The 57,473-nt window shown below is 60.2% G+C and carries 49 protein-coding genes and 1 tRNA gene (2 of these 50 cut by a window edge); 28 read left to right on the plus strand and 22 right to left on the minus strand.

Annotated elements, in window-relative coordinates:
* A protein-coding gene (locus tag R1W01_RS12575; RefSeq protein WP_317275243.1) for a sodium-dependent bicarbonate transport family permease crosses the window boundary here: on the plus strand, nt 1-362 show its 3' portion. The gene continues 610 nt to the left of window position 1, outside the view; only the last 362 of its 972 coding nucleotides appear in the window; its start codon lies beyond the left edge, outside the window; its stop codon occupies nt 360-362.
* Here R1W01_RS12575 and R1W01_RS12580 read toward each other — a convergent pair.
* Entirely contained in the window at nt 359-1,405 is a 1,047-nt protein-coding gene (locus R1W01_RS12580) for an ornithine cyclodeaminase (protein WP_297757133.1), read from the minus strand. The two genes, R1W01_RS12575 and R1W01_RS12580, sit on opposite strands and share 4 nt — an antisense overlap.
* On the minus strand, nt 1,402-2,328 hold the full coding sequence (gene rocF, locus R1W01_RS12585) for an arginase (protein ID WP_297757136.1): 927 nt from the start codon (nt 2,326-2,328) through the stop codon (nt 1,402-1,404). The genes R1W01_RS12580 and rocF overlap by 4 nt, the downstream gene beginning before the upstream one ends.
* Before the next feature lie 118 nt (nt 2,329-2,446).
* Here rocF and R1W01_RS12590 point away from each other — a divergent pair, with 118 nt between their 5' ends.
* Nucleotides 2,447-2,872, plus strand: coding sequence for an Lrp/AsnC family transcriptional regulator (locus tag R1W01_RS12590; protein ID WP_243612972.1), 426 nt, complete (start codon nt 2,447-2,449; stop codon nt 2,870-2,872).
* A gap of 5 nt (nt 2,873-2,877) precedes the next feature.
* Here the strand turns inward: R1W01_RS12590 and R1W01_RS12595 are convergent, their stop codons facing one another.
* The gene (locus tag R1W01_RS12595; protein ID WP_297757140.1) at nt 2,878-3,348 is read right to left on the minus strand and encodes a disulfide bond formation protein B; all 471 of its coding nucleotides are present in this window, start codon (nt 3,346-3,348) and stop codon (nt 2,878-2,880) included.
* Nucleotides 3,345-3,923, minus strand: coding sequence for a YqaA family protein (locus R1W01_RS12600; RefSeq protein WP_243612970.1), 579 nt, complete (start codon nt 3,921-3,923; stop codon nt 3,345-3,347). Before R1W01_RS12600 ends, R1W01_RS12595 begins: the two co-directional genes overlap by 4 nt.
* Before the next feature lie 184 nt (nt 3,924-4,107).
* Between R1W01_RS12600 and R1W01_RS12605 the strand changes: the two genes are divergently transcribed.
* The 4 genes from R1W01_RS12605 to R1W01_RS12620 all read left to right on the plus strand — a co-directional run bounded on the left by R1W01_RS12605 (nt 4,108) and on the right by R1W01_RS12620 (nt 7,443).
* Nucleotides 4,108-5,361, plus strand: a complete 1,254-nt coding sequence (locus tag R1W01_RS12605) for a flavin-dependent oxidoreductase (protein ID WP_297757145.1) — start codon at nt 4,108-4,110, stop codon at nt 5,359-5,361.
* Nucleotide 5,362: 1 nt separating this feature from the next.
* The gene (locus R1W01_RS12610; protein WP_297757148.1) at nt 5,363-5,947 is read left to right on the plus strand and encodes a TRAP transporter small permease; all 585 of its coding nucleotides are present in this window, start codon (nt 5,363-5,365) and stop codon (nt 5,945-5,947) included.
* A complete protein-coding gene (locus tag R1W01_RS12615; protein WP_297757151.1) occupies nt 5,944-7,296 on the plus strand; it encodes a TRAP transporter large permease in 1,353 nt (450 codons plus the stop codon). The genes R1W01_RS12610 and R1W01_RS12615 overlap by 4 nt, the downstream gene beginning before the upstream one ends.
* Nucleotides 7,297-7,357: 61 nt before the next feature.
* Nucleotides 7,358-7,443, plus strand: a tRNA-Leu gene (locus tag R1W01_RS12620).
* A 124-nt stretch (nt 7,444-7,567) separates the two neighbouring features.
* Here the strand turns inward: R1W01_RS12620 and R1W01_RS12625 are convergent.
* Nucleotides 7,568-8,251, minus strand: a complete 684-nt coding sequence (locus R1W01_RS12625; RefSeq protein WP_297757154.1) for a hypothetical protein — start codon at nt 8,249-8,251, stop codon at nt 7,568-7,570.
* A gap of 637 nt (nt 8,252-8,888) precedes the next feature.
* On the opposite strand from R1W01_RS12625, the gene R1W01_RS12630 reads away from it, so the two are divergent.
* From R1W01_RS12630 to R1W01_RS12680, 11 genes are all read left to right on the plus strand, one after another.
* Nucleotides 8,889-9,383 carry a spore coat U domain-containing protein gene (locus R1W01_RS12630; RefSeq protein ID WP_297757157.1) on the plus strand — a complete coding sequence of 165 codons (495 nt, stop codon included), beginning with the start codon at nt 8,889-8,891 and terminating at the stop codon, nt 9,381-9,383.
* An 8-nt stretch (nt 9,384-9,391) separates the two neighbouring features.
* Nucleotides 9,392-9,832 (plus strand): molecular chaperone, encoded by a 441-nt coding sequence (locus R1W01_RS12635; RefSeq protein ID WP_317275250.1) that lies wholly within the window; start codon nt 9,392-9,394, stop codon nt 9,830-9,832.
* A gap of 67 nt (nt 9,833-9,899) precedes the next feature.
* Complete coding sequence (locus tag R1W01_RS12640; protein WP_297757164.1) at nt 9,900-12,236, plus strand: fimbria/pilus outer membrane usher protein; 2,337 nt, start codon at nt 9,900-9,902, stop codon at nt 12,234-12,236.
* Nucleotides 12,233-13,189: a spore coat U domain-containing protein gene (locus tag R1W01_RS12645; RefSeq protein ID WP_297757167.1), complete on the plus strand. Its 957-nt coding sequence runs from the start codon at nt 12,233-12,235 to the stop codon at nt 13,187-13,189. The genes R1W01_RS12640 and R1W01_RS12645 overlap by 4 nt, the downstream gene beginning before the upstream one ends.
* Nucleotides 13,190-13,399: 210 nt before the next feature.
* Entirely contained in the window at nt 13,400-15,064 is a 1,665-nt protein-coding gene (locus R1W01_RS12650) for a hypothetical protein (RefSeq protein ID WP_243612911.1), read from the plus strand.
* A 358-nt stretch (nt 15,065-15,422) separates the two neighbouring features.
* Nucleotides 15,423-15,989, plus strand: a complete 567-nt coding sequence (locus R1W01_RS12655; RefSeq protein WP_297757172.1) for a hypothetical protein — start codon at nt 15,423-15,425, stop codon at nt 15,987-15,989.
* Entirely contained in the window at nt 15,989-17,287 is a 1,299-nt protein-coding gene (locus R1W01_RS12660; protein ID WP_243612909.1) for a TolC family protein, read from the plus strand. The genes R1W01_RS12655 and R1W01_RS12660 overlap by 1 nt, the downstream gene beginning before the upstream one ends.
* Before the next feature lie 17 nt (nt 17,288-17,304).
* Nucleotides 17,305-19,440: a type I secretion system permease/ATPase gene (locus R1W01_RS12665; protein ID WP_243612908.1), complete on the plus strand. Its 2,136-nt coding sequence runs from the start codon at nt 17,305-17,307 to the stop codon at nt 19,438-19,440.
* Nucleotides 19,437-20,609, plus strand: a complete 1,173-nt coding sequence (locus R1W01_RS12670; RefSeq protein WP_317275244.1) for an HlyD family efflux transporter periplasmic adaptor subunit — start codon at nt 19,437-19,439, stop codon at nt 20,607-20,609. The genes R1W01_RS12665 and R1W01_RS12670 overlap by 4 nt, the downstream gene beginning before the upstream one ends.
* Nucleotides 20,610-20,689: 80 nt before the next feature.
* A complete protein-coding gene (locus R1W01_RS12675; RefSeq protein ID WP_297757179.1) occupies nt 20,690-22,024 on the plus strand; it encodes a BamA/TamA family outer membrane protein in 1,335 nt (444 codons plus the stop codon).
* Nucleotides 22,025-22,642: 618 nt separating this feature from the next.
* The gene (locus tag R1W01_RS12680) at nt 22,643-23,074 is read left to right on the plus strand and encodes a hypothetical protein (RefSeq protein WP_297757181.1); all 432 of its coding nucleotides are present in this window, start codon (nt 22,643-22,645) and stop codon (nt 23,072-23,074) included.
* A gap of 26 nt (nt 23,075-23,100) precedes the next feature.
* On the opposite strand, the gene R1W01_RS12685 is transcribed toward R1W01_RS12680, so the two are convergent.
* Complete coding sequence (locus tag R1W01_RS12685; RefSeq protein WP_243612904.1) at nt 23,101-23,742, minus strand: response regulator transcription factor; 642 nt, start codon at nt 23,740-23,742, stop codon at nt 23,101-23,103.
* Between the two features lie 148 nt (nt 23,743-23,890).
* A complete protein-coding gene (locus tag R1W01_RS12690; protein ID WP_297757184.1) occupies nt 23,891-25,840 on the minus strand; it encodes a response regulator in 1,950 nt (649 codons plus the stop codon).
* A gap of 338 nt (nt 25,841-26,178) precedes the next feature.
* Here R1W01_RS12690 and R1W01_RS12695 point away from each other — a divergent pair, with 338 nt between their 5' ends.
* From R1W01_RS12695 to R1W01_RS12705, 3 genes are all read left to right on the plus strand, one after another.
* Nucleotides 26,179-28,107: a BapA/Bap/LapF family prefix-like domain-containing protein gene (locus R1W01_RS12695; RefSeq protein WP_317275245.1), complete on the plus strand. Its 1,929-nt coding sequence runs from the start codon at nt 26,179-26,181 to the stop codon at nt 28,105-28,107.
* Between the two features lie 296 nt (nt 28,108-28,403).
* Nucleotides 28,404-29,396 carry a hypothetical protein gene (locus tag R1W01_RS12700; protein WP_243612901.1) on the plus strand — a complete coding sequence of 331 codons (993 nt, stop codon included), beginning with the start codon at nt 28,404-28,406 and terminating at the stop codon, nt 29,394-29,396.
* A 329-nt stretch (nt 29,397-29,725) separates the two neighbouring features.
* Nucleotides 29,726-31,888, plus strand: a complete 2,163-nt coding sequence (locus R1W01_RS12705) for a BapA/Bap/LapF family prefix-like domain-containing protein (protein WP_297756710.1) — start codon at nt 29,726-29,728, stop codon at nt 31,886-31,888.
* A gap of 488 nt (nt 31,889-32,376) precedes the next feature.
* Here R1W01_RS12705 and R1W01_RS12710 read toward each other — a convergent pair whose 3' ends face one another.
* The 7 genes from R1W01_RS12710 to R1W01_RS12740 all read right to left on the minus strand — a co-directional run bounded on the left by R1W01_RS12710 (nt 32,377) and on the right by R1W01_RS12740 (nt 40,106).
* Nucleotides 32,377-33,063 carry an ABC transporter ATP-binding protein gene (locus R1W01_RS12710; RefSeq protein WP_297756711.1) on the minus strand — a complete coding sequence of 229 codons (687 nt, stop codon included), beginning with the start codon at nt 33,061-33,063 and terminating at the stop codon, nt 32,377-32,379.
* Complete coding sequence (locus R1W01_RS12715; RefSeq protein ID WP_297756712.1) at nt 33,060-33,809, minus strand: ABC transporter ATP-binding protein; 750 nt, start codon at nt 33,807-33,809, stop codon at nt 33,060-33,062. Before R1W01_RS12715 ends, R1W01_RS12710 begins: the two co-directional genes overlap by 4 nt.
* Nucleotides 33,802-34,785 carry a branched-chain amino acid ABC transporter permease gene (locus R1W01_RS12720; RefSeq protein WP_297756713.1) on the minus strand — a complete coding sequence of 328 codons (984 nt, stop codon included), beginning with the start codon at nt 34,783-34,785 and terminating at the stop codon, nt 33,802-33,804. The genes R1W01_RS12715 and R1W01_RS12720 overlap by 8 nt, the downstream gene beginning before the upstream one ends.
* Entirely contained in the window at nt 34,782-35,702 is a 921-nt protein-coding gene (locus R1W01_RS12725) for a branched-chain amino acid ABC transporter permease (RefSeq protein WP_243614299.1), read from the minus strand. Before R1W01_RS12725 ends, R1W01_RS12720 begins: the two co-directional genes overlap by 4 nt.
* A 61-nt stretch (nt 35,703-35,763) precedes the next feature.
* Entirely contained in the window at nt 35,764-36,894 is a 1,131-nt protein-coding gene (locus R1W01_RS12730) for an ABC transporter substrate-binding protein (protein WP_297756714.1), read from the minus strand.
* A gap of 107 nt (nt 36,895-37,001) precedes the next feature.
* Nucleotides 37,002-37,598 (minus strand): nucleotidyltransferase family protein, encoded by a 597-nt coding sequence (locus tag R1W01_RS12735; protein WP_297756715.1) that lies wholly within the window; start codon nt 37,596-37,598, stop codon nt 37,002-37,004.
* Between the two features lie 90 nt (nt 37,599-37,688).
* Nucleotides 37,689-40,106 carry an FAD-dependent oxidoreductase gene (locus tag R1W01_RS12740; RefSeq protein ID WP_317275246.1) on the minus strand — a complete coding sequence of 806 codons (2,418 nt, stop codon included), beginning with the start codon at nt 40,104-40,106 and terminating at the stop codon, nt 37,689-37,691.
* A 246-nt stretch (nt 40,107-40,352) separates the two neighbouring features.
* Here R1W01_RS12740 and R1W01_RS12745 point away from each other — a divergent pair, with 246 nt between their 5' ends.
* The gene (locus tag R1W01_RS12745) at nt 40,353-42,776 is read left to right on the plus strand and encodes an FAD-dependent oxidoreductase (protein WP_297756717.1); all 2,424 of its coding nucleotides are present in this window, start codon (nt 40,353-40,355) and stop codon (nt 42,774-42,776) included.
* Between the two features lie 163 nt (nt 42,777-42,939).
* Here the strand turns inward: R1W01_RS12745 and R1W01_RS12750 are convergent, their stop codons facing one another.
* On the minus strand, nt 42,940-43,356 hold the full coding sequence (locus R1W01_RS12750) for a Fur family transcriptional regulator (protein ID WP_243614304.1): 417 nt from the start codon (nt 43,354-43,356) through the stop codon (nt 42,940-42,942).
* Nucleotides 43,357-43,678: 322 nt separating this feature from the next.
* On the opposite strand from R1W01_RS12750, the gene R1W01_RS12755 reads away from it, so the two are divergent.
* Nucleotides 43,679-45,052: a DEAD/DEAH box helicase gene (locus tag R1W01_RS12755; RefSeq protein ID WP_297756718.1), complete on the plus strand. Its 1,374-nt coding sequence runs from the start codon at nt 43,679-43,681 to the stop codon at nt 45,050-45,052.
* Between the two features lie 3 nt (nt 45,053-45,055).
* Here the strand turns inward: R1W01_RS12755 and R1W01_RS12760 are convergent, their stop codons facing one another.
* Genes R1W01_RS12760 through R1W01_RS12770 form a run of 3 tightly spaced genes read right to left on the minus strand, consistent with a single transcriptional unit; the run spans nt 45,056 to nt 47,919 of the window.
* The gene (locus R1W01_RS12760) at nt 45,056-45,898 is read right to left on the minus strand and encodes a PhzF family phenazine biosynthesis protein (protein ID WP_297756719.1); all 843 of its coding nucleotides are present in this window, start codon (nt 45,896-45,898) and stop codon (nt 45,056-45,058) included.
* Nucleotides 45,898-47,160, minus strand: coding sequence for a cation:proton antiporter (locus tag R1W01_RS12765; RefSeq protein WP_243614307.1), 1,263 nt, complete (start codon nt 47,158-47,160; stop codon nt 45,898-45,900). Before R1W01_RS12765 ends, R1W01_RS12760 begins: the two co-directional genes overlap by 1 nt.
* A 57-nt stretch (nt 47,161-47,217) precedes the next feature.
* Nucleotides 47,218-47,919, minus strand: a complete 702-nt coding sequence (locus tag R1W01_RS12770; RefSeq protein WP_297756720.1) for an endonuclease/exonuclease/phosphatase family protein — start codon at nt 47,917-47,919, stop codon at nt 47,218-47,220.
* A 98-nt stretch (nt 47,920-48,017) separates the two neighbouring features.
* Between R1W01_RS12770 and R1W01_RS12775 the strand changes: the two genes are divergently transcribed.
* Entirely contained in the window at nt 48,018-48,893 is an 876-nt protein-coding gene (locus R1W01_RS12775; protein WP_297756721.1) for a DMT family transporter, read from the plus strand.
* Nucleotides 48,894-48,895: 2 nt separating this feature from the next.
* Here the strand turns inward: R1W01_RS12775 and R1W01_RS12780 are convergent, their stop codons facing one another.
* The 4 genes from R1W01_RS12780 to mazG all read right to left on the minus strand — a co-directional run bounded on the left by R1W01_RS12780 (nt 48,896) and on the right by mazG (nt 52,883).
* On the minus strand, nt 48,896-50,302 hold the full coding sequence (locus tag R1W01_RS12780; RefSeq protein ID WP_297756722.1) for a protein adenylyltransferase SelO: 1,407 nt from the start codon (nt 50,300-50,302) through the stop codon (nt 48,896-48,898).
* Nucleotides 50,303-50,305: 3 nt separating this feature from the next.
* Nucleotides 50,306-50,755: a GNAT family N-acetyltransferase gene (locus tag R1W01_RS12785; RefSeq protein WP_243614311.1), complete on the minus strand. Its 450-nt coding sequence runs from the start codon at nt 50,753-50,755 to the stop codon at nt 50,306-50,308.
* A 192-nt stretch (nt 50,756-50,947) separates the two neighbouring features.
* Nucleotides 50,948-51,961 carry a Fe(3+) ABC transporter substrate-binding protein gene (locus tag R1W01_RS12790; RefSeq protein ID WP_297756723.1) on the minus strand — a complete coding sequence of 338 codons (1,014 nt, stop codon included), beginning with the start codon at nt 51,959-51,961 and terminating at the stop codon, nt 50,948-50,950.
* Between the two features lie 79 nt (nt 51,962-52,040).
* Complete coding sequence (gene mazG, locus R1W01_RS12795; protein WP_297756724.1) at nt 52,041-52,883, minus strand: nucleoside triphosphate pyrophosphohydrolase; 843 nt, start codon at nt 52,881-52,883, stop codon at nt 52,041-52,043.
* Nucleotides 52,884-52,946: 63 nt separating this feature from the next.
* On the opposite strand from mazG, the gene R1W01_RS12800 reads away from it, so the two are divergent.
* The 5 genes from R1W01_RS12800 to prmC form a co-directional block, all read left to right on the plus strand.
* Entirely contained in the window at nt 52,947-54,113 is a 1,167-nt protein-coding gene (locus R1W01_RS12800; protein WP_297756725.1) for a M20 aminoacylase family protein, read from the plus strand.
* 114 nt (nt 54,114-54,227) lie between these two features.
* Nucleotides 54,228-55,187: an agmatinase gene (speB, locus tag R1W01_RS12805; protein WP_297756726.1), complete on the plus strand. Its 960-nt coding sequence runs from the start codon at nt 54,228-54,230 to the stop codon at nt 55,185-55,187.
* 146 nt (nt 55,188-55,333) lie between these two features.
* The gene (locus R1W01_RS12810; RefSeq protein WP_297756727.1) at nt 55,334-55,735 is read left to right on the plus strand and encodes a DUF1499 domain-containing protein; all 402 of its coding nucleotides are present in this window, start codon (nt 55,334-55,336) and stop codon (nt 55,733-55,735) included.
* A gap of 298 nt (nt 55,736-56,033) precedes the next feature.
* Entirely contained in the window at nt 56,034-57,089 is a 1,056-nt protein-coding gene (gene prfA, locus R1W01_RS12815) for a peptide chain release factor 1 (RefSeq protein ID WP_243614318.1), read from the plus strand.
* Nucleotides 57,086-57,473, plus strand: the start of a protein-coding gene (prmC, locus tag R1W01_RS12820; protein WP_297756729.1) for a peptide chain release factor N(5)-glutamine methyltransferase. It continues 455 nt past the right edge of the window; the window shows 388 of its 843 coding nt (coding positions 1-388); its start codon is at nt 57,086-57,088; its stop codon lies off the right edge, out of view. Before prfA ends, prmC begins: the two co-directional genes overlap by 4 nt.

The following is a 57,473-nucleotide window of genomic DNA, read 5'->3' on the forward strand; positions in this document are numbered from 1 at the left end:
CTTTCACCGGCGTGCTCTGTCTTTTCCTCCTCGACATGGGCCTTTCGGCGGGCCGCAGCCTTCTCAGCCATCGTCGCGAGCTGAGCCTCGGGCTCTTTGCCTTTGGTTGCCTCATGCCGGTGATCGGAAGCGTTCTTGGCCTTGTCGCGGGGGTGGCCATCGGCCTGTCGCAGGGGGGCGTGTTCCTGATGATGACGCTGGCGACGTCGGCCTCCTATATCGCCGTGCCCGCCGCCATGCGCATTGCTTTGCCCGAAGCGAAGGCGGGGGTCTACCTCTCCGCCTCGCTCGGGATCACCTTCCCGTTCAACCTGACGCTTGGGCTTCCGCTCTATGCGTGGTTGGCGGCAATGGTCGCCTAGCCCGCAGCGCGGGTCAGCATCCCGAAGAGATCGCGCGGATCGTCGGGATCGGCAAGCAGATCGAGATCCTGGTGATACGGGGTCTCGAGCACCGTATCGCGCACGTAGCGCAGGGCCGAGAAATCCTCGATGGCAAAGCCGACCCCGTCAAAGAGCGTGATCTGGCGCGCATCGCGGCGGCCTTGTTTGGCGCCGGTGATGACTTCCCAAAGCTCGGTCACGGCAAAGTCCTCGGGCATCTGTTGGATCTCGCCCTCGATGCGGGTCTGGGGCGGGTATTCGACGAAGACGTCAGAGCGTTCGAGGATGCCCTTGGCCAGTTCGGTCTTGCCCGGACAGTCGCCGCCGATGGCATTGATATGCACGCCGGCGCCGACCATGTTGTCGCTGAGGATGGTGGCATATTGCTTGTCGGCGGTGCAGGTGGTGAGGATCTGCGCGCCCTCGATGGCTTCTTCCGGCGAGGTGCAGCGGATCACGGTGAGGCCGGTGCCTTCGAGGTTCGCCGCGCATTTCTCGGTCGCCTTTGGATCGCGGTCAAAGAGGCGCACGGTGTCGATGCCGACAATGGCCTTCATGGCGAGGCTCTGGAACTCGGACTGCGCCCCGTTGCCGATCATGGCCATGGTCGAAGACCCCTTTGGCGCCAGATGCTTGGCGACCATTGCTGAGGTGGCGGCGGTGCGCAGTGCGGTCAACAGCGTCATCTCCGTAAGGAGCGTTGGGTAACCGGTATAGACATTGGCAAGCAGGCCAAAGGCGGTCACGGTCTGAAGCCCTTCGGAGGTGTTCTTGGGGTGGCCGTTCACGTATTTGAAGCCATAGGCCTCGCCATCCGAGGTCGGCATCAATTCGATCACGCCGACATCGGAATGCGAGGCGACGCGCGGGGTCTTGTCGAAAAGCTCCCAGCGGCGGAAATCGTCCTCGATATAGGCGGCGAGGTCGGTGAGCATCTTCTCAAGGCCGACATGATGCACGAGGCGCATCATGTTTTCGACGCTGACGAAGGGGACGAGGGCTTTGTGAGAGGGTTGGATCATGAGTAGCTCCGGGTCACGCGGTCAAAGATGTTGCGGCCAAGGGCGGACGCGGCGAGGTCCACCATGAGTTTGGCGGTGCGGCCGCGGGTATCGAGGAAAGGGTTCAATTCCACGAGGTCGAGAGAGGTCATCAACCCGCTGTCATAGAGCATTTCCATCACCAGATGCGCCTCGCGCACCGTAGCGCCGCCGGGAACGGTCGTGCCGACGGCAGGGGCCACATCGGGGTCGAGGAAGTCCACATCGAGGCTCACATGCAGCATACCCTTGGCTGCTGCGACGCGGTCGAGGAAGGCGGCGAGGGGACGGGCGATGCCGTGCTCATCAATCTCGCGCATGTCATGGGCGTGGATTCCTGTCTTTTCGATCGCGGCACGTTCGGCGCGGTCGACCGAGCGCAGCCCGAGGAGGCAGATGTTCTCTTCTGGCACGGCAGCGGGCAGGGGCGGGAAGGCGTCGAAACCTTTCTGACCACTGATATAGGCGACGGGGGTGCCGTGGAGATTGCCGGAATCCGTGCTGCCGGGGGTGTGAAAATCGGTATGGGCATCCAGCCAGAGCATGAATTGCGGACGGCCTTCGCGCGCTGCATGAGCCGCGACGCCGCTCACCGTGCCAGCGGAGAGCGCATGGTCGCCGCCCATGAAAATCGGCAAACCGTCGGCCATCGCCGCCTCGGCGCTTTTCTGAAGCGCGCGGGTCCAGGCGACGGTCTCATTGAGCGCGTGCAGATGGGTGTCTTTGGCCTCGGGAGCAAAAGCGCCGGGCTGAACATTGCCTGTGTCGGTGACGGTATGGCCTAGGTCGATGAGGCTCTCGGAGAGGCCTGCGGTGCGATAGGCGTCGGGCCCCATGAGACAGCCGCGTCGCCGCTTGCCGCAATCCATAGGCACCCCGATCAGATGAATGGGTTTGGTGGTCATGTCGCGTTTCCATTTTCCGGGTCTGACGCGAAGATGCGTGCGAAATGGGTTGAATAACAGCTAACATTTTGCGCAAACTGGGCCTCAACTTGACATAACGGAGGTAGGTTGCGCCAAAATGGATGATCTGGATCGCAAGCTTGTTTCGGCTCTACGGCATGATGCACGGGCCTCTCTTTCGGATCTTGCGCTCTTGCTCGGGGTGTCACGCACCACGGTGCGGGGACGGATCGAGCGGCTTCGGGCGCGGGGCGACATTGTGGGGTTTACGGTTGTACTGCGTCAGGATGCGCATCGTGACTCGGTGCGGGGCCTGATGATGATCGGGATCGAGGGGCGCGGCGCAGAGCGGATCACCCGCCAGCTTGGCGGTCTGCCGGAGGTGCGCGCCATTCATTCGACCAATGGGCGTTGGGATCTGATCGTGGAGATTGGCACGGACACGCTTGAGGCGCTGGATGCGGTTCTGGCGCGCATCCGCAAGTTCGAAGGCGTCGCGACGAGCGAGACGAGCCTCCTTTTGTCGACGCGCAAGGCGGGGTGAAGAACCTAGCGGGCGTCTTTGGGCATGAAGGCGACGTAGATCCATAGAAGCGCCACGACGAAAGAGCCGATGGCGTTCAGATTCGCCATGGTGACGCCGAACATTTCCCACGGGATTTCATCGCAAAGCGCGGGCGGTTTGGCATTGGCGAAATCGAGGAGATTGCCCGAGCCGTCATTCGTGAGCCCACGCCCGGTACAGCTTGCCGGGCCATCCCACCATTTGCGCTCGACGCCGGAATGGTAGGCACCGATGGCGGCGGTGGTGAAGGTGGAAAGGGCGGCAAGCAGGGCGAAAAGGCGTTTGTGCATCGCAAGCATCAGGAGCCCGAAGCCAGCGGCGGCCCAGTGCGGATAGCGTTGCCAGAAGCACATGGCGCAAGGATCAAGCCCGCCGATGAACTGAAACCCCCAAGCCCCGAGGATCGAGAGCACGGAGAACGCGGTCAGCAGCAGGGTCAGACGTTGACGGGTCATAGATACCTCGTGACGAAAAAGCCGCCAAAGAGCAGCAGGACAAAGAGCGTTGCCATCAGGCCGAGGCGCTTCTCGATGAAGTCTCGGATCGGTGCGCCATATTTCCACAAGAGCGCGGCGACGATGAAGAAGCGCAGGCCGCGGGCGAGGATCGAGGTCACAACGAAGGTCGCGAGCGGCATGCCCGTCCACCCCGACATGATGGTGATGACCTTGAACGGGAAGGGCGTCACCCCGGCAGCGAGCACGGCCCAGAAGCCGAAATCGTTGAACCGGGTGTTGAACTCGGCCACGGCGTCGGCTTTGCCGAGGCTGGTCAGGATCGGTTGGCCGATCTGTTCAAAGGCAAAGGCTCCGATTGCATAGCCCAGCAACCCGCCGAGCACCGAGGCGACGAGCGCAACGGTCGCGATCAGCCACGCGCGCGAGGGTCGTGCCAGGATCATCGGGATCATCAGGACATCGGGCGGGATCGGGAAGAAGGAGCTTTCGACGAAACTGATCAGGGCCAGCGCCCAGAGCGCGCGGGGATGATCGGCAAGGCGAAGCGTCCATTGATAAAGCGAATTGAGCATATCGGCGCGGATCCCGGTTGGTTTCCTCTCTTGGGCCGCAATTGGCCGCGAAATTCAAGCCCCGAATCTTTGTTTTCGGCGAAGTCACTTCACAACCGCGACAGGATAAGGGGTTGACCTCTGGCGATGGGTAAAGGAATCCACTGTCCAAGCATTCGTGGGATGGCCGGAGACCAAGAGACAGATGACCGTATTGATTGCAGGCGCCGGGATTGCCGGTCTGAGCCTTGGCCTTTCCTTGCACCAGATCGGTGTGCCGTTCCGGATTTACGAGGCGGTGCGCGAGATCAAGCCGCTTGGCGTCGGTATCAACCTGCAACCGCATGCGACGCGCGAATTGATCGAGATGGGGCTTGAGGATGGGCTCGATAAGGTGGGGCTGCGCACCGAAGAGGTCGCTTATTTCTCGCGTCAGGGCAAACTGATCTGGTCCGAGCCGCGCGGGATGGATGCGGGCTATCACTGGCCACAGTTCTCGATCCATCGCGGCGGTTTGCAGATGCTCCTTTTGGAGACGTTGATCGAACGCTGCGGGGCCGATGTGGTCAAGATGGGCCATGCGGTCACGGGATGGCAAGAAACGGAGACCGGCGTGTCGGTCAGTCTCGAGGATCGCAAGACCGGGACGGCGCTTGGCGCAGAGGAGGGGAGCCTTCTTATCGCGGCAGATGGGATTAACTCGGTCCTACGCGCCGGGCAATATCCGAACGAGGGTCCGGCCCATTGGGGCGGCACGATGATGTGGCGCGGCGTGACCAAGGGGCCGCGGTTCCTGACGGGACGGTCGATGGCGATGGCGGGCGTGAAACGGTGCAAGTTCGTCATCTATCCAATCGGCGATACAGAAGACGGCGGCAGCCTGCTGAACTGGATCGCGGATCTGACCATGCCTGAGGATTACGATTGGCGCAAACAGGACTGGAATCGCCCCGGAAAGCTCGAGGATTTTCTGCCGGCGTTCGAGGATTGGACCTTTGACTGGCTCGACGTGCCGCAAATCATCCGTGATGCCGAGGCGATCTATGAATTCCCGATGGTGGATCGCAACCCGCTGCCGCAATGGAGCTTTGGCCCGCTGACGCTTCTCGGCGATGCGGCGCACGCGATGTATCCGATTGGCTCGAATGGGGCGAGCCAGGGGATCATTGATGCGCGCATCCTGGCCCGCGAGATCAAGGCGCATGGGGCCACGCAAGCGGCGCTCAAATCCTATGAGGAGGCGCGCCGCGAGACGGTCAATGCGCTCGTCCTGCGCAATCGCGGCGACGGTCCGGACAAGGTTCTCGACATCGTGGAGGCGCGCGCACCGGACGGGTTTGACGATATTGAAACCGTGATGCCGCTTTCCGAACGGCAAGAGCTTGCATCCGGATACAAGAAGATCGCAGGCATGGATATTGCCGCGCTGAACGCGCGCGGTCCGCTTCTGGAGCCCTGATATGTATTTCGCCCCCCGTCTCGAGAAACGCATGGGCCGCGTCATTGATATGCTTGCAAGGGTCATGGCCTATGGCGGCGGCTTGGTCCTGCTTGCGATCTCGGTCATGACCGTGGTGTCGATCATCGGGCGGGCCGGGGTTGGCTATGGTCTTCAGCCGGTGCCGGGGGACTACGAACTAGTCGCCAATGGCTGTGCGCTGGCGGTGTTTTCCTTTCTTCCCTATTGCCAGCTTAAACGCGGCCACGTCACGGTCGACATCCTCACCGATCATTTCCCGGCGCGGGCGCGGGCGTTGATGGGGCTGCTTGGGGATGTTCTGATCACGCTCGCGGCACTGGTGATCCTGCGCCAGCTCTGGTTCGGTTTTGCCGAGAAATTCCCCTATGGCAGCGATGCGCTGCGCGAGGCGCTTTCCATGGGCTATAAGCCGTTCTACCCCGAAACCACCTATGAATTGGAAATCCCGGTCTGGATTCCTTATGGCTTTGCGCTTCTGGGGGCGACGCTCTTCGCGCTGGTCTCGCTTTATACAGTCTGGCGGAGCCTCAACTGGTGCGCCACGGGCCGGGAGGATGCGGTATGACCGGGATTGAATTGGCTCTTTCGGCCTTTGGCCTCATGCTTCTTGGTATATTCCTCAGGGTGCCGATTGCCATTGCCATGGCGATGACCGGGTTCTTTGGTACGTGGTTTATTATGGGTACGGCCAATGCGCCGATGGCCCAGCTCAAGACCATGAGCTACGAAACTTTCTCCAACCAAGGCCTCTCCATCGTGCCGCTCTTCCTCCTCATGGGGCAGGTGGCGACGCGGACAGGCATGTCCTCGGCCCTGTTTCGTGCGGCGAGCGATTGGCTTGGCCATCTGCGTGGCGGTGTGGCGATGGCCTCGGTCGGGGCCTGCGCGGGGTTCGGCGCGATCTGTGGCTCGTCTTTGGCCACGGCCTCGACGATGGGGCAGGTGGCGCTGCCGGAAATGCGCAAGCGCGGCTATTCCGATGCGCTTTCTAGCGGGGTTCTCGCGGCAGGCGGCACGCTTGGTATCCTGATCCCGCCGAGTGTCATCCTTGTCATCTATGCGATCATGGCCGAGCAGAATATCGTCAAGATGTTCATGGCGGCGCTCATTCCAGGGCTTCTCGCGGCGCTTGGCTATATGATTACGGTGGCACTCTATGTCAGGTTGCGGCCCGGATCGGCGGATACCGCGCCCTCCGTTCCAATGAAGGCGCGGCTCAAGACGCTGGCCGCCACATGGCCGGTTCTGGCGATCTTCGGCCTGACCATGGGCGGGATCGTCGGCGATTGGAACTGGGTCAAACCCGGCGCACAGGCCCTCTTTACCCCGAATGAGGCCGCGGCCTTTGGGGCGGTGGCGACAACGCTTTATGGGGTGATCGGGCGTCGCCTGTCTTGGGCGGGTCTTTGGGAGTCGATCCTTGAGACGGCCAAGGCCACGGCGATGATCTTTCTGATCTTGCTTGGGGCGGAGCTTTTCAAAGGTTTTCTTGCCCTGACGCGCGCGCCCGCATTGCTGGCCGATTGGGTGCAGCTTGCCGATCTGTCGCCGCTCATTGTGCTTGCGGTGATGCTTCTGGCCTATCTCGTCTTTGGCTGTGTCATGGATTCGCTGTCGATGATCCTCTTGACGGTGCCGATTTTCCTGCCGGTGATTGAGGTGCTTGATTTCGGGCTGACGCCTGAGGAAACCGCGATCTGGTTCGGGGTGCTGGCGCTGATCGTGGTGGAGGTCGGGCTCATCACGCCGCCTGTGGGGATGAATCTCTTTATCATCAACGGCGTGGCGCCCGATATCCCGATCACGCGGACTTATGCCGGCGTCGCACCGTTCATCGCCTCTGACCTTGTGCGGGTGCTTTTGCTTGTCGCGTTTCCGCCAATCACGCTCTGGCTCGTACAGATTATGTTTTGATAGGGTCCGGCGCTTTTTGGGGCTGGACCCTCCGCGCGCTCCCGGCTAGATCAGGGACAAGGCCCAAGTGGCGGAATGGTAGACGCAGGGGATTCAAAATCCCCCGATGGCAACATCGTGTGGGTTCGAGTCCCACCTTGGGCACCAAGTTACCGCGCCAGATTATCCAATAGATGCAACGTGAGATGAAACGTCTTGCGGCGCGCGTATCTGTGTCTTTGCGCCTGCGAAAGCCCTGCCTGCGCGGGGCTTTCTTTGGTTTTCGGCTTGGTTAGGCCACCATGTCCAGATCGCCCAGACCACCCAGACCGCCAAGCAGATCGTCGACAAGCTCGGTCGCCGTCATGGTCAGGGTCTCGACGGTTTCGCCCACGGTCTCGAGAAGGCCGCCGACGATCCCGGTATCCACCTGACCGGTGAGATCATCAACGAGGGACAGAACTTCGTCCACGACAGGCAGATCCAGACCACCTGTCAGTCCCTCAATGAGGCCGTCGATGGGGGAAGTGTCGAGGCCACCGGTGAGACCGTCGATGAGGCCGTCGAGCGCAGAGGTGTCGAGACCGCCGGTCAGCCCGTCGATGAGACCTTCAACCGGGGAGGTGTCGAGGCCGCCGGTCAGGCCGTCAATCAGACCATCGACCGGAGAGGTGTCGAGGCCACCGGTCAGCCCGTCAATCAGGCCTTCAACCGGGGAGGTGTCGAGGCCGCCAGTGAGCCCGTCGATGAGACCATCGACCGGGGAGGTGTCGAGGCCACCGGTGAGACCGTCAATCAGGCCATCGACCGGAGAGGTATCGAGACCCGCGGTCAGACCTTCGAGAAGGCCGTCAACAGCGGAGGTGTCCAGGCTGCCGGTGACGCTGTCGAGCAGGCCGGTCGACAGCGGGGGAATCGACAGGTCCAGCGTGTCGAGAGGCGAAGTGAGGTCTGGAACGGTGATGTTTTCAAGCATTGAGCTCTCCTAAGTTGAGATAGGTTCAGCGTGACCTAAGGGCACGCAAGCCGATCACTACATCTATTCGTATGTATTGCAATACCTAAGGTTGTATCCAAAAAGATGTATGCAAGAATCAAGTGTGGCGTGGGGGAAGGCATCTGTCGTCGAAACTCCGCGTGTCGCTCGCACAGAGGAACCGGTGCGAGAAGCGCGACATGAGACCCTGGCAGCACAGCAGGTTTGGCTGTCAAAGGCGCAGGCAAGGGCAGGGCGGAGATTTGCGAAAGACCTCAGAGCCTGCGGCTTCGAAGGCTGCGGAACACCGTGAATAACCCGAAAGATTATACGGAACTAATCGAAGAGATAGGTCAGACTCACAGCCAAACCTAACGCTGATACGAAAGTTTGGGAAAAGGTAAAAATGCGCGATATCTATATCTTTTTCCGCATCTTTTGAGTTCTCAGATTTCAAGGCCCGCGTATTCTAAAAACAGGATCCTTTTCAAAATAGGATTCTCGAGCAGTCGGGTACTTATTCCAAATAGGTATCTTTCAGAAACAGGTGCCTTTTTCCAAGGGGCCATATCCTCAGTGCTGATGGCGTTGTCTTGAAGCGCGTAACGCAGAACGTTGCAAAAATAGGGAAGTTAGTATGCTTAGAAAGCACAGTATTGTTGGGATTGCGAGTGCCCTCACCATTGGCGCCAGTGCAACCTTCGCCGCCACTTCAACAGGCACCTTGGGTGTCACGGCGATCGTCGTCGATGCCTGTATCGTCGCCGCCACGCCGATGGCATTCATTGACATCGATGGCAGTGCCGCCACCAACCAGACAACCCCCGGTGTGATTACCGTAACTTGTACCTCGGCCAAGACCGGCGTCACGATCACGCTTGATGGTGGTTTGAATGAAGACACCGGTCAGCGCAATATGACCAGCATCAACACCACGACCGATCTTCCTTACAACATCTACACTGACTCGGGTCACACTGCCGAAGTCGCAGTTGGTGGAGAGATCTTCAACGGCGATATCCCCGCCGTGATCCCGGAAATCATCACGGTCTATGGCCAGATTCCCTCGGGTGCCTATGGGGCGGATCTGCTCTATGGCGATACAGTCACGATCACCGTCGACTACCCATGATCGTTGGAATGGGTTCAAGGACCAGGCAGCGCAGCGTTTTTGCTGCTGCGTTGCTTGTCAGTTTGTGTCCGGTTGCTCTAAGCGCTGAGAGCGTTTCGGTGTCTCCGACGCGGCTCATGTTGCCGCCCGGAGCCAAGCAGGCGGCGCTGACGGTATCGGCAAAACAGCTTGAGCGCCGCGCATCGGTTCAGGTTCGGGTGATGAGCTGGAAGTATGGCACACCTGCGGATCGCCTGAGCAAGACCCGCGATGTCGTCGCCAGTCCGCCGATCACGAAGTTAAAGCCCAGACAGGAACTTACGGTGCGCGTGGTGCGTGTCGCCAAGAAACCTGTTCGCGGGCGTGAATGTTACCGGGTGCTTGTCGATACTTTGCACCCGAAAGCCGAAGACCAATTGGTGAACTTGCGTGTGAGGCATTCTGTCCCCCTTTGTTTTACCGGGAAATGAGTTTGGTTGAGAAATGCATGAATGGGCAAGCAGACTGCGGGCAGGATCCCTTCTCCTAGCGATTTGCTTGTTCCCGATTCAATCCGGGGCGCAGGCGACGGACAACACAACGGCGATATTTGAGACGGGCGGTGAAGAGCTGCCGCTCTATCTCGAGGTCTTTATCAACGGAAAAACCACCGAGCTTATCGGTGAATTCGCGCTGCGGCCGGATGGCACGATGTCTGTCACCGCCGGAGAGATGCGCGAGCTTGGGATCGTGGTTCCGCCGGGCGCCGGTCGCAATAGCACGGTCATCTTGGAAGAGCTGCCCGAGATTACCTATAATTTCGATACGCTTGCACAGACGATCGATTTCCTGATCCCGATCCACAGGCTTCGGCCGGTGGTCACCTCTGCCGCCTATAAATACGAGCTTTCGCCAGAGACGGATACCTCATTCGGTCTTGCCCTGAACTATGATGTATTCGGGCAGTATCAGGTCGCGGGGCCGGGCGCCGAAGGGCTTCAGCAGGTTTCGCTTTCGGCCGACGCGCGGCTTTTCTCCAAGTTCGGCACGCTTTCACATTCGGCCTATATCCTCGACAGCCGCCTTGGAAATTCGAGCTACACGCGCCTTTCGACGACGTTTGAATCCAACTTTCCGGGAAAGGCCGTGTCGCTTCGGATTGGGGATACGATATCTTCGGCGCCGTCCTGGGGCCGTCCCATCCGCATGGGCGGCATTCAGATCAAGCGCGACTTTTCATTGCGCAGCGATATCATTACCGAACCGCTTTTGTCGTTCGGAGGGGTCGCGAATGCCCCGACAACCGTCGATGTCTTTATTGAAAACAACCGCGTTTATTCCGGATCGACCGGGGTAGGCCCGTATGTGTTTGAGGATATCCCGACGATCAACGGCAGTGGTGATGCGGTGATCTATGTGCAGGATATCAACGGCCAGACGGTGCGCAAAGAGGTGTCCTTTTTTCAGTCGAGCTATCTTCTGAAGAAAGGCGTTTTTGACTATAGCCTCGAGATTGGCAAGGCGCGGGTTTTGTATGGGCGTCCGGATAGCCATTATGGCGACCGGCTGCTTTATTCCGGTAGCATGCGATATGGTCTCACCGACCGCATTACCACAGAAGCGCATTTCGAAGGGGCCGATAACCTCAAGCTGTTCGGGCTTGGTGCGGCGTTTGTCATCGCCAACCGGGCGGAGGTGTCGTTCTCGGCCTCGACGAGCCAGTATAAGAACCAGACGGGTCAGCTTTTCTACGGCGCGTTCCGCACCTTCTTTGGCAATAACAAGATCGAAGCCAGCACGCTGCGTGCCGATAGCGATTTCGCGGATCTCTCGCTCTTGGCGTCCGAGGACTATCACGCGAGCATCGGGTCGTTGTTGACGGACAATGACTATCCGGCGTCGCGCGATATCATCAGCGCCTCGTTCCCGCTTCGTAGAAAGCGGGCGAGCCTTGGGGTCAGCTACCTGCGATCCAAGCGCGGCTCGGTCCGGGACGAGATCGCCTCGGTGAGCTATACGCAGGGCATGAAGTGGAACAACGGCACGCTTAGCTTGTCTGCTTCGCGTGATTTCGAAGACAAGACGTCGCGGGTCGGGCTATTCGTGTCCATCCCCATCGGCAAGAAGAGAACCTCTCAGTTCGGCACCGAGGTCGGTCACAACGGTAAGGTCTCGCAATCCATCTATGTCGCGCAGGCACTTGGGCAGGCAATCGGGGATACCGGTTTCGATGCACAGCTGAAGTATCAGCAGGACCGTCTTGATATCCGCGGCTCTGTGAAGAAACGGACCCGCGTCGGCCGGGCCGAGATGGAAGTGCAGAAGGTCGGCGATACGGCGCTTGTGAGCGGCCGTTTCGCGGGATCACTGATTTGGTCCGGTGGCACGATCGTGGCAGGCAATCAGGTGCGCGATGCCTTCGCGGTGGTGAAGGTTGGGGTGCCGGGGGCGTCGGTCTATCTCGACAACCGGGAAGCGGCGCGGGCCAATCGTTTTGGCAACGCGGTCGTCTCTGGCCTCTCGAGCTACCGGCCCAATCGCGTCGCGCTCAACGTGGAAGAACTGCCGCTTGATGTGGTGCCTGAGACCACGGCGGCTGAGGTCGCGCCGGGCCGCAATAGTGGCGTGGTGGTGGATTTCGGCACCTCCAACACCGCAAACAACGCGCTTGTGTCTTTCGTGGATACCCGCGGCAAACCTCTCGAGATGGGCGCCATTGCGCATCTTCGTGGCGAGACATTCATCGTTGGATATGACGGCGAAGCCTATATCGAAGGCCTCTCTGCGACCAACTCCGTGCGGATCGATACTGGCAACGGGGTTTGCAATGCCAGCTTCCGGCTTGCCAATTCGAACGAGATATTCAGCCAGATAGGACCGGTGGTGTGCCAATGAAACGTGTGATTGTTCCCTCTCTGATCGCGGTCTTCTCGGCGCTTTTTCTTTTGTCCTGGAGCGCGCCAGCACAGGCCGTGACCTGTAGTGCCTCCATCACTGATATCGATTTCGGCAATGTCAGCCTCAAGGCGGGGCAGGTCAATCGCACGACCGGATCCTTGCAGATCAACTGTTCCGAGGCGGGGTTGCTCAATGCGATCGGGGTCTGTGTCGAGCTTGGAAGCGGGTCTGGTGGGGCCGGGGCGTCGAACTCGCCGCGGTATTTGCAAGATGGCTTTGGCAATTCAGTCGATTATCAACTGCGCTCGGGCGGCTATGGCTCGTCGAACCCGGTCTGGGAGGATGTCTTTGTCAGTATTCCCATCGTCCTTGGCAGTGGCAGCACGCTCATCCCGATCACCATCTATGCGGATATCAGCACGACCGGCGTCGATTCCCCGATTGGCCTTTATAGTTCGCAATTCAGCGCGGGATCAGATGCCCAGATCACATATGATGTATCGAATTGTAGCCTGTCCGGGCCAACCGCACCTATTCCGAGTTTCTCCGTAAGTGCGAATGTCACCTCGGCCTGTGAGGTCGATTCCGCGACGTTGAATTTCGGATCGATCTCTGGCGTTATTTCTTCGCCCATTGACGCCGACACGCAGATCGCAGTGCGTTGTACGTCGGGGACGAGCTATGATGTGCGCCTGAGCCTTGGCAATGGGCTTCTCGTGACTGATCCCGCACAGCGCAAAATGACCTCTCTTTTGGATAGTCTGCGCTATGGGCTTTATCAGGATTCGGCGCGGACTCAGGTTTGGGGAAATAGTTCTTCAAACGATGTGACCGCGACGGGGACAGGATCGAACCAATTGTTCCCGGTTTATGGCCGGATTCACAGTGGCCAGAGCGTTCTTGCCGGAAGCTATTCGGACACAGTTCTTATTACGGTTGAATATAATTGATCGGGGGTGTCGGGCAGAGAAATGTCCGCGAGGAGGGGTGGCGCCACCGAAAGGAGCAAGTCATAAGATTAGGGGGTATGCCTACCTTGCATGATGATTGCGTCAGACGCGGATCGTGCTATACTAAAGCGCTAGCCCCGTTCAGGGGTCTTTAGCTATGCGAGTCGTAAACAGGATTGCTGGCATAAGAGATTGATAGGGTGGAAGCACGTGGCTGAGAAAACGGATCCGCGAAATATCACTGACACTGGCGGCCAGGGCGCCGAGCGGGATGTCTCCGCATCGGTTCCTCGCGAGCAACGCACGTCCCGAGGGGCGGGTCTGAGTGATTTTGCTGCGTCGGCAATTGGGATGGGGCTCGTCCTGAATGGCGGCGCGCGCAGTGCGGCTGCGTCGACACCCTCCGAGGTCTCTGAAGAGGCTGAAACCGAAGGAACGGATCGTGCCGCGCAAAACGGCGTAACCCCAGCAACGGGTGAACCGGGCGCGAATGGCGCTCCGGAAGGCCAGCAGGGTGCGAACGACAACGAGGCTCCGGAAGGCGAAGAGGGCGAACAAGAGCAGCTTTCGGATCTGCCGCCTCCCTCTGGTGGGACTGCAGCAGGTGGCATGACGGCCAATGTGCGCAATGCCGGTCTCGTGTCTGGACAGATTTTCGAAGAACAAGCCGCGAAAGAGGAAGATTCCGAGGCATCGAACGAAGAGGCCACCGAGGCCCCGACAGTCGATATTATTGCCGGCGCGGATGGCTTGTTGCAGCCGATCCTAGGCGAAGACGGGCTTCTTGATGATCTCCTCGACCTTCTGCTCGACGAGGGAGGGCTTTTGGACTCGATCCTCGGCGATGACGGTCTTGTGGATACGGTGATTGATACGATCCTCGGCACGGACGGAATCCTTGACGGATTGGTCGGCGAAGACGGTTTGCTCGATGTCGACGCGGTTGTTGACGAGCTTCTCGGCGAGGATGGCATTCTGACCGATATCGTCGGGGACATTCTTGGCGACGGCGGCCTTTTGGGCGGCGTGATCGACGTTGTGCTTGGTGAAGATGGCCTCATTAGCGAGATCGGTGTTCTTGATCCGTTGGTGGGTGAGGATGGTCTTGTTGGCCATCTGCTCGAGCCGGTGCTTGGCGCGGATGGTCTTTTGGATGATGCCGTCGGAAATCTCATCGGCGAAGACGGAATTATCGACGAGTTGGTGGCCGATGTGCCGCTGCTTGATCCTTTGCTTGGCTCGGATGGTCTTGTCGGCCAGGTGCTTGATGTCGAAGACGGGCTGATCGGCACGGTTGTCGGCGGTCTTCTTGGTGGCGGTGCCCCGGAAGATCCGCAGAAAGCGGCACAAGGCGAAAGCACAGACGGTGCGGGCGACGATGATGCCTTCCTCGAAAGCCTTCTTGCGATGCCGACAAACGAGGATCCCGGCGCCGAAGGGCTGGTCCTCGACGGTCTGCTTGGCGAGGAAGATGTCTTTGGTTTTGAAGTCGCACCGTTTGACGTTGTCGGCGACGCGGTGGACGATCTTTATGCCGGTCTTACCGGGGATGGCGGTCTGACGGGGGCGGTCGTGGATAGCGGTTTGCTGTCTGGTCAGGTCGAGGTCGACGATGCCGAAGTCGATGCCCTGCTGAGCGATATTCTTGGCCCCTCCACTGCGGATGCGGTCGCGGGCGGCGATGCGCTTGCCATTCTGCTGTCGGATATCGCGGAAGAGGGGGAATCAACCTCCGAGGACGGTGCTGCGAACATCTTCGGGTTGAACGAAGACGGGCTTCTTGACGACGCACCGGCGGCGGTTCTTGATGGCGCCCTAGACGAAGGTGTGCAACTTATTGATGGGTTGTTCAGTGACGAGACGGATCAAGCTTAAAGGTGTGTCTTTAATACTTGAATTATTTGGGGGAAAATTGGCATTACTTTAAATGCACCCTGTGCAAGGATTGGTGTGCCGCGGCAGGAATTGTCCGACATAAGACTTTCATAAGCTCGATGATACTGGGGTGTATCGAGCGATAGAAGAACCGTCTCTGGCTGTAAATTGAGACCGTTTCTCTTCTGGGTCGTCGGGAAGAAATGCAATTCCTCGGTATGAAGAATGGGAACGTAATGTCAGTGGAATTTATTGCGAGGAACGCGGCAGAGAATCCGGTGGGGCGCCTGTGAATAACGCGGCCACGAAATCCCGCCAAATCGATGCGGCACATCTGCAAGCAAGAGTTGTAGATGGTGTGAATATTCTAAGCCTCGAGAAGCCGGGATTGATCCCCGGCAGCGTCGCAAAGGTCGATCACGATCTGCATATGGGGTTCGAGGATGGCGAGACGCTTGTCCTGCAGGACTTCTATCTTCTTGGCGATTCCGGCGAATACAGCCTGCTTCTTGACACCACGGGCCAACCCGTCGCGTCGGGGCTTTCGGCCCCTGTCGTGGATCGCGTCGCGCGCGCCGAAACCCCTATCTACGCTGACGAGGTTGGACAGACCGATGCGGTCGCACAGCAGTCGAGCGATCCTGACGCAGGTCTGACAGGCGGCACGACCGAGGTTCCGCTCTGGGCGGCGGCCGGTGGGGCGGTTTTGATTGGTGCCCAAGAGCTTGCCTCATCTGAAACCGAAGCACCTGCCGAAATCGCGGCTGCCATAGGTCAGGCTGGTGCGACCCCAGACGCGGCGCCGCAAGACGGTCTCGATCTGGGCGATGTGGTGGATTGTTTCCTTGGGGACAACGCTCTCGGCACCGTGCTCTTCCAAGAGAGCGCCTTTCCATTGATTTCCGAGATGGGAGAGGGGCTGTGATGGGGGCCAGTACAAGCATGCGCAATTCCGCGATCCATATCGCTTTGCTGGTCAAACGGGTTTTCTTTGGTTTCTTCATCTTTGCGGTTCTGGCACCGGCCACCGCACAGGCGCAGATGTCCCTGCAGGAAGCCGTTCTCAAGGCAATCGCACGCGAACCCGGTATCGAAGCCCTGCGCCAGGAAGTCGCGGTCAAGGCCGTCGATATCGAAGCGGCGCGAGATGCCTATTTCCCGACGATTGGCCTTTCTGGCGAAACCAGCACCACAAATAGCAATGGTCCCGGTGTGACGCTGACTGTTTCTCAGGTGTTGTTCGATTGGGGCCAGATCCGCCATGAGATCGCCGCCAAGACGCAGATCCGTATTCAGGCGATGGCCGATCTCAAGCAGGCGATCGAAGAGCTGACCTTTGAGGTTGCGGGCTATTTCCTCGATGTGGAAGTCATGGCGCAGAAGATACGCCGCACCAAGACCTATATGACCTTTGCGTATCGTATCGCGGAACAGGCCGAAGAGCGGTCAAAGGCCCGCCTGAGCGACGTGAGCGAGGTGGCGCGCGCGCGGCTCGAGATCACGCGCGCCGAAGATCAGCTTTCGCAATTGCTCGCCAACCGGGAAATCGCTCTGGCGCAATTGGAATTTCTTGTCGGCCAACGGCTTGGTGGCACGCTCACGCCGCCGGAACTGCGCTTTGATCGCCGTTTCAACACTGCCGACCAGATCAGAACCGCCATCTATGCGTCTCCTGACTACCTTGCTGCGAAATCTGCCGTGGCAGAGGCCGAAGCCGGTGTGAAACAGGCCAAAGTCGCCCGTTTCCCCAAGATCGAGTTGCAGGCGCAGGGCCGCGTGGACCTCAACGGTGGACGCACGCAAACCGCGCTTGGCCTCACGGCGGGTGTCGATCTGAGTTCTCGCGGATTTGGTCAGCGGCGTATTCAAGCGGCTCAACTCGAGCTAAAAGGCGCACAATCAGAAGTAGCGGCGGTCGAAAGAAACCTATTAAATTCTGGCCAAAGCGCGTTGAAACGCCTTGGTTTGCTGCGTCGCAGTGAGAAATCGAGGTCAATTCAACTCATCGACGCAGAAAAAGTTTTGGAAACATATGAAAAGCAGTTTGTAGCTGGTAGAAAAGAGTTGTTAGATATTCTTACGACCGGCCGCGATCTGTACGATGCGCAGATTGACGAAATAGACACGTACGATGAGCGGAAGCGAACGGAGTACGAAGCGGCTAAAGACCTGGGGGTTCTTGGAACGCTACTTCTGTCGAAACGTACAAGTAGACAGAACTAGTGCAAAGGGGATCGAAAATGGGAAATGTACCACAGCATGATCCGCTCGTTTTAGGGTTGATTGAGCTTTGCCGTGTGCAAGGCGTGTCTACATCGAGCTTGCAATTGACGGATGGCTTGCCAAGAGAGGCAGAAGATCGGCTGACTGCTGATCTCGCTCCGCTGGCATTGCGCCGCGCCAACATGAGTTGCCGGGTGAGCCGGGAAGCGATCAGCACGCTCCCAGAGCATAGTTTCCCGGTTCTCGTTTTCCTCAAGGATGGACGCACTGCCGTCATCGAGACCTTCGAGGGCGGAAAAGCGAAAGTGATCCTGCCCGAATCCGGCGGTGGCCGCGCGGTCTGGTCCGGTGAGGAATTGCAGAAGCGCCATGATGGGCGCGTGCTTTTTGCCAAGCCGATCGACATCGTGTCGGATCGCCTTGACGGCAAGAAGGGCGATCCGCGCCATTGGCTGCGTGGCCCGCTGATCGAGAATTGGTGGATTTATCGCGATGTCATGGTGGCCTCTTTCGCGGCCAATATCCTTGCGGTGGCGACGGCGCTTTTCTCGATGCAGGTCTATGACCGCGTGGTGCCCAACAACGCATTCGATACGCTTTGGATTCTGGCCAGCGGCGTCGCAATCGCGATCGTTCTTGAGCTGGTGCTGAGGTTGATGCGGGCCTCGCTTGTTGATGTCTCAGGTCGCGACCTTGACTTGAGGCTTTCGGCCCAACTCTTTGATAAGGTGGCGAATATGCGCCTTGCGCATCAACCCGCCTCGACCGGTGTATTCGCCAACCAAGTGCGCGATTTCGGCACGGTGCGTGAGTTCTTTACCTCCGGCACGGTGACGGCGCTTTGCGATCTGCCCTTCGTATTCGTCTTTATCGGTGTGATCTGGTTCATTGGTGGGCCTGTTGCCTTTGTGGTTGCCGCCGGTGTGCTTTTGTCGGTGCTGCCGGGAATCCTGATGCAGAAGAAACTGGCGAGCGCCTCGCGGGAAAACACGCGGGAGGCTGCGGCGCTAAACGGGCTGCTGCTTGAGACGATTTCCAATCTCGAAACCGTCAAGGCGGCACGGGCCGAAGGGCGCGTGCAGCGTGCACATGCCCAGCTTACGGCGACCATGGCGACGACCGCCGTGCGCACCCGAAACATCACCAACCTGATGACCCAGCTTGTGAGTACGGTGCAAAAGCTTGCCTATGCTGGGGTGGTGATTGCTGGGGTGTACCTCATCAGCATGGGCGAATTGACCGTCGGTAGTCTGATCGCCTGTACGCTCCTGTCGACGCGTGCCATGTCGCCGATGGGGCAGGTGGCGGGCCTTCTTGCACGCTGGCAGCATGTGCGCGCCGCGCTGGAAGGTCTCAACGAGATCATGAAATTGCCGGTGGAACGGCCGTCGGATCGCCACTTTGTGCGCGCCGAGAACCTCGAGGGTAAATATACCCTTCAGGATGTCGTCTTTCGGCATGACCCGAGCGCGCCGCCGGTGGTCAATATCCAAAGCCTGAACCTCGCTGCGGGTGAACGTGTTTCGCTCTTGGGGGGGAACGGGGCAGGGAAGTCGACCTTCCTACGCCTCATCGCGGGGCTTACGGACCCGCAGGCGGGCTCTGTCCTGCTGGACGACCTGTCTCTTGGACAGATCGATCCCATCGACCGGCGCAGGCAGATCGGGTATCTGCCGCAGAGTGTCGCGCTGTTTCAGGGAACGCTTCGGGAGAACCTGCTGCTCGATCACGGGCTGCATTCGGACGAAGAGCTATTGAAGGCGCTGGATGCGGTGGGGCTTGGCAAGTTCGTGCGTCAACACGTGCGCGGCCTCGATCTTAATATCCAGAGCAACGCCAACGTCTCGGGCGGTCAACGTCAGTCGATTGGGCTTGCAAGGGTCATCCTTCAGGATCCCAAGATCGTGCTCCTCGACGAGCCGACCTCGGCCTTTGACCACATCACCGAGGCGAATGTGATTGCCTTCCTCAAAGAGTGGCTAAAGGGCCGCACCGTTGTCATCGCGACTCATAAACGCGAGCTTCTCGGGCTGACGGATCGCGCGATTGTCCTGAAGGATGGTCGTGTGGCGCGCGATGGTGATCTGCTTCAGATCCTCAACGCGGCACGGGCCAATTCGAGCTCGAAGAAACCTGTGCAAGCGGTGACATGACGAACCCGGATCTCATAACCACGAGCCATATCGACGGAAGTTATCGCCGCCACACCTTGAAGAAGGCAAGGTTGGTGATTCAGACGGTCGTCTTGTCGCTTATCATCGCGATTGGCTGGGCCAGTATCGCGGAGATCAGTGAGATCACTCGCGGCGATGGTCGGGTCGTCCCGCTCCGCCGTTTGCAGACGATCCAGAGTTTGGAAGGCGGGATTCTCGCCGAGCTTTACGTCTCAGAGGGCGACATCGTTGACGAAGGTGAACTGATTGCCCGGCTTGATCCGACGCGTTCGGAAACCGCATTCAAGGCGACACAAGCCGAGATCGAAGCCCTGTCCGCCGAGGTGACGCGGCTTGAGGCCGAGGTGCTCGAGTTGCCCGAGGTGGATTTCGGTGCAGAGCCAAATGCCTCTGAGGCGACCGAACTACGGCTCTTTAAGGCACGCAAGAAGAAGCTCGAAGCGTCGCTTGCTTCGCTGAGTGAAGAGCGGCTCGCGATTCAGAACCAGATCGAAATCACTAGCCCGTTGGTCGAAACCGGCTCGGTGAGCCAGATTGACTTGCTGCAACTGCGTCAGCAAAAGGCCGAGTTGGACGGCAAGATCAACGAGGTGCGCAATGCCTATGTGCAGGACGCCTACAAGGATCTTGCCCAGCGACGCGCCAAGCTTACCACGCTGCAGCAGGATCTGATCCAGAAGCAAGATGAGTTTAAACGCACCGAAGTGCTCTCTCCGGTGGCTGGCCGTGTCAACAACATCAAGATCACGACCTTGGGTGGCGTGGTACAGCCCGGCGAAGCGATCATGGAAATTACGCCGACCGATGACCAGCTTCTGATCGAGACTCAGGTCTTGCCGCAGGACGTGGCCTTTGTGGCGCCCGGCATGCCGGCGAGCGTCAAGATCACGGCCTATGACTTTGCCACCTATGGCGACTTGCGGGGCGTGGTCACACAGATTTCCGAAGACACCGTGGAAGAAGACACGCCGCAAGGGCCGAAAGACTTCTACCGGGTAATGGTGCGCACCGAGAAAAGCTATCTCGAGCGGTTCGGCAAAGAGTTTGCGATTAGACCGGGCATGGTTGCCCAGGTTGATATCGAGAGTGGAGAAAGATCGATTCTGAGTTACCTGACGCGTCCTCTACTGCGCGCCAAACTTAGATAGAACAATGGCCTAAGAGGCGCGTGGGGGCGCTCCTCGACTCACGGAACACTCTCTTCGAGGGTGATGGAAAGGGACGATTTATGCTGCCGAAGATGAACCGGAAGAGCTTTCACAAGTTCTTGCGCCAATCCAGTTTGATCGCTGTCGGGGCAGGGATGCTTGCGGCGAGTTTCACAGACGCGGTCAAGGCTCAGGCGGTCTACCTGACGGATGTCGAGGTGCGCGGTGCCGAGTTCATCTCCGAGGCGGATATCCTACAGGCCTGCGACATCATCCCGAATTTCCCGTATCAGGACTACGATCTTGCGGCGATTGAAGATTGCCTGATGATGACCGGCGTCTTTGAAGAGGTCGATGTGCGCACCGAGGATCGCACCCTTGTCGTAGAAGTTCAGGAGTTGAACACACGGCCCGGCCGGCTTGAGGCGTCACTGGCGTATGCATCCGTCGATGGCGTGATCGGGAGCCTCTATTTCGAACGCTACAACCTGTTCCCCCAGACCTTCGGGTCTTTGCGGCTCGACTTTAACACCGAGATCAAGCGCGCCACTGCGAGCCTTTACCGCAACAACCTTCCGGCTCCGGGTTTCGGTATTGGCTTTGATATGCATCTGGCCAGCCTGAATTACGACGACACGTCTTACACACATGAATATGCGCGGCTTGAACCCTATCTTGCTTGGTCCCGGAACCGGAATACCCGCGTCGAGGTGGGGCTGGGCTATCGGGGGCATCGGCAATCCGATATTGGCGCCGGTGCGAGCGCGCTCGTGGTCAAGGAACAGACCAACGGCATTTCTGCGCCTTACCTTCGGTTTGGGTTCAACCATAGCTCTGACGCGGTTCTCGACGATGCGTGGGACGCGGCGGGGTTTCAGTTCAAGTTCGACCAGTTCTTCTGGAACCTCGGCACAAATGACCAACTTACGGATTCGCGCGTCGCGATGAGTTCTTATGTGCCACTTGGGAATGACTTCCGTTTCCTCGTCTCGGTGAGCGCCGGGTATGTCAATGGCCTCGACGGGAACGCCACGCGGGCAATCGACCGCTTCTTTCCTGGCCCGACAGACCTGCGCGGGTTCTCGCCGCGTGGGCTTGGGCCGAGACATGCAGGCGATGCTCTGGGCGGCAACAAGTATGCTGTCGCGTCCTTCGAGGTGCAGAAAAAACTCGACACCCTGTTCAAGGCGCCCGTCTATGGCGGCATATTCGTCGACACCGGTGCCGCGTGGAGCCTCGATGACACGCTCGGCGGGGTGATCGATGACAGCCAACGGCGGCGCAGTTCGGTGGGCCTCTCGTTGACCTTCAACGTGGCGAATACGCCGGTGTCCCTGTATGTCGCCAAGCCGATCGAGAAGGAAGCGGGCGATCAGGAACAGGCCTTTGGCCTAAGCTTCACCGCGCGATTCTGACTCCGGAAAAGCCCTCGGTCCGCCCGTCCGGAATCATTGATTTCTTGGTGGGCAAGGGGCCGAGGCGCGCGACCAGAGATACATACCTTAGTATGGGTTTGGGTTTGCGACCCTTTTCATGACCCGTCTGCGGGCGTGCGGGAGCCGCACATGTATACCACATAAGTCATTGATATAAAACATATTTCATTCAAATTGCCTGTCCTCTTTCCCTTGAGGAAGGGAAATCACGCGGCCTAACGGTGATGTGAGAAAAAGGACTATCCTAAAGGTTCGTAAGGGTGTATACCTAAGTATTAGATTTACTAAGGGGACTCGATCATGAACCTCTCTTTCTCATACGCAGCCAGCTCCTCCAAAGGGGGAGAATACCGCTCACAGAACGCAAGACACGCCAAGGGTGTTGGGACTCTTGAAGACGCTCTCTTTGAGAGCCTCGATGTGCGCTTGAGCGAATCCGAAAGCACGCGTCGCAGTCTCAATGACTTCCTGCGCGTGAACCGCCGGATCCGCGCATCCCGTCTCTGGCGCCAATAAGAAAGATCTTTGATCTCAGGCGCGCAGAGAATTTGCTCGATCAGACGCGCCTGAAAGAGCTACGGAAGAGGACGGCTTATTATGTTACATAGCGTTTTCGGCGAAGCACAGGTTCGCGCCAACCCTGTTCCCCAGGCGTTCCAAGAGAGACTCTCCGTTGCCGTGCTTCTCGAGCAGGACAAGCTCGCGGTTGATCTTTGCCGCAAGGAAAGTGAATTTCACGTGGTCTCGATGTTGCCCGACACGCCGGAAGATGCGCGCTCGGTCGTGCAGCGGTTCCACCGCGAGCTCAGCTATATCATCATCGATGAAGACTTCTTCGGCTCGCCCGAAGAAACCGCGGATGCGGCGTTCCAGTTTCAGCGTATGCATCCCGGTGTTCAGGTTCTTGGCGTCAAGAGCGAGATGTGGGAAGACGAGTGCATTCTGGAAACGCTTGGTGCTTGCCACAAAACGCTCCCGAGCAACCCCAGCGCGGATGTCGTGCTTGATGCTCTGAGGAACCTGCACTGAACCGTGAAGACTTTCGTCTAAGCGGTTCAGATATATCCCTTTTCTTTTGCGAGAATAACCGCTTGTGTGCGGTTGCCAGCGCCGAGTTTGGAGCTGACTGATTTCACGTGCATTTTGACCGTCGCTTCGGCGAGGCCAAGATTGGCCGCGATATCTTTGTTCGAGCGTCCCTCGGCCAACAGCAACAGAACTTCCATTTCCCGGTCTGAAAGCGGCGATTGGTTGCGTTCCTGGGTTTTCATACGCTGATGGCTGATAAGTTCGACCGGCACATAGCGCCCGCCCGCGGCCATGAAGCGAATCTCATTGGCGAGATCTTTCAGCGAAGCCGTTTTCAGCACCACACCTGATCCACCGAGTTGGAAGATCTGGCTTACGACGGTCGGGCTCGGGGCGCTGGTCAGGATACCGGTCGGCTTGCCGCCATTCGCCTGAAGCGCCTTCTCCATCCCCGTCACGCCATTCATGCCCGGCATATTGAGATCGACAAGAACAAGGTCGAACGGCCCGTGTGCTTCGATCTTCTCAAGCGCGATAAAGAGGTCGGGCGCAGTCTCGACTTCGATGTCGGGCAGGGAGGACAGGAAGTGTTCGAACATCTCGACGACCATCGCGTGGTCATCTGCAATGAGGACGCGGAGACTGTTGGGTGCGGAGCTAACGTTCATCGGTTGATGCGGTCCTTTGAATTTCTATGGTTTGTTCTTAGTGCCATATGCGGTCTGAAATCTAGTGAATGATGGTCTTGTGCCCTATGTGGGGCCCGAATGTTGCGTGATAATACGCGAATTCGGCTGTGTGTGGCAATTTCGATGGTCAGTCGCCGGGCAGGTGCGCGACTTCCTCGTCCACGCGGGTCAAGGCGTTTTCAAGCGCGTCAGCGATCGGGCCGAGGTCTTTGGTGTTCTTCTCCACGGCGAGTTCGAGTTCACGCAGGTGTTTCTCGACCCCGGCAAGACCGGTCAGGCTACTTGCTCCGGTCGCGGCATGAAGGATGCGCCCGATATCGGGCGGCAGGTCCGACTGACGGATAATCGCGAGCGCGTCCCGTGCTTCTTTCTGCGATCTGCGGATGAAAGTGATCGCGCCATCCCGGCCAAACTGCTCGATGATTTCGCTGACGGTTTTGCTGCGGAAAACGTCTTCACACATCTCACGGGCCGGTTGTTCGGGGGGGCTTTGGGGGTCTGGCATGGGGTCTTTCCCTGTTTCGCCTCGGTTGAGGGCTTCGGAAATGGCTTGGCAGAGGTCTTTCGGGCGGATCGGCTTTTCCAACACGCGCCGGATCCCCGCCTTCATGCAGGCAGCGACAATCCGGTCATCGCTATGCGCGGTCAAACCGATGATTGGTCCGGCCCAAAGCGGCGGTTCTCCGTCCGTGCCAGGCTGAAGCACTTTCGTCGCGAATTGCACACCGTTCATATAGGGCAGGGTCATATCCGTCAGGATCAGGTCGAGGTCGCTCAGGAATGTGGTGTCTTCGAGCAGGGACAAGGCCTCGATCCCTGTGCCCGTTGCAGACACTGAGGCCCCGGCACTTTGCAGGGTATGCCTGATCCAGTCGCGACTTGAAGGGCTGTCCTCGACAAGCAGGATACGCGCGCCATCCAAAGTGCCGGCGGTTGCAGTCTGTGTGACCGGGGCGTTGCCATGGCTTGGCGGGGCGCCGGCCGGAAGGGTAAAGGACGCGCGCAAGCAGGTCCCGATGATGTGTGCGTTTTCATCATCATGGCGATCGATCACGTCCATCTTGCCGCCAAGTTGGTGTAGCGAATGCGCCAGCACGTTCAATCCGGCAGAGGTGCGCCCTTGTTGCCCGGCTTGGCCGCTTTCCTTGGGGCCGGATGGGCTTTGCGGGGTTTGCCGGAGCGCGCGGGTCAAGCGGTCTTTCTGGTCATCGGGGAGGCCGCCGCCGGTGTCACAGACTTCAAGGACGATCGACAGCGCGGGTTCATCGCCTTGATCGAGAGGGATCGGGATACAGCGCAGCCGGATGTGGACCTCGCGGCCACCGTATTTGACGGCGTTGTCGGTCATGTTCTGGAACAAAGCCCTGACGAAACGCACCGGCCCATGCACCCATGTGTCATCCATAGGTTCGATGGAGACCTTTAATTCGGTCTGTTGCGCATGTGCGATCGGACCAAGCAACGACAACAAAGAGCGCAACTCATCGTTGATATTAAAGTCCTCATCCGCCTTCAGGCCCGCCGCGTTCTGCTCGCCCCGGATCACAGCAAGGACATTGCTGATATGCTCGAGGGCGATATCCGCCGTTCTTTGGAGCTGATTGCGAAGCTCGTCTGTATCCTTCTCCGTCGTTCCGGTTGCGCTGAGGGCTTCTTCGGCGGAGGCCAACAAGGATTGGATCGGGGTACGCAGATCGTGCGCCACACGCATCAGAGTCGCCGCGCGGGCCTTGTTGCGCAGCAACGCGGTCTCGACGTCATTTTCGGTCAGCCGGACGAGGAAGGACTCCATGTGAAGGAGCGGTAGAAACACGATTTCGCCCTCGAGGTCGCCATGCGGTGTCGGCACGGACACGCCAAGGCTTGTCGCGCGCTTTGCCTGTTTGGTGATCGAGGGCCAATCGAGCATCTCGGTGATGCCCATCTCATCAAGGCCAAGTCGCTGCGCCGCCGAATTCGCCAGAAGGGCGCTCCCGTTTGGAGAGGCGAGAAGCACCGCACGGCGATCGGTTGCGATCATGCGGGCAATCGTGCCGAGAAGGGATTGGCTCATGCGCTTGGTGTCACCGGTCGTCATAGATTGCGTCTTTTCCTACTTCGTCATTGGTAAGATCAGCCTGCCACGAGGGCACCAATCTCTACCATATTGGCGACGGAGCGCTTTTGACGGCACCCGCAATGCATACTTTCGAGGTTACTGTAGTGGGCGGGGATTGGGAATAGTGCTGGCTGTTGCGGGGGCCAAGATGCCCAGCAAAGACCTTCCGGCACGGGCAGGTGAGGCTAATACCTGTTGAAAGAAGGTGGTAAAGAACTATCAAAAAGGTTGAAAAGGTATGGGGGTAATGCTAGGGCGTATGTATCTAAAGTATGTCACCGCTCGGTTGTATGGTGGCGATGGAAGGGATAGCGTAAATGGCTACGAGTGGAATTATCACAGGTGATCCTGTGGAAGTTTATTTGGATGTGAACCGCGATGCGGTTGTAGGTTTCCAACAATCGGGTGAAGATTTGATGCTGTCGCTGGCGAATGGCGACGAAATCCGTGTTGTCGATTTCTACAAGCCTGCGGCAAACGGCCAAGAGCATCGCCTCATCTTCAGCGATGGCATGACCCTCTCTGCGAGTGAAATTCCGACCGATGACATGGTGGAAGCCGGTCTTGGCGCGGGCTTCTCGCTTGATCAGGTTGGCGCCGGTGTGGCGGCGCTGGCCGGTATCGCGGTGGCATCCTCCTTCGGTGGCGGCGATGATGGCGCGCCGGATGGTCCTTCGGGTCCGACTGGACCGACTGGCCCCACGGGCCCGACCACTCCTGACGAAGAAGCGGGTGTCCTCGATTCCGTCATCGGCGACGAAGGCCTGCTTGGCCCGGTGACCGGTGACGATGGCGCGCTTGGCGCGATCACCGGCGAAGACGGTCTTCTTGGGACGCTTGTCGGCGACGATGGCGCGCTTGGCGGGATCACCGGGGAAAACGGGCTTGTTGGCTCGCTGCTCGGCACCGGCCTTGTGGGGGCAGGCGGCAATTCTGATGATCCGCTCTCCAGCGTGACCGAAGGCCTTCTGGGCGAGGGAAGCATCGTGGGTGGCCTGCTCGGCACCACGGGTCTGACCTCTGGCCTTCTTGGCCCGGACGGGCTCATTGGCGGCCTGCTGACCTCTGATGGTCTGATCGGTGGCCTGCTGACCGAAGACGGTTTGATCGGTGGCCTTTTCGCAACCGGTGGTGTCGTCGATAGCCTTCTTGGCGGCGATAGCCTCGTCGGCGGTCTGCTTGGTCAGGATGGTCTCGTGGGCGGCTTGTTGCTCGGCGAGGATGGTCTGGTCGGCGGTCTGCTGACTGAAGACGGTCTTGTTGGCGGCCTCCTTGGTGGTGTGACCGGTGAAGATGGCCTTGTCGGTGGTCTGCTCGGACCTGACGGCCTTGTCGGCGGTCTCCTCGGCGGTGTGACCGGCGACGATGGGCTTCTTGGCGGATTGACTGGTGACGATGGTCTCGTCGGTGGTCTGCTTGGCGGAGAAGATGGCCTGCTTGGTGGCCTGACTGGCGACGATGGTCTCGTCGGTGGTCTGCTTGGCGGCGAGGATGGCCTGCTTGGCGGTCTGACTGGCGACGATGGTCTTGTCGGTGGCCTGCTTGGCGGCGAGGATGGCCTGCTTGGCGGTCTGTCTGGCGACGATGGCCTTGTCGGTGGTCTGCTCGGCGGTGACGATGGTCTTCTTGGTGGTCTGACTGGTGATGATGGTCTTGTCGGCGGTCTGCTTGGTGGCGACGATGGTCTCCTTGGCGGTCTGACCGGCGATGACGGCCTGGTCGGCGGTCTCGTCGGGGACGATGGCCTTGTCGGTGGTCTGCTCGGCGGTGACGATGGTCTTCTTGGTGGTCTGACTGGCGATGATGGTCTTGTCGGCGGCGTCCTTGGTGGCGACGATGGCCTCCTTGGTGGTGTGACCGGTGAAGACGGCCTGGTCGGCGGTCTCGTCGGGGACGATGGCCTTGTCGGCGGTCTGCTCGGCGGCGACGATGGTCTTCTGGGCGGCCTGACTGGCGACGATGGTCTTGTCGGCGGCATCCTTGGGGAAGGCGAAGGCCTCCTCGATCCGGTTCTGGCAGATGGCGGCCTTCTGGGCGACGTCACTGGCAACTCCGGCCTGCTCGGCGATGTGACTGGGGCGGACGGTCTGCTTGGTGAAGTGGCGGGCGACGATGGCCTTGTCGCGGATGTCACCGGCCTTGTCCTTCTGGGCGATGGCAACCCTGATGCCTCCGGCGGTCTTCTCGACGGTGTGCTCGGCGGTGATCTCCTCGGTGGTCTCGACTCCGATGACAGCCTGATCTGATCTGGCTGACGCCTAACGAGCGAAACGGTTAGAAGAGAGCCTTGTTCTTATAGCAAGGCTCTCTTTCTTTTCGTCGGCCCGGAAAACGCCTTTTGACCCTTCCGAGAAATGATTGGTGACATGTCGGCAGGGTAGTGCTTGGGCTGCAACAGCCCTATGGTTGTCTCACGACCGGCGATTTGCCCGCGCGCAATAAGGTGCAAAGATCGGGACGACAAAGATTGGAAAAGACGCTCTTGCCATGCACGCATATCGCGAACTGCCCGGCAAAGCCGCGTAAATGACTTGGGGAACACATGAAGGCAGTCATCTGGGGTTACAAGTACGACGACATGCGGGCGAGCTGGGCGCCGGCGATGCAAACACTTGTCAAAGGGTTGCAGGAACTCGGTTATGAAGTCGTCCTGAAAGGCCTGACATGCAACGGGCTCACGGATGTGCGCGAATTTGATCCAAAAACGGACAACCCGTGCGATGTGGTGGTCTACAACCACTGCGATATCTCGCATTTGAAAGGGAATATCGTCAAAGCCGCCAAGACCTTGTTCTTCAAACCCACGATTCCCGATTTGAAGCACTTCACCATCGATGAAATGGGGTATGGGCCGTATTCCGCGATCACTTATGAGCGTCCAAAATATGAACTGACCAATCCAGAGCCTTTCTTTTCTGAAAAGGTCGCCAAATGGAAAGCCGAGCGAACGAACAAGTTCTCGGCCGAGCTTGAGGCAGTGTCGGATCTGCCAGAGGACTACTGGCTCGTGCTTGGGCAATGTGTGGCGGATGAAACCGTAACACGGCATGATTTCGGCGATCACCGCCGGAAATTGCTACAGATCGTACCTGAGATCCGCCGTTGGTCGTCGATCCCCGTGGTGGTCAAGCTGCATCCCTATATGGATGGCACCAACGCAACGACCACCGACTATTCCGAGCAGGTCGCCAAGGAACTGACCCGTGATGGGGTGCATGTGCATTACGGCAAGCTTGATATCCATTCCATGCTGCCGCGCGCCAAAGCCGTCTTTCTGGCCAATTCAGGAGCAGGCATTGAGGCAATGATGCATCATAAACCCATTATTTCATGGGGTTGTCCCGAATATCATTGGATTACCTACAATCTGCGCCACCTCGCAGATGTGCGTCGGGCGATGGACCTGCGGTGGTTTGATCGGGAGAAACAGGCGCGTTGGCTGGCGTGGTACTATGGCGAATATTGCGTCGCCTCCCTGGAAGACGTGAAGGCCCGGTTGCGCCGTCTTGGCCTTGATAAGATGGCCCGCGCCTGATCGTTAAGCCCTTGTGATTAAATAGAAAACACTCGCGCTTGCGTGCGTCGCCTTCTCCGGCGCCGCGCCTTCAGATCACCTGCGCTAGGACAGTGTGCAATGGGGACGGTCGATCAACGATCGTCGGGAACCTGCGTGTGGGCAGACAAGAGGCGCGCGAATGCAAAGGGCGCTATCTCAAGACAAAGCCGTGTATTTTTATCCACAGAACGCATAGCCCACCCTAAAGTATTATTGCGCACTAACCAAAAGACTGTTTATAGTCATTTTTATGGCCTTTGATGCCACCTTTTGTTGTGGTGGCCAGTTAGATGTTAAGGAGTGGAAAAATGGCTAATAGAGTGATTCAAGCTAAGCCTGACCAAATTCGGGTCGGCCTCGATGTCGAACGTGGCGACGTCGTCAAATATTCCCAAGATGGTAACAACCTGATCGTCGAGATGAAGAACGGCGACATGATTGTGATCGAGAACTACTATGTGCCGACCACGGATGGTTCGTTGCACAGCATCGTGTTCGTCGATGGCGACACCATGAACGGCGATCCCGCTGCTGGTGGTCTCGGCGATGACATGGAAGGTATCGGCCTTGCGGCTCTGGCACTCGGTGCCGTGGGCCTATTGGGCGGCCTCGGAGGAGGGGGCGGCAATGGCCCGTCGGGTCCGACTGGCCCGACGGGTCCGAGTGGTCCGACATCGCCGACCGGCCCGACCGGTCCGACAACGCCGACCGGCCCCACTGGCCCCACGACCCCGACCGGTCCGACTGGCCCGACCAATCCGACTGGCCCCACGGGTCCGACGTCGCCGACTGGTCCGACCGGTCCGACAAACCCGACCGGTCCGACTGGCCCGACGAACCCAACCGGTCCGACAGGTCCGACGAACCCAACCGGCCCGACTGGCCCGACCAATCCGACCGGCCCCACTGGTCCGACGAACCCGACTGGTCCCACCGGTCCGACCGGCCCCGCGGCCGAAGAGCAGGGCTTCCTTGATCCGCTGATCGGCGAAGGTGGTCTGCTGGGCGACCTGACCGGCAACGGCGGTGTGCTTGGCGATCTGACAGGCTCCGAGGGTGTTCTTGGTGATCTTGTTGGCTCTGAAGGCGCGCTTGGCGATCTGGGCGACCAGCTTCTCGGCCAGCCGATTCTCGGTGACGGTGTTCAAGGCGACGAAATCGGTCTTCTTGACGGCCTGATTGCCGACCAAGGTCTTCTTGGTGACCTGACCGGCAACGGCGGTGAACTTGGCGACGTGACCGGTTCGAACGGCACGGCCGGTGATCTGCTGCTCAATGACGGTGCGCTTGGCGCGGTGACTGGCTCTGACGGTCTCCTCGGTTCGCTCCTCGGCACGGGTGCTGTTGGCGAAGGCGCTGGTGGCGGCACGCCGAGCGATGGTCCGCTCGATGGCCTGCTGGATGGTGTCCTGGGCGACGGTGGCATTCTTGGTGGTCTGCTGGATGGTGACCTGCTCGGCACCGACGGCGGATTGCTTGATCCGGTGTTCGCGGATGGTGGCCTTCTGGGCGATCTGACCGGCAACAATGGCCTTCTTGGCGCCGTGACCGGCTCTGCAGGAGTTCTCGGTGTCGTAGCTGGCGAGGCTGGCCTTGTGGCAGGCCTGACCGGTATCACCTTGCTTGGTGAAGGCGATCCGAACGCGGGTGGCGGTCTGCTCGACGGCATCCTTGGCGACGGCTCGCCGCTCGGTGGTGATCTGCTCGACGGTCTTCTTGGTGATACTTCGCCGCTGGATGGCCTGCTGGGCGATGGCTCGCCGCTGGAAGGCTTGCTCGGTGACGGTTCGCCGCTCGAAGGTCTTCTCGGCTCTGGCGCGGGTCTTCTTGATCCCGTGCTCGCCGATGGTGGCCTGCTTGGCGACGTGACCGGCAACTCCGGCCTTCTTGGCGATGTGACCGGCAATGACGGTCTGCTCGGCGAGGTGATCGGAGAAGGCGGTATCGTTGAACAAGCCGCAGGTATCGCACTGATCACGGATGGCGATCCGAACGCGGGCGGTGGCCTCCTCGGTGGCCTTCTTGGCGACACGTCGCCGCTCGACGGTTTGCTTGGCGATACGTCGCCTCTGGATGGTCTCCTTGGCGATACCTCGCCCTTGGATGGCCTTCTGGGTGACAGCTCGCCGCTGGATGGCCTGCTCGGAGACGGTTCGCCGCTCGAAGGTCTGCTTGGCGCAGGTGAGGGTCTTCTTGATCCCGTGCTCGCGGATGGTGGCCTGCTCGGCGATGTGACCGGCAACTCCGGGATCCTCGGCGATGTAACCGGCAATGACGGTGTGCTTGGCGAGGTTGTCGGAGACGAAGGTCTCGTCGCTGATGCGACCGGTCTTGTCCTTCTCAGTGACGGTGATCCGAACGCGGGTGGCGGCCTCCTCGGTGGTCTGCTCGGTGGCGGTGATCTGCTCGGCGGAGACCTGCTCGGTGGCGATCCGCTGACCGGTTTGCTTGACGACATCTCTGGGGTGTAAGTCAGGACCCGGCTCCGGCGAAACTCATCAAGGCCACGGCCCGAGTTTCGCCGAAACGAAAAACCCAGCGCTTCAGATGTGAGGCGCTGGGGGACAAGAACAAAATGGATCTGATATACAGATCCACCGAAATAAGGGAGGGCTGAAGGGCTTTTCCTTTAGGCAGGGCGGTTCGTCTGAATTGCCCTGTCGGCTTGGGGCGGGCTGATTGAGTCATTTTCCACTCGCTCAGGCAGTCCGCCTCAGTTCTTGGTTTTTCCAGACCCCCAAGCGGAAGCCTGACAAGACGCGAAGCCTTGCAAGTAATGCGCTTTCGTTGGCGCAGGACTCAAGCAATGATGTTCACGATCTCGACGAATAGTTCAAGAACCGTGGCCCGCGCGCAACATTATTTGCGATTCCGGTGCCAAATCGTGCCTCCCAGCCGGTTTCCGCCGCAAGGTGCACAGGTTTCCTGATCTCGAGGAAAAGCGCGGTCAAATGGCCGGTCAGACGCCGACGTATCGTTCGGTCACCTCATGGGGCAGGGTGCCCATAGCGCCACTCCAGACAGTGGCGCCGCGCTCGACGATCACGGCCCTGTCCGAGACCTGTTTCAACTCGCGCAGGGTCTTGTCGATAAGCAAAATCGCCATGCCCGTCTCGCGTTTCAACCGGGCGATCGCGGCCCAGATTTCCTGTCGGATAATTGGGGCAAGGCCTTCTGTCGCCTCGTCAAGGATCAACAGGCGCGGGTTTGTCATCAGAGCGCGTCCGATTGCGAGCATCTGTTGTTCTCCCCCCGAAAGCGAGGCCGCGCGTTGGGTGCTGCGTTCTCCGAGCCTCGGGAAAAGCGAGGCGACTTCTTCGAGGGACCACGGACCGGGACGCGACGTGGCAAGGAGGTTCTCGCGCACCGTCAAATCGCGAAAACAGCGCCGACCTTCCGGCACCAGCCCGACACCCAGCCGCGCAACCTTGTGGCTCGGCAGGCGTTGCAAGTCGCGACCATCGAAGGTCAGCCCGCCGGTCGAGGGCAGCATTCTGCAAATCGCCTTGACTGTGGTCGTCTTGCCCATGCCATTGCGCCCCATGAGCGCGACAACCTCGCCAGCGTCAATGGAGAGGTTGATGTCAAAGAGCGCCTGCGAGCTGCCGTAGCGGAGCGAAAGGCCGGACACATTGAGAAGGCTCATAGGTCTTCCCCCAGATAGGCCGCACGCACGGCGGCGTCCTTGCGGATGTCGTCAACCGTGCCGGTCGCGATAATCTGGCCATAGACGAGGACGCTGATCCTGTCGGCAAGTGCGAAAACGGCATCCATATCATGCTCCACAAGGAGGATCGGTGCCTCTGCGCGCAGGCCGTCGAGGAAACCGGTCATCTGTTTCGAGCCGCTTGCACCGAGGCCGGCCATGGGTTCGTCCATGAGGAACGCGCGTGGCGCAAGGGTGAGGGCGACAGCCACCTCGAGCTGGCGACGCTGGCCATGGCTGAGGTCCGCGGTGCGCATATCGCGCGCCTCTGCAAGGCCGACCTGTTCAAGCGCGGCAAGCGCCGTCTCGGAAAGGGCAGCGTCGCGTTTCGCGGCACGCCAGAACGACCACGGATTGCCGCGTGCGCCAAGGGCGCCGAGCATGGCGTTCTCAAACACCGTGTCTTCCATCGCGAGCGCCGAAATCTGGAACGTGCGGCCAAGCCCGGCCCTTGCCCGCGCCACGGTCGAAAGGCGTGTAATGTCCTCTCCCAATAGCTCAATGCGCCCCTGATCTGGGGCGAGCGCGCCGCTGATTTGCTGGATGAGTGTGGACTTCCCGGCACCATTGGGGCCGATGATCGCGTGAATCTCACCCGCGCGCAGGTCGATAGACACATTATCGGTCGCCTTGAGCGCACCGAATGATCGCGAAAGACCGTGTGTGGCAAGGATCGGGTCAGACATGCGGCCCCTCCTTGCCAGTAAGCAGGCCGACAAGCCCGCCACGTGCGAAAAGCACGATCAGGAGAAGGATCACACCAAGGAACACATGCCAGAATTCCGTGATCCCACCGAGCCAATGTTCAAGCGTCACGAATAGGCAGGCGCCGATCACTGGCCCCATCAGGCGCCCGACGCCGCCGATCACGATCAAGACGATCAATTCGCCCGAAAGCTGCCAGGAGAACATGGTCGGGCTGACGAAGCGGTTAAGGTCGGCAAAGAGCGCGCCTGCAAGCCCGGTGATCGCGCCAGAGACGATAAAGGCCACGAGTTTGAGCCGCACCGGGTTCAGCCCCACGGTCTCGACCCGCGCGGGCACCTGCCGTGCGGCGTTGAGCGCAAGGCCAAAGGGCGCGGCCTGAAGCCGTGCGTTGAGGAAAAGCGCAGCGCACAGAAGGGCAAAGCAGAGGGCGAAGAACTGGATCGGGACGAGTGTGTTCACCCCCGGAAACCCATTGCGGACATAGATCGAAAGCCCGTCCTCGCCGCCATAGGCGCTCCAGGAGATGGCGAAATAATAGAACATCTGCCCAAAGGCGAGGGTGATCATGATGAAGTAAACGCCGCTCGTGCGCAGGCTTAGGAGTCCGATTCCCCAAGCCGCGAGCGCCGAGACGAGCGTCGCGACAAGCCAGATGATGGGCATGGATTTCGTGCCTTCGATTGACAGGCCAAAAATCTCGAGCGGTGTGTAGGTCTGGGCATGATAGGCGAGGATGCCCATCGCATAGCCACCAATCCCAAAGAACACCGCGTGGCCAAGGCTCACGAGGCCGCCCATGCCGAGCGCGATGTTGAGGCCCACGGCGGCAAGCGCGAGGATCGCGGCGCGGGTCGCAAGCGTGATGGTGAACGGTTCGTCCACGGCGAGCGCCCAAAGCGGCACCGCGAGCAGTGCGGTAAGCACGAGGACGGCGAGGGGGCGTTCTGCGATCATAGGCGCACCCCGAAAAGGCCCGAAGGCCGCCAGATCAGGACAAGGCTCATCAGGATGTAGATTGCCATCGAGGCCAGCGCCGAGCCGGTCTGCGTCGCGGTGTCAGGGGCCATGAAGAGTTTGAACAACTCCGGCAGGAACACCCCGCCGAGCGTATCTGTGAGTCCGACAAGAAGCGCGCCGATGAAGGCGCCCTTGATGGAGCCGATGCCGCCGATCACGATCACCACAAAGGCAAGGATCAGGACCGGTTCGCCCATGCCGACCTGCACCGACTGGATCGCGCCGACAAGCGCACCCGCAAGCCCCGCAAGCCCCGCGCCGAGGGCAAAGACCAGCGTGTAGAGCTTGGAAATATCAACGCCCAGCGCGGCGATCATCTCGCGGTCGTTCTCGCCTGCGCGGATCTGGATGCCGATACGGGTGCGTGCGGTGAGAAACCAAAGCCCCGCCGCCACCGCAAGCCCGGCACCGATGAGGCTCAGGCGGTAGAGCGGGTATTCGATGCCGCCGGGAAGCGTCACCGGGCCGGAAAGCGCGTCGGGAATATCAAGGAACAGGGGAAAGGAACCGAAGACGAAACGCGTGCCTTCCGAGAAGATCAGGATCAGCGCGAAGGTCGCGAGCACTTGATCGAGATGCGGCGCGGCATAAAGCCTGCGGATCACGACCATTTCGACAATCGCCCCTGCCAGCGCCGCCGCCGCAAGCGCCGCGATGAGCGCGAGGAGGAACGACCCAGTCGCCCCAGCCACGGCCGCCGCAGCAAAGGCCCCGACCATATAGAGCGAGCCATGCGCAAGGTTGATCAGCCCCATCACACCGAAGATGAGCGTCAGGCCCGCCGCCATGAGAAAGAGCATGACACCGAATTGCAGGCCGTTGAGGACCTGTTCCGCGATAAGTAGGAAAGACATGGTAATGCGTCGTTTGGGTCCGAGGCCAGTCTGACAGTTTCAGGCTGGCCCCAAGACAGTCTTACATTTTGCACTCGCCCGCATAGGCGTCGGCATGATCCTCAAGCGCAGGGCCGAGGATCTTGTTGGTATAGACCTCGCCCTCCTTGATGACCTCGCGGGCATAAATCGTCTGAACCGGGTGGTGGTTCGGGCCGAACTTGAACGCGCCACGCGTGCTGTCGAACTCCGCCGCCTCAAGTGCTGCGCGGAAGGCGTCGGCATCGGACACATCGGCCTTGTCCACGGCGGAGATCAGCAGGTTCGCGGTATCAAACCCCTGGCTCGCATAGAGCGAGGGCAGGCGGCCATACTTGGCCGAAAAGCTTTCGACAAAGGCAGCATTGGTCGGATTGTCGATGTCCTTGTTCCACTGCGATGTGTTCACAACGCCGAGCGCCGCATCGCCCACGGCCTGAAGGATGCCCTGATCAAACGAGAAGGCCGGACCAACCACCGGCAGGTCCACACCGGAATCAGCATATTGCTTGAGGAAGGAAATCCCCATGCCGCCGGGCAGGAAGAAAAACACGCTGTCGGCACCGCTTGCGCGGATCTGCGCGATCTCTGCGGCATAATCCGTCTGGCCGAGCTTGGTATACACCTCGCCCGCGAGATCCCCACCAAAGAAGCGTTTATAGCCGGTGAGCGCATCCTTGCCCGCCGGGTAGTTCGGCGCGAGGATGAAGCTGTTCTTGTAGCCTGTCGTATTGGCATAGGCACCCGCGGCTTCGTGCAGGTTGTCGTTCTGCCAGGCGACGTTGAAATAGTTCTCGTGGCAGCCCTTGCCCGCGAGCGCGGAGGGCCCGGCATTGGGAGAAAGATAGAACTTGCCCTGTGCGACCGAGGCCGGGACCACGGCCATGGCGAGGTTGGACCAGATAATGCCCGTCAGCACATCGACCTTTTCGGATTGGATCATCTTGTCGGCGAGCTGCACCGCGATATCGGGTTTGCGCTGATCGTCTTCGATCACCACCTCGATATCGTCGCGCCCTGATTGCTCAATGGCGAGCATGAACCCATCGCGCACGTCGATGCCAAGGCCAGCACCGCCGCCTGAAAGCGTGGTGATCATGCCAACCTTGACCTCGGCCATCGCCGCGCTGGCCATCAAGGCCGCAGAGGCGGTTGCGAGCAGTAGTTTCTTCATGTCTGTCTCCCTGTCGTGTCTTTGTCTTGTCATTTCGGGCCATCTTTCGCGCTGGGGGCGGATATTCCAAGCGCAAAATCGTCGAAAACGACGAAAGAGCGCGGGTTTCAACCTTCAGAGCGGCTGAGGAAGGCGCTCCATTCCTCGGGCGTGTCGATATCAAGCTGTGCATGATCGCCGGGCAAGGGAATGTCGAGGACTGGCCCGTCATGACCCGCAATGACCGCCCGCGCGCCCTGATCGCCGGTCAATGACTCGAGCGCGTTGAAACAGGCGGCGGGAAAGATCACGGGGTGGCCAGGAGCGCCATCTGCACCCGTGCCGCGCAAGATCGCGTTGGCAGGCGCAGCGGACCAAGCGTCCGTCATCGCGATCAGGTCGTCTGTGCTCAGGCCGGGCATATCGGCGGGCAGGATCATCAACGCGGTCGCCTGCCTTGGCCGCAGCGCAGTGCCAGTTGCAATGCTCGCCCCCATGCCGAGATGTGCATCGCGCACTGTCACGGGCGCAGCGTCGCAATCGGCCACAATCGCCGCGCGCGCCGGTTTGTCGGGGGGCAGGGCGACCAGCACTGGCGCGCGTGTCCGCTCTGCACGCAGGATCATCGTTGCCAGCATCGGCACACCGTCGATCGGTAGGGTAAGCTTGTCACGGCCCTCCATGCGTGAGGACGCTCCGGCAGCGAGGATCAGGATGGAAAGCATGGCGCCTCAATAGATAGAAAACCGCCGGAGGCGCGGTCAGGACGCCTCCGGCGGGAGTATTTTTGCAGAGAAGAAGATGCGGGGGAAGGCCTAGCCCCGCATCCTTGCGCCATCGGCATCGAAGAGCGGCGCTTCGAGAAGACGGGCGGGACGCATCTCGCCAAGGATTTCGATCTCGACTTCGAGGCCGGTCTGTGCGCGTTCGATCGGCACGAATCCGAGCGCGATGGATTTTTCCGCATGGTGCGAATAGCCGCCCGAAGTGCAGAAGCCCACGACCGCGCCATCGAGCCAGATCGGCTCATAGGCGTGGACATCGGCATCCGAGGCATCGACCTCGAAGGCGCAGAGCTTGCGCGTAGGGCCGCTCTCGCGTTCGGCCTCTGCCGCCGCGCGACCGATGAAATCGGCGTCTTTCTTGAAGGCGATGAAACGATCAAGCCCGGTTTCCGCCGCTGTGTAGTCGGGCGAGAATTCCGAGAGCCACGAGCCAAAGAACTTGTCGAGGCGCAGCGACATCATCGCGCGCATCCCGAAGGGGCGCATCCCATGCTCTTGCCCTGCGGCCCAAAGCACCTGCCAGAGCGCGCGCTGCGAGGGCAGGTCACAGAAAATTTCAAACCCAAGATCGCCGGTATAGGAGACGCGCTGCACCACGCAGTCAGCCATGCCGACGCTCATCCGGCGCACATCCATGAAGCGCATGTCGGAAATGTCCTGACGCGTGCAAGCCTGAAGCACGTCGCGCGCCTTTGGCCCGGCGATCTGGAACCCGGTGACGCGATCCGAGATGTTCTCGATCTGCACCCCGTCGGTCGCGTTCCGCTCGAACCAGCGCATGTGATAGGCCTGCGATCCGTAGGACGCGGTCAATTGGAACACCTCTTCAGAGAGGCAGGAAATCGTGAAATCCCCGATCAGACGGCCCTTGGGCGACAGCATCGGCGTGAGCGACAGGCGCCCCGGTTTCGGCACGCGCCCCGCCATGATCCGGTCGAGCCAATCGCGCGCGCCGGGGCCGGTGATGCGATATTTGCCGAAGTTGTGGGTTTCGTTGATCCCCACCGCCTCGCGCACAGCCTTGACCTCGCGGGCAGTCGCCGCGAAGGCGTTGGAGCGGCGGAAGGAGGGCGTCTCATAGCGCGGCTCATCGCCCAGCGCGAAATAGTTCACAACCTCGAGCCCATACTGCGCGCCCCAGACGGCCCCCATCTGGTCAAAGACATCGTACATCGGCGTGGTGCGGAATGGGCGCGCGGCGGGAAGTTCCTCGTTCGGGTAGGAAACGGAAAAGCGTTTCTGGTAGTTTTCGATCACCTTGGGCCGCGTGTAGCCCGGCGTAATCCAGTCGCCATAGCGCGCGCAATCCATCGCGAAGGTGTCGCGCTCGCATTCGCCCTCGACCATCCACTGTGCGAGCATCAGGCCAACGCCGCCGCCTTGCGAGAAACCGGCCATCACGGCGCAGGCGGACCAGTAATTGCGCATCCCCGGCACCGGCCCGACAAGCGGGTTGCCATCGGGGGCAAAGGTGAAGGGGCCATGGATCACGGATTTGACGCCGACCTCGGCCAGCGCGGGGAAACGGCGATAGGCAAAGTCGATCGACTCTTCGATCTTGTCGAAATCATCCGGCAGAAGCTCGTGTCCGAAATTCCAAGGCGTGCCATCGACCGCCCAAGGCTTGCAGGGCTGTTCATAGAATCCGATGCAGAGACCGCGCCCTTCCTGACGCAGATAGCTTTCGCCCGCCGGGTCCATGACATGCGGATGTTCTCCGCCTCCGTCGATGATCTCGGCGATCATCGGCACTTCGTCGGTGACGATATATTGGTGCTCCATCGGGTGCAGCGGGAAATAGACACCTGCCATCGCGCCAACTTCGCGCGCCCAGAGACCACCGGCGTTGACCACGTGCTCGGTATGGATCGTGCCCTTGTCGGTCACAACGTCCCAAGTGCCGTCCGGGCGCTGGTTGGTCTCAACCACCTTGCAATGGGTCTCGATGGTCGCCCCGCCCATACGCGCGGCCTTGGCATAGGCATGGGTCGTCCCGGACGGGTCGAGGTGACCATCGAGCGGATCGTAGAGGCCGCCAATGATGCCGTCGATATTGGTCACCGGGGCGATCTTGGCGATCTCTTCGGGGGTCACGATCTCGGTCTCAAGCCCCATGAAGCGATGCTTGGCCCGTTCCGCGACGAGCATGTCAAAACGCTCTTTGTTATCCGCCAGAGTCACGCCGCCCACATGGTGCAGACCGCAGGACATGCCGGTGATCTCTTCAAGCTCTTTATAGAGCCGGATCGTATAGCCCTGAAGCGCGGCCATGTTGGTGTCGCCGTTGAGCGTATGAAACCCGCCCGCCGCGTGCCATGTGGAGCCTGAGGTGAGTTCCGAGCGTTCCAGAAGCATGACATCCGACCAGCCAAGCTTGGTCAGGTGGTAGAGCACGGAACAGCCGACGACACCGCCGCCGATGACGACTACGCGTGTGGTGGTTTTCATGGGGGCGCCTCCTTGTTGGTTGCCGCCATCCTGTTCGCGCCGGGGGGCGGGGTGCAAGTCGGAAAACGACAGAGAGTGTCGCTTGTAGAATGATGGGGGCGACAGCACCACGCGCACAGGCGATGAAGCCCGGTTTCTGCGATCTTTGCTGAAAAACGACTGAATCCGTCGCTTTGGGGCAATTAACGACAGACACAGAGCGGCACCTTTCCTTGAAACCTCGGACAAGACCCAAAGGAAGGTCCCATGCGCACAGAAGCCCGGGCTGTCGTGATCGGCGGCGGCGTGATCGGTTGCTCGATCCTCTATCACCTGACAAAACTCGGCTGGTCCGATGTTGTCTTGCTCGAACGCGACGAGCTCACGTCGGGATCGACTTGGCACGCGGCGGCCAATATCCACGGCCTGCACGACAGCGCCAATATCAGCCGCATCCAACACTATACCATGCGCCTCTATGATGAGCTTGAGGCCGAAACGGGCCAGTCCTGCGGCGTGTTTCGCCCCGGCTCGCTCTACCTCGCCCAGACCGAGAACCGCGAACATCAGCTGCGCCTGCAAGCGGCCAAGGCCAAACTCTATGGCATGAATTTCCACGAGATCAGCCGCGACGAGGCCGAGCGGCTACATCCGTTGGTCAATTTTGACGGCATCCGCACCATCATGTGGGAACCAGATGGTGGCAACGTGGACCCCTCGGGCGTCACCAACGCCTACGCCGTCGGCGCACGCCAGCGCGGGGCCGAGATCAATCGTTTCACCCCCGTGACCGCGACCGAACAACAGCCGGACGGTAGCTGGATCGTCAAGACGCCCAAAGGCGATATCCGCACGGACTGGGTCATCAATGCCGCTGGCCTCTGGGGGCGAGAAGTTGCGAGGCTGGCGGGAATCGAGGTGCCGCTTCAGCCGACGGAACACCAGTATTTCGTCACCGAGACCATTGCCGAGATTGCCGCGATGGATCGCCGTCTGCCGTCTGTGGCGGATCGGGACGGGGAGTATTACCTGCGCCAAGAGGGCAAGGGGCTTCTGATTGGGGCCTATGAAAAGGATATGCGGTTCTGGGCCGAGGAGGGCACGCCGCTTGACTTTGCCCATGATCTTTTCCCCGATGACCTTGAACGCATCGAAGAAAACATGATGCGCGCGATTGACCGGGTGCCGCTCGTCGGCGAAGCGGGGATCAAGCGGGTCATCAACGGGCCGATGATCTGGTCGCCCGATAGCAACGTGATCCTTGGGCCGGTGCCGGAATTGCGCAATTACTTCATGTGCGGCGGCATCATCCCCGGCTTTTCGCAATCGGCGGGCATGGGGCTCATGGCGGCGCAGTGGATCATCGAGGGCGAGATGCAATACGACATGTTCCCGTGGGACGTGGCGCGGTTTGGCCATTGGGCGAACAACCCCGATTTCGTCAAAGCCAAGGTGCGCGACGTCTACGCGCATCGCTTTGCGATCCATTTCCCGAACGAGGAACGCGAGGCGGGCCGCCCGCTGCGCACCCGTCCCGCCTATGAGACGCAAAAGGAGATGGGCGCGGTCTTTGGCTTGAATTACGGATGGGAACATCCGCTCTGGTTCTCGGACACGCAAGGCACCAAGGACACCAATGGCTTCACCCGCCAGAACTGGTGGGAACCGGTCGGTGCGGAATGCCGGATGCTGCGCGAGAAGGCGGGGATCATCGACATCTCGAACTTTGCCAAGTATCGCGTCAAGGGGCCGGGGGCCGAGGATTGGCTCAACGCGGTCTTTGCCAACACCATGCCTAAAGCCGTGGGCCGGTCCTGTCTCACGCCGCTGATCGGTGTGCGCGGCGGGATTGCGGGCGACGCCACCGTGACCCGCACCGCCGAGGACGAATTCTATGTGGTGAGCTCGGGTATGGCGGAACGCTATCACAAGCGGTTCTTCGACATGGTGCCGTTGCCGGAGGGGACGACATTTGACTGTCTGACCGAAGACATGTGCGGCTTCAACGTCGCCGGACCTAAGTCGCGCGAGATCCTGCAACGGATGACCAATGCCTCGCTTGCGACCGAGGATTTCCCCTTCATGCGCTCGAAGTGGATCGAGATCGCGGGCGTGCGCGCCTTGGCGATCCGGGTCTCCTTTACCGGCGATCTTGGCTGGGAGCTGCATTGTGCGACCGAGGATCAGCTACGCCTCTACAGCGCGCTGCTTGAGGCGGGCGCGGAGTTCGGGGCTGGCCCGGTTGGCGGGCGTGCGCTCATGTCGCTGCGGGTCGAGAAGGGCTATGGCTCCTGGAGCCGCGAATACAGCCCTGAATATTTCCCGCAGGAAGTTGGCCTTGAGAGGCTCTGCAAGATGGAGAAAGACTTTCTTCACAAAGACGCCGTGGCCGAAACCTTGGCCAAACCCGCGCGAGAGCGGCTTGTGCTCTTGCATCTCGATGAGGGCGATGTGACCGCCTCCAACGCCGATGCGACCGGGGGCGAGCCGATCTTCAAGGATGGCGTCGGCATTGGCCGCGTCACCTCGGGCACCTATGGCTATACGGTCGGCATGTCCCTCGCGCTTGGTTTTGTGAAAGAGGGCGCACCGGGCGATGCGGTTGAAGTCATGGTGCTTGGCAAGCCGCATAAGGCGGTGATCTTGGACGAGCCGCCGTTTGATCCTAAAGGCGAACGTCTGCGCGCCTAAGTGCTGGTATCAGGTTGAGCGCGCCCAAGGGCGCGCGCAGGTCTTGCAGGCCCTTCGGGGCCAGCGATGATCGCAACGTCCTGACCCTGCAAAGCAGGCTCATGACAACGCGACCTGGCGAGGCGCTGCCTCGCGCTCCGGAGTATTTACACAAAGAAGAAGATCAGGGGCGCGGCTTGCGCGGTACGCCATAAAGTTCGAGCCGGTGGCCTTTGAGATCATAGCCGAGCTTCTCGGCGATCTTTTCCTGAAGCGCCTCGATCTCGGGGTCGCAGAACTCAATCACCTTGCCGGTGGTGAGGTCGATCAGATGGTCATGATGGGCGCGCTCGGCGTCTTCATAGCGCGCACGCCCGTCTCCGAACTCGAGCTTTTCAAGGATGCCTTCCTCCTCGAAAAGCTTCACCGTGCGATAGACCGTGGCGAGAGAGATCCCCGCATCACGCGCCGAAGCGCGGGCATAGAGCTCTTCCACGTCCGGGTGGTCCTTGCTTTCTTGCAGGACCGTGGCGATCACCCGACGCTGTTCTGTCATGCGCAAGCCCTGAGCTTCGCAGCGGGAGATGATCGTATCAGGCATGGGCGGATCCCGGGGCGGTTGGTCTTTGCGTTTGATTTCTAGCGTCCCATGCCGGGGCGTGCCAGCCTTTTTCACGCTTGACAGCTGCGCGTCCAAGCCCCATGTGAGGCAGCAAGACGCCTTCTGCCGCGTGAGCAGCCGTCGGGCCCGCAAAGCCGCGACCAAAGGCGAAATCCATCCGATCCCAATATCACGCGTGGGGCGAGGGCGGGACGCGTTGTGCCATGCGGGTGCAAGGGCGGCTCCTGTCCATCCACCGAAAACACCCCCTTACCGGGGGCACGGGCGTATCGCGCGTGCGATGCGCCGGAAAGCTGAACCTATGACCGAATTTACCGATCTTGGCCTGCCCAAGACCCTGATCTCGCGCCTTGAGAAGGCCGGGATTTCTGCGCCGACGCCGATTCAGGCGCGCGCCATCCCTCATGCGCTTGAAGGGCGCGACGTGATGGGCCTCGCCCAGACTGGCACCGGAAAGACCTTTGCCTTTGGGCTGCCGCTCGTCGCGCGCCTCCTGTCCTATGGCCGCAAGCCCGAGCCGAAGACCGCGCGCGGGCTGATCCTCGCACCGACCCGTGAATTGGCCAACCAGATCCGTGATAGCCTCATGGTCCTCGTTGAAGGCACGCCGATGAAAGTTGGCCTCGTGGTGGGCGGCGTCTCGATCAACCCGCAGATTTCCCGCGTGGCAAAAGGCACCGATATCATCGTCGCGACGCCGGGCCGCCTCATCGACCTGATGGAGCGCGATGCTCTGGACCTGTCGGCGACGGATTTCCTTGTCCTGGACGAGGCGGACCAGATGCTCGACCTCGGCTTCATCCATGCGCTGCGCAAGATCTCCGAATGGCTGCCCAAAAAGCGTCAGACCATGCTGTTCTCGGCCACCATGCCGAAACAGATGGCCGAGATCGCGGGCACCTATCTCGACAATCCCGAGCGGGTGCAGGTCGCCCCTCCGGGCAAGACCGCCGACAAGGTCACGCAAGGTATTCACTATATCGCCAAGGCCGAGAAAACAGGCCTTCTGATCGAGTTGCTCGACGGGCATCGCGACGAGGCGGCGATTGTGTTTGCGCGCACGAAACACGGGTCCGACCGTCTCATGAAGGCGTTGGTCAAGGCAGGCTATGCCGCGGCGGCGGTGCATGGCAACAAGTCCCAAGGCCAGCGTGAACGCGCGATCAAGGCGTTCCGCGATGGCGAGACGATGGTGCTTGTCGCGACCGATGTGGCCGCGCGCGGCCTCGATATTCCGCAGGTGCGCCATGTCTATAACTACGATCTGCCGAATGTGCCGGAGAACTATGTGCACCGGATCGGCCGCACCGCGCGCGCCGGGATGGATGGGGCCGCCGTGGCCTTCTGTGCACCGGACGAAATCGACGAATTGAAGGCGATTCAGAAGGTTCTGAAGATGTCGATCCCGGTTCTGTCGGGCCGGCCTTGGATGGGTCTTGAGGAAAAGCCCGGCCAGAAACAGGGCCAGAAGCAGGGCCGGAAACAAGGCCAGCGTCAGGCGCAGGGCCAGAAGCAAGGCCAGAACGCGGATGGGCCCAAGCCCAAAAGCAAAGGGCCGCGCCGCGTCTGGAATGGCGGTGGCAAGCCCGGTGGCGGCAAACCCGGCGGGGGCGGTGGTCGTCGTCGCGGTGGTGGCGGCGGTTCTGGGCGTGGACGCGGCAAGAGCGCCGCGTAAGCCTCAGAGGATGAGCTGGCCCTGCATCACCTTGCAGGCGCCCCCGCTGATCGTCACCGAGCGGCCCAGCGTCGTGACCCCGATCACCGAGGGGCGGCCCATGTCGTCGCCCTGATGAATGCGCAGGGTCATGTCCTGACCCTCGCGTTCCGCCAAAAGCGCGCCGAGCGTGGCGCAGGCGCTTCCTGTTGCCGGGTCTTCGGGGATGTTGTCGAGCGGCGCGAACATGCGTGCATGGACGATATCGCCTTCGCGCACATAGGCGAACTGTGCGAAATCAAGGCCGGATGGATAGGCGGCGTTGCCTTCGCGAAACGCTCCAATATCCGTATCAAGCGCGGCCAACGTGTCGCGGCAATCGAGTTCCGTGATCGTAAAAGCAAGACCGAGCGACGCCATGACAGGCGGATGCGTCTCGGTCAGGATCGCGTCCTGTGCACAGCCAAGGGCGCGGGCAATAAGGTCCGGCTCTGGATGCGCGATGGTTTCAAGCGGTGCTTCTGTGGTGAACCGCGCGCCATCTGTCGTTGCGTGACAGGCAATCGGCCCAATCCCAAGCTCAAGAACCATTTCCGGCCCATGTCCCATATTGGCAAGGGCGACCGCCGTGCCAATCGTCGGATGGCCCGCAAAAGGAACTTCCATGGTCGGCGTGAAGATCCGGACACGCGCGGTATGGGCCGGGTCTTCGGGCGGATAGACAAAGGTCACCTCGGAGAAATTGAACTCCTGTGTGATCTTCTGAAGCGCGTCTTCCGGCAAAGTGCTTGCCTCAGGAAACACCGCGAGCTGATTGCCGCCAAAGGGTGTTTCGGTAAAGACGTCATAGACGAGATAATCGTGCATCACATCAACTCCGGGGCGCGTCCGACGCGCTTGGCAAGGGGGGCAACGGTCAGCCCCTGAACAATGATCGAGAACACCACCACGATGTAGGTCGCGGTGAGGATAAGGGGCTTCCATTCGCTGTCGGGAAGCGACAGGGCAAGGGCAACGGAAATCCCGCCCTTGAGGCCGCCCCATGTCATGATCGGCACAACGCCTTGGCTAAAGTCGCGGAAGGGTTTGAGGGTCAACACCGGAACCGCGACGGCAGCAAGCCGCGCGACGAGGGCAAGGCCAATGGCAAGCACGCCGGCCACGAGGTATGAGGCATCAAAGGCCACGGCAAATACCTCCAGACCAATAAGCAGGAAGAGGACCGCGTTCAGGATTTCGTCGATGAGTTTCCAAAATGCATCAACATATTCCCGCGTTTGCGCGCTCATGCCATGGGTCGCGCCGATATCGCCTATGAGAAGCCCGGCGCAGACCGCCATGATTGGCGCCGATACATGGAGCGCCACGGCAAGCTCATAGCCGCCAAAGGCAAGCCCAAGGGTCAGCAGAACCTCAAGCGAATAATCGTCGATGAGACGCATCACGCGGAAGGTCAGCCAACCAAGGACGATCCCAAGCACCGCGCCACCAAGGGCTTCTTGCGCGAACAGGATCGCGGCACCTTCAAGAGCGTCATGCTCACCGCCGTGATCGCCATGGCCCATGCCGGAGAAGGCGAGGCCCGAAATCACGAGAAACACCACATAGCCCACACCATCGTTGAACAGGCTTTCGCCGGCGATCTTTGTTTCCAAAGACTTACGTAGCTCAGCCTCACGCAACACGCCAAGTACGGCAACGGGATCGGTCGGCGAAATAAGCGCCCCGAACGTGAGCGCGACGAGAAGCGGCATGCCGGTGATCCAGCTAAAGCCAAAGCCGACGATTGCGGTCGAGAGGCCAACACCCAGCGTGGCCATGAGGGCAACAGGGACCCACTGCGCGCGCAGGTCCGAGAGCTTCACATGCAGCGCCCCGGCAAAGAGCAGGAGGCCGAGCATCCCCTCCAAGAGCGCCTCGGAAAAGTCGATACCAAGGATCACCGCGCGCATGTTGTCGGCAATACCAAGCGATGGCGCCGCAAGGTCCACACCGAGAAGCGCGAAACTCGCCAGAAGGGCGACGACAAGGATCCCGATGGCAGCCGGAAGTCGCAGGAACAGGTAATTGACCGCGCCGAACGCCCCGGCGAGGACGATCAGGAGCGAGGTGATCTGAAGAAAACTCATATCGGGAACGCCTTTGAAAAATCGCCCCTCCCGCTTACCACGCGCCGCTCGGGACGCTCAAGCGTGGCGTGGCGCGATGTCGGCCCAGACCGGCAGGTGATCCGAGGCCATCGCCGCAGGCCGCTTGCGATAGGCGCCATGTCCAACCGCCGTAAGCTCCGGGCTGAGGGCAAACCGATCCAGTGCCGCGATCGGACGCGGGGCAGGGAAGCTATGCGCCGCCGGTTCGAGGAATTTGAGCTGAGGCAGGGCGGCATCAAGCGCTGAGGTTGCCCCCCATTCATTCAGATCCCCGGCAAGCACCGTTGGCCACGCCCCACGCGTGCGCAATGCCCGCGAGATCGCCCCAAGCTGCATCAACCGATAGCGCCGGAGCAGCCCGAGATGCGAGCCGACGATCCGCAGCGGCCCAATCGGCGTCTTGAGATCGGCAAGGATCGCACCACGCGGCTCCAGCCCCGGCAGGTCGATATGCGCCGTGTCCACAACCTCGACCCCGCCGCGCACCAGCATCGCATTGCCATGCCAGCCAAGCGATCCACCGGGCTGACCGAAGGGCAGCACCCGCCAACCATGTGCGGCAACCATCTCATCGGGCAGCGCGGCAGGTCGGGGCGGCAACCGCTTGTCGGCCTCCTGCAGCACCACGATCTCGGCCCCAAGCGCATCGATGACCCCGAGCGCGCGATCCGGGCGCCGCCGCATGTCGAGTCCGACGCATTTCTGAAGGTTGTATGAGGCGATCCGAAGGGTGGTCATGGCTTTTCATGCCACGCCGCGCCAAGAGAGACCAGACACCGGGAAAAAGACGCGCGGTTTCGCTTGACTTAGTGGTCAAATTTAGAGCGACTGCGCGCATGGAGCGCAAATCACATATCGACACGTTCGGCGCGATCTCCCTGTTCAGCTTTGCCATCATCCTGTCTTTCAATCAGGTGGTCATCAAGGTGACGAACGGAGGGTTCGGCCCGATCTTTGCCGCCGGGCTACGGTCCCTGATCGGGCTGACCTGTATCGTTCTCTGGATCACCCTGAGGCGTAAACCACTGCGCCTTTCGCGCGATCTGGTGCAGTCTGGCCTTCTGGTCGGTGGATTTTTTACGTTTGAATTCATATGCCTGTTCCTCGCTCTTGATCTTACGACCGTCGCGCGCGCAAGCGTGATCTTCTATTCCATGCCGGTCTGGCTCGCCCTTGTCGGGCATTTCGTGCTACCCGGCGAACGCCTGACGCCGACGCGGCTTGTGGGGTTGTGTCTCGCCATGGCTGGTGTGGCTGTGGCGCTCGCGGATCGCAATGGCGGGCAAGCCTCGCTCCTCGGTGATCTCCTGGCGCTCGGCGCAGCGCTTGGCTGGGGCGGGATCGTGTTGACCGTGCGCCTGACACCGCTCGCGCAGGAGAGACCCGAGACCCAGCTTTTCTGGCAACTCTTGGTCTCTGCCGTGATGCTTCTCGCCGTCGCGCCCCTCTTTGGTCCGCTCCTGCGCGAGGTCGAACCGTTGCATGTGGCGGGCCTGCTGTTCCAAGGCATCGGGGTCGTCGCCATCGCCTTCCTGATCTGGTTCTGGCTGATGTCGATCTATCCGGCTTCGGGCGTTGCCTCGTTTAGCTTCCTGTCGCCGGTCTTCAGCGTGCTGCTCGGCTGGCTCCTGCTCGGAGAACGCGTTGGCCCGTCGATCTGGATCGCGCTTGGCCTTGTGGCGCTTGGTCTCGTCTTCATCAACCGTCGCTAGCCTCAGGTGCCACAGAAGGTTCGGTGCACGCGCTCGGACTCTGCTGGTGGACGGCGCAGATCGTCAAATTCGGAATCTGCGGTGAACGGTGCCGCGTAGGCTTGCATGAGCCGCGAAAACGGGGCGAGATCGCCCTCGACGGCGGCCGAAATCATCTCTTCGATACGGTGATTGCGAGGGATGAGAACCGGGTTCGCCGCCCGCATGACGCCTTCCGGATCGTCCTCTTCTGCAATACGTGCCTGCCAGTCCTGCGCCCATGCGTCAAACGCCGCACGGTCTGTGAACTGATCGCGTGCGGTGCCATCGGCGAGAGCCGCGAAGCTATTGGTGAAATCCGCACTCTGATCCGTCATGAGCTTCAAGAGGCGCGCGGCAAGCTCAAGGTCTTCGGCACGCGCCTCGGCAATCCCGAGCTTGCGCCCAAGCGCTGCGGTCCAAAGCGCTTCGAGACGGGCAGGCATGGCATGCACGGCCTTGGTGAAATCTGCCACCGCCGCATCTGCATCCGGCATCAGCGGTACGAGGGACGAAGCCAGTTGCGCCATGTTCCAGACGATGATCTCGGCTTGACGCGCATAGGCATATCGGCCTTGTTGGTCGATTGAAGAAAAGACCATAAGAGGATGATATTCATCCATAAATGCACATGGCCCATAGTCAATTGTTTCGCCAGAGATCGCGCAATTGTCGGTGTTCATCACCCCATGGATAAAGCCGACCGACATCCACTTCGTAACAAGTTGGGCCTGGGCTTCGATGACCGCCTCAAGAAAGGCGAGCGGCACATCGGCCTTGGGGTAGTGGCGCGCGACCACGTGTTCATAAAGCGCACGCAATCCCTCAAGATCTTGCCGCCCGGCCAGTGCCTGAAAGGTGCCGACGCGGATATGGCTTGCCGCGACGCGGGCGAGAACCGCACCGGGCAGGCCGCGCTCGCGCTGGACGATTTCACCGGTTGCCACGGCGGCAAGTGCCCGCGTTGTCGGAATGCCAAGCGCGTGCATTGCTTCGCTCACCACGAATTCGCGCAACACCGGACCAAGCCACGCGCGCCCGTCGCCATTGCGCGAAAACGGGGTGCGGCCTGATCCCTTGAGTTGGAGGTCTTGACCGTCCACTTCGCCAAGAAGAACCGCGCGCCCATCGCCAAGCTGCGGGTTCCAATGGCCAAATTGGTGCCCGGCGTATAGCTGCGCGATCGGCTCTGCGCCCGTGGGGATCAGATTGCCGCCAAACACCTGCGCCAACTCTTCGATATCGTCATCCCCGGTCATGCCAAGGCTTGCTGCCAGCGGATGGTTGAAGGCAAGCAGCTCTGGCCCACGTACCGGTTCCGGTTTGACCCGTGCAAAAAGGCGGTCGGGCAGGCGGGCATAGCTGTTGTCAAAGGGAATGGTCAGGGTCATGGGTCACAGTTTCCGTGTCATCAGCATATAGCGGTCGCGTGCGCGAAACCCACTGCGTGTATAGAGTTTCTGTGCCGCGGTGTTGTCCTGATCGACTTCGAGGTGAATCGCGCGCACCCCCGCTTGACCAAGCGCAAGCGGCAGCGCGCTTAGAACCTCAGTGGCGATTCCACGCCCGCGCACGGCGCGCCGAATATAAAGCTCATCGACGAACGCATCCATACCACCAAACTCCACGCTCCAGCCGAAGGTCACCACGATATATCCAATCGGCGCCCGTCTCGGCCCGATAAGGTAGACCGCCCCAAGTGGTGAGCCGTCCAAAAGCGGCTGGATCGCCGCACGGCGCATCTCTTCGCTTTGCACGATCGCGGCCTCTTCGTGAAAGGCGGCGACAAGCGGCAAGAGGGCTTCGATATGCTCAGGGCGTGCGAGATGCAGGGCTGTCGTCATGGTGGGCCCTTTCGGCGCGTCTGGGAAGTCATCAGGCACCGCAAGGTTGCGTGCGGGGCGAAACTGGCAGGGCAGGGCACAGAAGTAAACGCAAGCCCCCGCGAAAAGGCAAAGATTCGCCCGGAACGTCGCGCAAGGAAAAGGCGGCCCCCTCTCGGACGCCGCCTCGTTCTATTACCGCTCTATGTCCGATCAGCCGTCGAAGTCGACCTCTTCGGTGATCCGAAGCGCCGCCGGCCGTTGCGCTGCAAGCGTCATCAGGTTGACGTCATCGGCCTCAAACGTGCCCCAGCTTTGCACAAGCGGATCTGCCTCGGTGCCCGGTGCGATCGGGTATTCGAAGTTGGCCTTGGCATAGATTTCCTGCGCCGTCGGGGAAGAGAGGAACTCCATCAGCTTGAGCGCGTTCTCCGGGTTCGGCGCGTTCTTCGCCATCGCCACGCCCGAGATGTTCACATGGGTGCCCGCACCCTCAAAGGTCGGGAACAACACGCTGACGCTCTCGGCCCAGGCCTTCTGTTCCTCGTCGTTGAGCATCTTGCCCATGTAATAGGTGTTGCCGATGGCAATGTCGCATTCGCCCGCCCAGATCGCCTTGACCTGCGCACGGTCATTGCCCTGCGGCTTGCGCGCGAGGTTGGCCTTGATGCCTTCGAGCCACGTCTTGGCCCCATCCTCACCATGGTGATGCACCACGGCCGACGTCAGCGCGATGTTATAGGCATGCATGCCCGAACGCGTACAGATACGGCCCTTCCATTTCGGATCGGCAAGGTCTTCGTAGGTTGTCACCTCATCCGCCGCGACGCGGTCTTTCGAGGCATAGACGATCCGCGCCCGTGTCGTCAGGCCAAACCAATGACCTTCCGGATCGCGATACTGCGCCGGAACGTTCTCGGTCAGCACGTCGGAAGCGACCGGTTGGGTCAACCCAGCACCGACAACGGCCGACAAGCGCGAGATATCGACGGTAAACACAAGATCGGCGGGCGAGCGTTTGCCCTCGGCCTGCATCCGCTCCACCATACCTTTCTTGAGGTAGGCGACATTGACCGTGATCCCGGTTTCCTCGGTAAAGGCATCGGTGAGCGGGGCAATCAGGTGCGGTTGACGGTAGGAATAGACGTTGACCTCTTCGGCCAGCACCGGTGCTGCGACGGATGCGGCGGCAACTGCAAACCATGCGGTTTTGAATGTCTGAAACATGGGACTCCTCAATTCGCTCGCGAGTTTCATTCCGCGCCTCGATACAGAGTATTTTTGTCAGGATCAATAACTGAATGTTTTATTCAGGTATTTCGATATCTGGCTTGGCGCGCTTCTCCTCGGCCTTCACCGCATTCCAAAGCGCGTCCATCTCCTCAAGTGTACTGTCCTCGGGTCGTTTGCCCATCGCCGCAAGTCGCGCCTCGATCCCCTCGAACCGGCGGGTGAATTTCGCATTGGCGGCGCGCAACGCGCCTTCCGGCTCGACCCCCAAATGCCGGGCGAGGTTGGCCATCACGAACAGAAGGTCGCCCATCTCTTCTTCGATTTCCGCCTGGCTCAGGCTGTCCCGCGCCTCGACAAGCTCGCTGGCTTCTTCCGCGATCTTGTCGATCACATGCCCCGCATCGGGCCAGTCGAAGCCGACTCGCGCCGCGCGTTTCTGAAGCTTTAAGGCCCGCAATAGCGCGGGCAAACCAACCGCAACGCCATCCAACGTCCCATGCTGCGCTTTCTCGGCACGCTCTGCCGCCTTGACGGTCTCCCAATCGCGGGTCTGCTGCTCTGCGGATTTCTCCCGGTCCTCGTCGCCAAAGACATGCGGGTGACGCGCCACCATCTTGTCCGACATCGTGTCGGCCACCTCGTCAAAGGTGAACAGCCCGCGCTCTGTCGCCATCTGTGCATGAAATACCGATTGGAACAGGAGATCCCCAAGCTCCCCCTTCAACTCGTCCCAGGCCTCACGCTCGATTGCATCGGCCACCTCATAGGCTTCTTCGATCGTGTAGGGGGCGATGGTGGCAAAATCCTGCTCGATATCCCACGGGCATCCCGTTTCCGGATCGCGCAAGCGCCGCATGATCTCAAGGAGGCGCGGCATTCCGCCGTTCGGGTTGAGGATGAGGGGGTCTTCGGCCATTGCACGTTTCTCCGATCCGATGTTGAGTGCATATCAATTGATCCCCCAACCGGAGTCCACCCCATGCCCGTGATTAACAGTATCGCAGCCAATGCCGAGGAAATGCAGGGGTGGCGGCGGCACTTGCACGCGAATCCCGAGATCGAGTTTGACTGTCATCAGACAGCCGCCTTTGTCATGGATCGCCTGCGGGAGTTTGGTGTCGACGCGATCCACGATGGAATCGCAACCTCCGGCCTTGTTGCCATCATTGAAGGCAAAGGGCAGGGCGGCACCATCGGTCTGCGCGCCGATATGGATGCGCTCCCAATGCCCGAAACCACTGGTCTCGACTATGCCTCGACCAACGAAGGCGCGATGCATGCCTGTGGCCACGATGGACATACGACCATGCTTTTGGGGGCTGCGAAGTACCTCTGCGAGACGCGCAATTTCGCGGGCCGTGTCGCGCTGATCTTTCAACCCGCCGAAGAAGGCGGCGGTGGTGCGGGCGTCATGGTCGAAGAGGGGATCATGGAACGCTTTGCCATCGACGAGGTCTATGCGCTCCATAACCTGCCCGATCTGCCGGTCGGTCATTTCGAGACGACCCCGGGGCCGATCATGGCCGCCGTGGACGAATTTCACATCGACATTCGCGGCAAAGGTGGTCACGCGGCCTTTCCGCAGGATTGTATCGACCCCGTGGCCGCTGCCGTCGCAATCGCGCAGGCATTGCAGACGATCCTGAGCCGCAATCATGACACGCGCCAAGAGGCCGTGGTCTCCCTGACCCAGATTCACACAGGATCGACCGATAACGTGATTCCCGATACCGCCTATCTGAACGGCACCGTACGGACATTCGATCCCAAGGTGCAGGAGATGATCCGCCGCCGTATGCAAGAGATCGTTGCCGGGCAGGGGGCGTCCTTTGGCGTTGAGGCGACTCTGCGCTACGAGATGCACTATCCGGCGACGATCAATGACGCCGGCAAGGTGGGCTTCGCCGCCGCTGTGGCCGCCGAGATTTCCGGGGCCGAGGCCGTCGAGGCCAACCGCCCGATGGAAATGGGTGCCGAGGATTTCTCTTACATGCTCGAGAAGCGTCCGGGCGCCTATCTCTTCATCGGTCAGGGCGAAAGTGCCGGCCTGCATCACCCGAAATACGATTTCAACGATGAGGTCTCGCCCATCGGCGCGTCGTTCTTTGCCCGCCTTGTGGAACGGGCCTTGCCGCTCGAGGGGTAAAACGCGCACCACCGCGATACAGACGCAATACCGACGTAATACCGACGTTGGTTTTTGCCGCTTGACTTGGGCGTGAGGCAGGTCAAAAATTTGATCAAATAGGGGGATCAGATCATGGCACTCGAAGACGCGAAAACCAAAGTTGACGAGGCGTTTACCCGTTCAGATCTGCGCGGATGCAGTTTTGAGAACACTTTTGGCGGTGCGACATCCTTCCTGCGTCGCCGCTACACCAAGGATCTGACGGGGGTGGATATCGCCGTCACCGGCGTGCCCTTCGATCAAGCCGTGACCAATCGCCCCGGCACCCGCCTTGGACCCCGCGCCATCCGAGAAGCGTCCGCCCTACAAAGTCCGGATGCACCTTATGGATGGGATTTCAACGTGTTAGAGGAATGCTCTATTGTTGATTACGGCGATGTGGCCTTTGACTATGCCAAGGTCTCTGACTTTCCCGATACGCTCATCGCGCATATCCGTGGCATCCTCGACGCGGGCGCGGCAAGCGTGACGCTTGGCGGGGATCACTACATTACCTTCCCGATCCTCAAGGCTTACGCCGAGAAATACGGACCGCTGTCGCTTCTACAGTTCGATGCTCACACAGATACCTGGGCCGATGACGACATGGAGCGCATTGACCACGGCACGATGTTCTACAAGGCCGTGAAGCTCGGCCTTGTCGATCCCGCCCGCTCTGTGCAGGTCGGCATCCGCACCACCAACGAAGACACACTCGGCGTCAACATCATCGACGCCCGCGAGGTGCATGAGCGCGGCCCGGTGAAAACTGTAAACAAGATCAAAGAGATACTGGGCGATTCTGCGACCTACCTCACCTTCGATATTGATGCTCTGGACCCGGCCTTTGCGCCCGGAACCGGGACGCCCGTCTGGGGCGGGCTGACCTCTGGTCAGGTGGCGATGATGCTGCGCGACTTGGCCGGGATCAACATGGTGGGCGGTGATATCGTCGAGGTGTCCCCGCCCTTCGACACCACAGGCGCTACGGCCATCGCCGGCGCTCATGTCGCGACCGAGTTGCTGAGCCTCTGGGCGGCGGGTAGACGCTAATTAACATCAATTTGCCCTGTTCCTGTCTTCTCAACCGCAAAATCCACGGTTAAGCTTATCTGTACGGGTCGATCGTATCAGTCTGTGTGTTAACGAGTGCCCGACCCGGTTATTTTGATCGAATTTATTTGTCACATGGTGCCCAGATGCTCTGGATCGGAGTCTGCCTCCTCCCCCTCATCCTCCTAGCCCACATCCGCCTCGCCCCATCCGCGGTGGAGCGGTGGCATGTTGCTCCGGAGATGCGTGAAGACCGGGATTTTACCAATGGCGTGTATCGTTGTGTGATAACCTGTGGATCTGGTTTGCGGCGGTTTGACCGGATCGTAGAGGCAGATCCGCGGACCAAGCGCCTTGCCGGTACTGTGGAGCAGGGAATGATCACCTATATCACGCGGTCACGTATGATTGGATTTCCAGATTACACGACGGTATTGCAGGCCGGTGAAGAGCTATTGATCCATGCGAGATCAAGATTTGGTCGCCGGGATTTCGGCGTCAATGCCGTGCGTGTTGAGCGATGGATCGACGCTCTGACCGCCTATTGACCGAAGGCGCGAGGATAGGCATCCGGGGGATATTTCTCGCCACATCGGGACATTGAGCGACATTTGGCATTGCGCCGTGAACATGCGACCGTCGACTTGAAGGCAGATGGTTTCGCCGAGTTCGATCCGCGCACCGCCCGTATCGGTGCAATAGCACTCGACGGTCTTGCCGTTCATGTTGTAATCGGCGAAGGCCGGTGCGGCGAGAAGAGAGCATATGAAAACGAGTGATCTCATCTTGCTATGTTACACGAAATGCGCCTCTTGACCAAGTTGCGGGATTGGCCCACTTAACCTCATGGTTCCGATAGAACGTCTTCAACAGATCAGCCAGCGCTTCGAGTATCTCGAGGCAAAGATGGCAGAAGGGGCAGCGGGCGAGGATATCGCCGCGTTGGCCAAAGAATATTCCGACCTCAAGCCCGTGGTCGAGCAGATTGCCGCGTACCAACGCCTTCAGTCTGACCTAGAGGAGGCTGAGCTTATGCTCGAGGATCCGGACATGCGGGAACTGGCCGAGGAGGAGCTTCCAGAGCTACGTTCAAAGCTACCCGAAGCCGAGCATGCGCTTCAGCTCGCACTTTTGCCTCGGGATGCGGCAGATGTTCGGCCCGCGATGATCGAAATCCGACCTGGCACGGGAGGGGATGAAGCTGCGCTCTTTGCGGGGGATTTGCTTCGGATGTACCAACGCTATGCCGAAGCCCGTGGTTGGAAGTTCGAAATTATCGAAGAGCAACAGACAGAGCTTGGCGGGATCAAAGAGGTCGTTGGCCACATAAAGGGCGAGAACGTCTTTGCACGGTTGAAGTATGAGTCCGGCGTACACCGGGTCCAGCGGGTACCTGAGACCGAAAGCGGCGGGCGTATTCATACCTCCGCAGCGACGGTTGCGGTTCTGCCCGAGGCGGAGGATGTCGATATCCAAATCGACCCAAACGACCTTCGTATTGATACGATGCGTTCTTCCGGTGCGGGCGGGCAGCACGTCAACACGACGGATTCCGCTGTGCGGATCACCCACCTGCCGACAGGGATTGTCGTGACCTCTTCTGAGAAGTCCCAGCACCGCAATCGAGAGATCGCGATGCAGGTTCTAAAAACACGTCTCTACGATGTAGAACGCCAGCGGATCGACAGTGAGCGGTCTGCCGACCGCAAGAGCCAGGTCGGTTCCGGGGACCGTTCGGAACGTATCCGGACATATAATTTTCCGCAGGGACGAATGACGGACCACAGGATCAATCTGACGCTCTACAAGCTGGATGCGGTCATGGGGGGCGATCTGGACGAAGTAATCGACGCCCTCACAGCAGATGATCAAGCGCGGATGCTTGCGGAGATGGAAGGGTGACGACACTTCGGGACGCGCTGGCCGAGGGTGTTCGGCGGCTCTTGGAGGCAGGAATTGCAGGCGCCCCGAGGGACGCTCGCGCGCTCCTTGCGGCGGCATCTCATATTGCGCCGGATCGTGTTCTTCTCGAGGGCGATATGGTGCTGTCAGACCCAAACCTTTTTGACGAGATGATCGCACGTCGGGTCAAAGGAGAACCTGTCGCGAAAATCATTGGCGAGCGGTTGTTCTGGGGCCGGTCCTTTAAGATCACGCGCGATACGCTTGATCCGCGCCCGGAAACAGAAACCTTGATCGCAGCGGCGCTTGAGACGGGGCCGGTTGAGCGGTTCGTAGATCTTGGAACTGGTAGCGGGATCATCGTCGTGACCCTTCTTGCGGAAT

Source organism: Shimia sp. FJ5, from assembly GCF_032918335.1.
Taxonomy (GTDB): domain Bacteria; phylum Pseudomonadota; class Alphaproteobacteria; order Rhodobacterales; family Rhodobacteraceae; genus Shimia; species Shimia aestuarii_A.

Excerpts from the sequence above, each read along its gene's own strand:
- R1W01_RS12615 (WP_297757151.1), top strand. The coding sequence starts at position 5,944 with ATGACCGGGATTGAATTGGCTCTTTCGGCCTTTGGCCTCATGCTTCTT.
- R1W01_RS12630 (WP_297757157.1), top strand. The coding sequence starts at position 8,889 with ATGCTTAGAAAGCACAGTATTGTTGGGATTGCGAGTGCCCTCACCATT.
- R1W01_RS12605 (WP_297757145.1), top strand. The coding sequence starts at position 4,108 with ATGACCGTATTGATTGCAGGCGCCGGGATTGCCGGTCTGAGCCTTGGC.
- R1W01_RS12715 (WP_297756712.1), bottom strand. The coding sequence starts at position 33,809 with ATGTCTGACCCGATCCTTGCCACACACGGTCTTTCGCGATCATTCGGT.
- R1W01_RS12745 (WP_297756717.1), top strand. The coding sequence starts at position 40,353 with ATGCGCACAGAAGCCCGGGCTGTCGTGATCGGCGGCGGCGTGATCGGT.
- R1W01_RS12675 (WP_297757179.1), top strand. The coding sequence starts at position 20,690 with ATGCTGCCGAAGATGAACCGGAAGAGCTTTCACAAGTTCTTGCGCCAA.
- mazG (WP_297756724.1), bottom strand. The coding sequence starts at position 52,883 with ATGGCCGAAGACCCCCTCATCCTCAACCCGAACGGCGGAATGCCGCGC.
- R1W01_RS12765 (WP_243614307.1), bottom strand. The coding sequence starts at position 47,160 with ATGAGTTTTCTTCAGATCACCTCGCTCCTGATCGTCCTCGCCGGGGCG.
- R1W01_RS12700 (WP_243612901.1), top strand. The coding sequence starts at position 28,404 with ATGAAGGCAGTCATCTGGGGTTACAAGTACGACGACATGCGGGCGAGC.
- R1W01_RS12705 (WP_297756710.1), top strand. The coding sequence starts at position 29,726 with ATGGCTAATAGAGTGATTCAAGCTAAGCCTGACCAAATTCGGGTCGGC.
- rocF (WP_297757136.1), bottom strand. The coding sequence starts at position 2,328 with ATGACCACCAAACCCATTCATCTGATCGGGGTGCCTATGGATTGCGGC.
- R1W01_RS12755 (WP_297756718.1), top strand. The coding sequence starts at position 43,679 with ATGACCGAATTTACCGATCTTGGCCTGCCCAAGACCCTGATCTCGCGC.
- R1W01_RS12635 (WP_317275250.1), top strand. The coding sequence starts at position 9,392 with ATGGGTTCAAGGACCAGGCAGCGCAGCGTTTTTGCTGCTGCGTTGCTT.
- speB (WP_297756726.1), top strand. The coding sequence starts at position 54,228 with ATGGCACTCGAAGACGCGAAAACCAAAGTTGACGAGGCGTTTACCCGT.
- R1W01_RS12790 (WP_297756723.1), bottom strand. The coding sequence starts at position 51,961 with ATGTTTCAGACATTCAAAACCGCATGGTTTGCAGTTGCCGCCGCATCC.
- R1W01_RS12740 (WP_317275246.1), bottom strand. The coding sequence starts at position 40,106 with ATGAAAACCACCACACGCGTAGTCGTCATCGGCGGCGGTGTCGTCGGC.
- R1W01_RS12770 (WP_297756720.1), bottom strand. The coding sequence starts at position 47,919 with ATGACCACCCTTCGGATCGCCTCATACAACCTTCAGAAATGCGTCGGA.
- R1W01_RS12775 (WP_297756721.1), top strand. The coding sequence starts at position 48,018 with ATGGAGCGCAAATCACATATCGACACGTTCGGCGCGATCTCCCTGTTC.
- R1W01_RS12660 (WP_243612909.1), top strand. The coding sequence starts at position 15,989 with ATGGGGGCCAGTACAAGCATGCGCAATTCCGCGATCCATATCGCTTTG.
- R1W01_RS12730 (WP_297756714.1), bottom strand. The coding sequence starts at position 36,894 with ATGAAGAAACTACTGCTCGCAACCGCCTCTGCGGCCTTGATGGCCAGC.
- R1W01_RS12680 (WP_297757181.1), top strand. The coding sequence starts at position 22,643 with ATGTTACATAGCGTTTTCGGCGAAGCACAGGTTCGCGCCAACCCTGTT.
- R1W01_RS12610 (WP_297757148.1), top strand. The coding sequence starts at position 5,363 with ATGTATTTCGCCCCCCGTCTCGAGAAACGCATGGGCCGCGTCATTGAT.
- R1W01_RS12720 (WP_297756713.1), bottom strand. The coding sequence starts at position 34,785 with ATGATCGCAGAACGCCCCCTCGCCGTCCTCGTGCTTACCGCACTGCTC.
- R1W01_RS12710 (WP_297756711.1), bottom strand. The coding sequence starts at position 33,063 with ATGAGCCTTCTCAATGTGTCCGGCCTTTCGCTCCGCTACGGCAGCTCG.
- R1W01_RS12750 (WP_243614304.1), bottom strand. The coding sequence starts at position 43,356 with ATGCCTGATACGATCATCTCCCGCTGCGAAGCTCAGGGCTTGCGCATG.
- R1W01_RS12600 (WP_243612970.1), bottom strand. The coding sequence starts at position 3,923 with ATGCTCAATTCGCTTTATCAATGGACGCTTCGCCTTGCCGATCATCCC.
- R1W01_RS12595 (WP_297757140.1), bottom strand. The coding sequence starts at position 3,348 with ATGACCCGTCAACGTCTGACCCTGCTGCTGACCGCGTTCTCCGTGCTC.
- R1W01_RS12810 (WP_297756727.1), top strand. The coding sequence starts at position 55,334 with ATGCTCTGGATCGGAGTCTGCCTCCTCCCCCTCATCCTCCTAGCCCAC.
- R1W01_RS12760 (WP_297756719.1), bottom strand. The coding sequence starts at position 45,898 with ATGCACGATTATCTCGTCTATGACGTCTTTACCGAAACACCCTTTGGC.
- R1W01_RS12780 (WP_297756722.1), bottom strand. The coding sequence starts at position 50,302 with ATGACCCTGACCATTCCCTTTGACAACAGCTATGCCCGCCTGCCCGAC.
- R1W01_RS12665 (WP_243612908.1), top strand. The coding sequence starts at position 17,305 with ATGGGAAATGTACCACAGCATGATCCGCTCGTTTTAGGGTTGATTGAG.
- R1W01_RS12625 (WP_297757154.1), bottom strand. The coding sequence starts at position 8,251 with ATGCTTGAAAACATCACCGTTCCAGACCTCACTTCGCCTCTCGACACG.
- R1W01_RS12645 (WP_297757167.1), top strand. The coding sequence starts at position 12,233 with ATGAAACGTGTGATTGTTCCCTCTCTGATCGCGGTCTTCTCGGCGCTT.
- R1W01_RS12690 (WP_297757184.1), bottom strand. The coding sequence starts at position 25,840 with ATGACGACCGGTGACACCAAGCGCATGAGCCAATCCCTTCTCGGCACG.
- R1W01_RS12670 (WP_317275244.1), top strand. The coding sequence starts at position 19,437 with ATGACGAACCCGGATCTCATAACCACGAGCCATATCGACGGAAGTTAT.
- R1W01_RS12685 (WP_243612904.1), bottom strand. The coding sequence starts at position 23,742 with ATGAACGTTAGCTCCGCACCCAACAGTCTCCGCGTCCTCATTGCAGAT.
- prfA (WP_243614318.1), top strand. The coding sequence starts at position 56,034 with ATGGTTCCGATAGAACGTCTTCAACAGATCAGCCAGCGCTTCGAGTAT.
- R1W01_RS12580 (WP_297757133.1), bottom strand. The coding sequence starts at position 1,405 with ATGATCCAACCCTCTCACAAAGCCCTCGTCCCCTTCGTCAGCGTCGAA.
- R1W01_RS12785 (WP_243614311.1), bottom strand. The coding sequence starts at position 50,755 with ATGACGACAGCCCTGCATCTCGCACGCCCTGAGCATATCGAAGCCCTC.
- R1W01_RS12800 (WP_297756725.1), top strand. The coding sequence starts at position 52,947 with ATGCCCGTGATTAACAGTATCGCAGCCAATGCCGAGGAAATGCAGGGG.
- R1W01_RS12590 (WP_243612972.1), top strand. The coding sequence starts at position 2,447 with ATGGATGATCTGGATCGCAAGCTTGTTTCGGCTCTACGGCATGATGCA.
- R1W01_RS12695 (WP_317275245.1), top strand. The coding sequence starts at position 26,179 with ATGGCTACGAGTGGAATTATCACAGGTGATCCTGTGGAAGTTTATTTG.
- R1W01_RS12725 (WP_243614299.1), bottom strand. The coding sequence starts at position 35,702 with ATGTCTTTCCTACTTATCGCGGAACAGGTCCTCAACGGCCTGCAATTC.
- R1W01_RS12735 (WP_297756715.1), bottom strand. The coding sequence starts at position 37,598 with ATGCTTTCCATCCTGATCCTCGCTGCCGGAGCGTCCTCACGCATGGAG.